Annotated in this window: 49 protein-coding genes and 2 pseudogenes (2 of these 51 only partly in view); 34 read left to right on the top strand and 17 right to left on the bottom strand. The window is 59.3% G+C overall.

Annotation, left to right across the window (positions count from 1 at the left end):
* The 3 genes in view from FHT92_RS16995 to FHT92_RS16985 are tightly spaced (at most 24 nt apart) and all read right to left on the bottom strand, a layout consistent with a single transcriptional unit that may run on beyond the window.
* Positions 1–21: the 5' portion of an SDR family oxidoreductase gene (locus tag FHT92_RS16995; protein WP_183742138.1), read on the bottom strand. The gene continues 756 nt to the left of window position 1, outside the view; only the first 21 of its 777 coding nucleotides appear in the window; it begins with the start codon at positions 19–21; its stop codon lies off the left edge, out of view.
* A gap of 19 nt (positions 22–40) precedes the next feature.
* A complete protein-coding gene (locus FHT92_RS16990) occupies positions 41–907 on the bottom strand; it encodes a MurR/RpiR family transcriptional regulator (protein WP_183827322.1) in 867 nt (288 codons plus the stop codon).
* Between the two features lie 24 nt (positions 908–931).
* The gene (locus FHT92_RS16985; RefSeq protein WP_183742142.1) at positions 932–1,318 is read right to left on the bottom strand and encodes a RidA family protein; all 387 of its coding nucleotides are present in this window, start codon (positions 1,316–1,318) and stop codon (positions 932–934) included.
* Positions 1,319–1,430: 112 nt separating this feature from the next.
* Between FHT92_RS16985 and FHT92_RS16980 the strand changes: the two genes are divergently transcribed.
* Genes FHT92_RS16980 through FHT92_RS16970 form a run of 3 tightly spaced genes read left to right on the top strand, consistent with a single transcriptional unit; the run spans position 1,431 to position 4,523 of the window.
* On the top strand, positions 1,431–1,916 hold the full coding sequence (locus FHT92_RS16980) for a hypothetical protein (RefSeq protein ID WP_183827319.1): 486 nt from the start codon (positions 1,431–1,433) through the stop codon (positions 1,914–1,916).
* 29 nt (positions 1,917–1,945) lie between these two features.
* The gene (locus FHT92_RS16975) at positions 1,946–3,421 is read left to right on the top strand and encodes a M81 family metallopeptidase (RefSeq protein ID WP_183827316.1); all 1,476 of its coding nucleotides are present in this window, start codon (positions 1,946–1,948) and stop codon (positions 3,419–3,421) included.
* Position 3,422: 1 nt separating this feature from the next.
* Positions 3,423–4,523, top strand: coding sequence for a D-TA family PLP-dependent enzyme (locus FHT92_RS16970; protein ID WP_183827500.1), 1,101 nt, complete (start codon positions 3,423–3,425; stop codon positions 4,521–4,523).
* A 21-nt stretch (positions 4,524–4,544) separates the two neighbouring features.
* Here the strand turns inward: FHT92_RS16970 and FHT92_RS16965 are convergent, their stop codons facing one another.
* The 6 genes from FHT92_RS16965 to FHT92_RS16940 all read right to left on the bottom strand — a co-directional run bounded on the left by FHT92_RS16965 (position 4,545) and on the right by FHT92_RS16940 (position 11,404).
* Positions 4,545–5,678: an ABC transporter ATP-binding protein gene (locus tag FHT92_RS16965; RefSeq protein ID WP_183827313.1), complete on the bottom strand. Its 1,134-nt coding sequence runs from the start codon at positions 5,676–5,678 to the stop codon at positions 4,545–4,547.
* Between the two features lie 85 nt (positions 5,679–5,763).
* Positions 5,764–6,969 carry an ABC transporter substrate-binding protein gene (locus tag FHT92_RS16960; RefSeq protein WP_183827497.1) on the bottom strand — a complete coding sequence of 402 codons (1,206 nt, stop codon included), beginning with the start codon at positions 6,967–6,969 and terminating at the stop codon, positions 5,764–5,766.
* Positions 6,970–7,045: 76 nt separating this feature from the next.
* Positions 7,046–7,903: a carbohydrate ABC transporter permease gene (locus FHT92_RS16955; protein ID WP_132654659.1), complete on the bottom strand. Its 858-nt coding sequence runs from the start codon at positions 7,901–7,903 to the stop codon at positions 7,046–7,048.
* Positions 7,900–8,784 carry a carbohydrate ABC transporter permease gene (locus FHT92_RS16950; protein ID WP_183742150.1) on the bottom strand — a complete coding sequence of 295 codons (885 nt, stop codon included), beginning with the start codon at positions 8,782–8,784 and terminating at the stop codon, positions 7,900–7,902. Before FHT92_RS16950 ends, FHT92_RS16955 begins: the two co-directional genes overlap by 4 nt.
* Before the next feature lie 13 nt (positions 8,785–8,797).
* Positions 8,798–9,955, bottom strand: a complete 1,158-nt coding sequence (locus tag FHT92_RS16945) for a Gfo/Idh/MocA family protein (protein WP_183742151.1) — start codon at positions 9,953–9,955, stop codon at positions 8,798–8,800.
* 600 nt (positions 9,956–10,555) lie between these two features.
* The gene (locus tag FHT92_RS16940; protein ID WP_183742153.1) at positions 10,556–11,404 is read right to left on the bottom strand and encodes an N-acyl homoserine lactonase family protein; all 849 of its coding nucleotides are present in this window, start codon (positions 11,402–11,404) and stop codon (positions 10,556–10,558) included.
* A gap of 136 nt (positions 11,405–11,540) precedes the next feature.
* Between FHT92_RS16940 and FHT92_RS16935 the strand changes: the two genes are divergently transcribed.
* The 7 genes from FHT92_RS16935 to FHT92_RS16905 all read left to right on the top strand — a co-directional run bounded on the left by FHT92_RS16935 (position 11,541) and on the right by FHT92_RS16905 (position 22,108).
* The gene (locus tag FHT92_RS16935) at positions 11,541–12,401 is read left to right on the top strand and encodes a helix-turn-helix domain-containing protein (RefSeq protein ID WP_246715183.1); all 861 of its coding nucleotides are present in this window, start codon (positions 11,541–11,543) and stop codon (positions 12,399–12,401) included.
* Positions 12,402–12,587: 186 nt separating this feature from the next.
* Positions 12,588–12,995 (top strand): hypothetical protein, encoded by a 408-nt coding sequence (locus FHT92_RS16930; protein ID WP_312858770.1) that lies wholly within the window; start codon positions 12,588–12,590, stop codon positions 12,993–12,995.
* A gap of 66 nt (positions 12,996–13,061) precedes the next feature.
* Positions 13,062–13,286 carry a hypothetical protein gene (locus FHT92_RS16925; RefSeq protein ID WP_183827309.1) on the top strand — a complete coding sequence of 75 codons (225 nt, stop codon included), beginning with the start codon at positions 13,062–13,064 and terminating at the stop codon, positions 13,284–13,286.
* Positions 13,287–13,715: 429 nt separating this feature from the next.
* On the top strand, positions 13,716–13,979 hold the full coding sequence (locus FHT92_RS16920) for a DUF982 domain-containing protein (RefSeq protein ID WP_183827306.1): 264 nt from the start codon (positions 13,716–13,718) through the stop codon (positions 13,977–13,979).
* Between the two features lie 640 nt (positions 13,980–14,619).
* Positions 14,620–15,552 carry a MarR family transcriptional regulator gene (locus FHT92_RS16915; RefSeq protein WP_183827303.1) on the top strand — a complete coding sequence of 311 codons (933 nt, stop codon included), beginning with the start codon at positions 14,620–14,622 and terminating at the stop codon, positions 15,550–15,552.
* 206 nt (positions 15,553–15,758) lie between these two features.
* On the top strand, positions 15,759–20,357 hold the full coding sequence (locus FHT92_RS16910) for a beta strand repeat-containing protein (protein WP_183827300.1): 4,599 nt from the start codon (positions 15,759–15,761) through the stop codon (positions 20,355–20,357).
* Positions 20,354–22,108, top strand: coding sequence for a ShlB/FhaC/HecB family hemolysin secretion/activation protein (locus FHT92_RS16905; RefSeq protein ID WP_210278499.1), 1,755 nt, complete (start codon positions 20,354–20,356; stop codon positions 22,106–22,108). The genes FHT92_RS16910 and FHT92_RS16905 overlap by 4 nt, the downstream gene beginning before the upstream one ends.
* A gap of 260 nt (positions 22,109–22,368) precedes the next feature.
* On the opposite strand, the gene FHT92_RS16900 is transcribed toward FHT92_RS16905, so the two are convergent.
* The gene (locus FHT92_RS16900; protein ID WP_183827297.1) at positions 22,369–23,436 is read right to left on the bottom strand and encodes an ABC transporter ATP-binding protein; all 1,068 of its coding nucleotides are present in this window, start codon (positions 23,434–23,436) and stop codon (positions 22,369–22,371) included.
* Between the two features lie 336 nt (positions 23,437–23,772).
* Here FHT92_RS16900 and FHT92_RS16895 point away from each other — a divergent pair, with 336 nt between their 5' ends.
* From FHT92_RS16895 to FHT92_RS16870, 6 genes are all read left to right on the top strand, one after another.
* On the top strand, positions 23,773–25,413 hold the full coding sequence (locus FHT92_RS16895) for an extracellular solute-binding protein (RefSeq protein WP_183827294.1): 1,641 nt from the start codon (positions 23,773–23,775) through the stop codon (positions 25,411–25,413).
* Between the two features lie 71 nt (positions 25,414–25,484).
* Positions 25,485–26,603 carry a carbohydrate ABC transporter permease gene (locus FHT92_RS16890; RefSeq protein WP_183827291.1) on the top strand — a complete coding sequence of 373 codons (1,119 nt, stop codon included), beginning with the start codon at positions 25,485–25,487 and terminating at the stop codon, positions 26,601–26,603.
* Complete coding sequence (locus FHT92_RS16885) at positions 26,603–27,514, top strand: carbohydrate ABC transporter permease (protein ID WP_183742170.1); 912 nt, start codon at positions 26,603–26,605, stop codon at positions 27,512–27,514. The genes FHT92_RS16890 and FHT92_RS16885 overlap by 1 nt, the downstream gene beginning before the upstream one ends.
* 17 nt (positions 27,515–27,531) lie before the next feature.
* Positions 27,532–28,581, top strand: a complete 1,050-nt coding sequence (locus tag FHT92_RS16880) for a LacI family DNA-binding transcriptional regulator (protein WP_183827288.1) — start codon at positions 27,532–27,534, stop codon at positions 28,579–28,581.
* 122 nt (positions 28,582–28,703) lie between these two features.
* On the top strand, positions 28,704–29,165 hold the full coding sequence (locus FHT92_RS16875) for an RbsD/FucU family protein (RefSeq protein WP_183827285.1): 462 nt from the start codon (positions 28,704–28,706) through the stop codon (positions 29,163–29,165).
* Positions 29,162–30,088 (top strand): ribokinase, encoded by a 927-nt coding sequence (locus FHT92_RS16870; protein ID WP_183827282.1) that lies wholly within the window; start codon positions 29,162–29,164, stop codon positions 30,086–30,088. The genes FHT92_RS16875 and FHT92_RS16870 overlap by 4 nt, the downstream gene beginning before the upstream one ends.
* Positions 30,089–30,239: 151 nt before the next feature.
* Here FHT92_RS16870 and FHT92_RS16865 read toward each other — a convergent pair whose 3' ends face one another.
* Positions 30,240–31,148, bottom strand: coding sequence for an alpha/beta fold hydrolase (locus tag FHT92_RS16865; protein WP_183827279.1), 909 nt, complete (start codon positions 31,146–31,148; stop codon positions 30,240–30,242).
* Between the two features lie 253 nt (positions 31,149–31,401).
* Here FHT92_RS16865 and FHT92_RS16860 point away from each other — a divergent pair, with 253 nt between their 5' ends.
* Positions 31,402–31,806: a hypothetical protein gene (locus FHT92_RS16860; RefSeq protein WP_183742178.1), complete on the top strand. Its 405-nt coding sequence runs from the start codon at positions 31,402–31,404 to the stop codon at positions 31,804–31,806.
* Between the two features lie 629 nt (positions 31,807–32,435).
* Here FHT92_RS16860 and FHT92_RS16855 read toward each other — a convergent pair.
* The gene (locus FHT92_RS16855; RefSeq protein ID WP_183827276.1) at positions 32,436–33,503 is read right to left on the bottom strand and encodes a LacI family DNA-binding transcriptional regulator; all 1,068 of its coding nucleotides are present in this window, start codon (positions 33,501–33,503) and stop codon (positions 32,436–32,438) included.
* Positions 33,504–33,731: 228 nt separating this feature from the next.
* Here FHT92_RS16855 and FHT92_RS16850 point away from each other — a divergent pair, with 228 nt between their 5' ends.
* From FHT92_RS16850 to FHT92_RS16825, 6 genes are all read left to right on the top strand, one after another.
* Positions 33,732–34,568 carry an ABC transporter substrate-binding protein gene (locus FHT92_RS16850; RefSeq protein WP_183827273.1) on the top strand — a complete coding sequence of 279 codons (837 nt, stop codon included), beginning with the start codon at positions 33,732–33,734 and terminating at the stop codon, positions 34,566–34,568.
* 57 nt (positions 34,569–34,625) lie between these two features.
* Positions 34,626–36,134: an amino acid ABC transporter permease/ATP-binding protein gene (locus FHT92_RS29645; RefSeq protein WP_183827270.1), complete on the top strand. Its 1,509-nt coding sequence runs from the start codon at positions 34,626–34,628 to the stop codon at positions 36,132–36,134.
* A gap of 21 nt (positions 36,135–36,155) precedes the next feature.
* Positions 36,156–37,163 carry a Gfo/Idh/MocA family protein gene (locus FHT92_RS16840; protein ID WP_183827267.1) on the top strand — a complete coding sequence of 336 codons (1,008 nt, stop codon included), beginning with the start codon at positions 36,156–36,158 and terminating at the stop codon, positions 37,161–37,163.
* A 44-nt stretch (positions 37,164–37,207) separates the two neighbouring features.
* Positions 37,208–38,338, top strand: a complete 1,131-nt coding sequence (locus FHT92_RS16835; RefSeq protein WP_183827264.1) for an FAD-binding oxidoreductase — start codon at positions 37,208–37,210, stop codon at positions 38,336–38,338.
* A gap of 643 nt (positions 38,339–38,981) precedes the next feature.
* Positions 38,982–39,134, top strand: a complete 153-nt coding sequence (locus FHT92_RS16830) for a hypothetical protein (RefSeq protein ID WP_183827261.1) — start codon at positions 38,982–38,984, stop codon at positions 39,132–39,134.
* A gap of 110 nt (positions 39,135–39,244) precedes the next feature.
* Positions 39,245–39,817, top strand: a complete 573-nt coding sequence (locus FHT92_RS16825) for an alpha-ketoglutarate-dependent dioxygenase AlkB (RefSeq protein WP_183827258.1) — start codon at positions 39,245–39,247, stop codon at positions 39,815–39,817.
* Between the two features lie 267 nt (positions 39,818–40,084).
* Here FHT92_RS16825 and FHT92_RS16820 read toward each other — a convergent pair whose 3' ends face one another.
* Positions 40,085–40,366 carry a hypothetical protein gene (locus FHT92_RS16820; RefSeq protein ID WP_183827256.1) on the bottom strand — a complete coding sequence of 94 codons (282 nt, stop codon included), beginning with the start codon at positions 40,364–40,366 and terminating at the stop codon, positions 40,085–40,087.
* A 698-nt stretch (positions 40,367–41,064) separates the two neighbouring features.
* Between FHT92_RS16820 and htpG the strand changes: the two genes are divergently transcribed.
* Entirely contained in the window at positions 41,065–42,954 is a 1,890-nt protein-coding gene (gene htpG / locus FHT92_RS16815) for a molecular chaperone HtpG (protein WP_183827253.1), read from the top strand.
* A 103-nt stretch (positions 42,955–43,057) separates the two neighbouring features.
* Here the strand turns inward: htpG and FHT92_RS16810 are convergent, their stop codons facing one another.
* Positions 43,058–43,981, bottom strand: coding sequence for an alpha/beta hydrolase (locus tag FHT92_RS16810; protein ID WP_183827250.1), 924 nt, complete (start codon positions 43,979–43,981; stop codon positions 43,058–43,060).
* A 249-nt stretch (positions 43,982–44,230) separates the two neighbouring features.
* Positions 44,231–44,741: pseudogene (locus FHT92_RS16805) on the bottom strand (ferritin-like domain-containing protein).
* 549 nt (positions 44,742–45,290) lie between these two features.
* Here FHT92_RS16805 and FHT92_RS16800 point away from each other — a divergent pair.
* Both FHT92_RS16800 and FHT92_RS29315 read left to right on the top strand, forming a co-directional pair.
* Positions 45,291–45,636: pseudogene (locus tag FHT92_RS16800) on the top strand (IS3 family transposase); the annotation flags it as partial.
* 623 nt (positions 45,637–46,259) lie between these two features.
* Complete coding sequence (locus FHT92_RS29315) at positions 46,260–46,556, top strand: hypothetical protein (protein ID WP_246735496.1); 297 nt, start codon at positions 46,260–46,262, stop codon at positions 46,554–46,556.
* Positions 46,557–46,990: 434 nt separating this feature from the next.
* On the opposite strand, the gene FHT92_RS16795 is transcribed toward FHT92_RS29315, so the two are convergent.
* Positions 46,991–47,632 carry a GntR family transcriptional regulator gene (locus FHT92_RS16795; protein WP_183827247.1) on the bottom strand — a complete coding sequence of 214 codons (642 nt, stop codon included), beginning with the start codon at positions 47,630–47,632 and terminating at the stop codon, positions 46,991–46,993.
* 177 nt (positions 47,633–47,809) lie between these two features.
* Between FHT92_RS16795 and FHT92_RS16790 the strand changes: the two genes are divergently transcribed.
* From FHT92_RS16790 to FHT92_RS16760, 7 genes are all read left to right on the top strand, one after another.
* Positions 47,810–49,234: a M20 family metallopeptidase gene (locus FHT92_RS16790; RefSeq protein ID WP_183827244.1), complete on the top strand. Its 1,425-nt coding sequence runs from the start codon at positions 47,810–47,812 to the stop codon at positions 49,232–49,234.
* Positions 49,227–50,903 carry a M28 family peptidase gene (locus FHT92_RS16785; RefSeq protein ID WP_183827241.1) on the top strand — a complete coding sequence of 559 codons (1,677 nt, stop codon included), beginning with the start codon at positions 49,227–49,229 and terminating at the stop codon, positions 50,901–50,903. The genes FHT92_RS16790 and FHT92_RS16785 overlap by 8 nt, the downstream gene beginning before the upstream one ends.
* 58 nt (positions 50,904–50,961) lie before the next feature.
* Positions 50,962–51,816, top strand: coding sequence for a transporter substrate-binding domain-containing protein (locus tag FHT92_RS16780; protein ID WP_183827238.1), 855 nt, complete (start codon positions 50,962–50,964; stop codon positions 51,814–51,816).
* Between the two features lie 79 nt (positions 51,817–51,895).
* Entirely contained in the window at positions 51,896–52,615 is a 720-nt protein-coding gene (locus tag FHT92_RS16775) for an ABC transporter permease (RefSeq protein WP_183827235.1), read from the top strand.
* Positions 52,615–53,355, top strand: coding sequence for an ABC transporter permease (locus FHT92_RS16770; RefSeq protein WP_183827232.1), 741 nt, complete (start codon positions 52,615–52,617; stop codon positions 53,353–53,355). The genes FHT92_RS16775 and FHT92_RS16770 overlap by 1 nt, the downstream gene beginning before the upstream one ends.
* Positions 53,352–54,119, top strand: a complete 768-nt coding sequence (locus tag FHT92_RS16765) for an ABC transporter ATP-binding protein (protein WP_183827229.1) — start codon at positions 53,352–53,354, stop codon at positions 54,117–54,119. Before FHT92_RS16770 ends, FHT92_RS16765 begins: the two co-directional genes overlap by 4 nt.
* A 70-nt stretch (positions 54,120–54,189) precedes the next feature.
* A complete protein-coding gene (locus FHT92_RS16760) occupies positions 54,190–55,011 on the top strand; it encodes a transporter substrate-binding domain-containing protein (RefSeq protein WP_409527159.1) in 822 nt (273 codons plus the stop codon).
* Between the two features lie 751 nt (positions 55,012–55,762).
* On the opposite strand, the gene FHT92_RS16755 is transcribed toward FHT92_RS16760, so the two are convergent.
* A complete protein-coding gene (locus FHT92_RS16755; protein ID WP_183827224.1) occupies positions 55,763–56,218 on the bottom strand; it encodes a DUF2231 domain-containing protein in 456 nt (151 codons plus the stop codon).
* A gap of 829 nt (positions 56,219–57,047) precedes the next feature.
* On the opposite strand from FHT92_RS16755, the gene FHT92_RS16750 reads away from it, so the two are divergent.
* Positions 57,048–57,671, top strand: partial view of an SAM-dependent methyltransferase gene (locus tag FHT92_RS16750; protein ID WP_183827222.1) — the 5' portion only. 399 nt of this gene lie beyond the right edge of the window; only the first 624 of its 1,023 coding nucleotides appear in the window; the start codon lies at positions 57,048–57,050; the stop codon falls past the right edge of the window.

Here is a 57,671-nt window from a genome sequence, read left to right as displayed (position 1 = left end):
GATGGCCACTGATCGTGTCATTGCTGCTTCCTTCTGTTGATCAATCACCGAGCAGTTGCTTGTCGTCGTCGCCGTCGCGATAAGTCACCAGCTGTTGCTTGATGCGCCTCAGCGTGACCGTCGCCTTCGGTCGGACGGCGTAAGCGACAAGGCTCGCCAGGATATCGACGGTCGCGATGTAGGCGATGCGCGTCGATGTCGGGCGGAAGATGTTCGTGCCTTCAGGAATATCGATCGGCACGACGATATCGGCGGCCTTGGCGACCGCGCTGCCCGTCTGTGTCAGCGCAATCGTCTTTACCTTGGCTTCGCCTGCCAGCGCAAAGGCCCGAACCAGCTCGGCATTACGACCGGAAAAAGACGAGCCGATGATCACATCGCCGGACTTTGCCGCTGCTGCCATCATCAGCTGCATGCCGTGGTCGGAGCTGGCCGTGATGCGCAGGCCAAGCCGAAAGAGCCTGTTTTGCAGTTCATTGGCGATCATCGAGGAATTGCCGCCCGAACCGAAGGCGTAGATCATCTCCGCCTTGGCGATCTGCGCGACAGCCGCTTCGATCGCGGCCAGATCCAGCGAGCGGTGCACCAGAAAAAGGGCGTTCTGCGCCTTGGTGATAATATCCTGAGCGACATCGGCCGGATCGCTGCTCTTTGATTCCGGCTTCAGGTAACGCACGCCGACATGGGCGGTGCGGGCAAGCTGCACCTTGAAATCGGAAAAGCTGTCGCAGCCGAGGCGGCGGCAGAACCGCGTGACCGTCGGCGGCGAGACTTCTGCGCGTTCGGCGAGCTCGATGATCGAGGCATTCACGGCGAATTCGAAATCATTGACGACAATGTCGGCGATGCGACTCTCGGAGGCGGAGAGCCGGCTCCTGTCTTCCTGCAATGTGGAAAAGATGTCCAAGCCGATCCTCCCGCCGATCGTCAGTCAACTCTTCTTCTTGTAGGCAACGCAGTCGATCTCGATCTTGCAATCCACCATCATCGACGATTGGACGCAGGCGCGGGCCGGCGGATGTGCGCCGAAATAGTCCTGGTAGATCTTGTTGAAGGTCCAGAAATCGCGCGGATCGTCCAGCCATACGCCGACGCGCACCACATCCTCGACGCCGTATCCGGCTTCGTCGAGAATGGCGAGCACATTGGCGATGGTCTTGTGCGTCTGGGTAACGATATTGCCGTCGATGATCTCGCCGTTTTCCATCGCCACCTGACCGGAAACATAGAGCCAGCCATCTGCTTCGACGGCGCGCGCGAAGGGCAAGGGCTTGCCGCCGGCGCCGGTCTGAACAGTGCCATATCGCTTGATGGACATTCCTGATCCCTGCAAATTATTTTCTTGATAAGTTGACAAGGGACCATAGAAAGCGGATTTTGACCAGTGAAAAACGCCATTTATGAAAAGAATTTAAATCGAGGGGCGGAATATGCGTGATCCTTTCAAGAATCCTTTCCAGCCCTCCGACGCCGCACGGCACGCCATCTGGGAGATGCTGGTGCCCCGCGACATCGATGCCTTTCTGGCTGCCGACTGGTCAATGGTCGAAGATGATTTCATCGAGGAAGGCTTTATCGGCATCGATGGTGGCAAACAGGTCAGCCCCGACAAGTGGCGTCTGGCATTTCCGACGCTTGTCGCCTATCGGGACGAGTGGCTGAGGCAGGCAAAGGAATTTGCGGCACAGAGCTTCGCCGAGGATACGCGCAGCGCCATCTTCACGACCACGAGGCTCGAGGACATCGAGATCGAGGGCAACACGGCGCTTGTCCGCAAGAAGTTCGACGGCAGCCTGACGAAGAGCGATGGCACCCGCGACCTCATGCAGTGGCAGACGCTCTATTATTGCAAGCTCCACGAGGGACGGTGGAAGATCTGCGGATTTACCGGCTACCTGCCGAACCCGATGGGTTGAGGCGGCGGCGTAAAACAAGGCTAACCCACTTGCGCATTTTCACGGCGGCACTGGCGACCGAAACTAATACGTTTTCCCCGATCTGCGTGGATCGCCGCGCTTTCGAAGCATCTCTCTATGCGCCGCCCGGTCAGCATCCGGAAACTCCGACCCTTTGCACTGCGCCGATTACCGTCGGCCGCCGCGTCACCGCTGAAAAAGGCTGGGAGCTGATCGAAGGCACGGCAGCGTGGGCCGACCCGGCCGGCCTCGTCAACCGCCAGGCTTATGAAGGGCTGCGAGACGAAATCCTCGACCAGCTTCGCGCGGCAATGCCTGTCGATGCCGTGGTGATGGGCCTGCATGGGGCAATGGTGGCAGCGGGATACGAAGATACGGAAGGCGACCTTTTGACCCTCATGCGCGACATCGTTGGGCCTGATGTGCTGATCTGCGCTGAACTCGACCCGCATAGCCACCTGACCAGGAAGCGCCTTGAAGCACTGAATTTCGCGGTTTATTTCAAGGAATTTCCGCATACGGATTTCGTCGATCGCGCTGAGGATCTCTGGCGCATCGCCGTCGACACGCTTGAGGGCAGGATCAAGCCGGTCAATTCGGTGTTCGACTGCCGCATGATCGATGTCTTCCCGACCTCACGCGATCCGATGCGCTCCTTCGTCGACAAGATCATGCGGATCGAAAAGGAAGATCCTGATATCCTGTCGATCTCCGTGGTTCACGGCTTCATGGTCGGTGATGTGCCGGAGATGGGCACCAAGCTGCTTGTCGTCACCGACGACAATCCGCAAAAGGGTGCGGCTCTGGCGCGCGAACTCGGCATGGAGCTGTTTTCCAAGCGCGGCACCTTCATGGTGCCGCAGATCGACGAAAAGGAAGCCGTATCGCGGGCGATGGCCGCCAAAAGCTGGCCGGTCGTCATTGCCGATGTCTGGGACAATCCGGGTGGCGGAACCGCCGGCGATGCCACCGTCATCCTCGAAGAGCTCCTCGCTCGCGGCGTGAAGAGTGCTGCGATCGGCACCATCTGGGATCCAATCGCCGTTCAGATCTGTTTTGCTGCGGGCGAGGGTGCTGAAATTCCGCTGCGCTTCGGCGCAAAATCGGCACCGGGAACCGGTAGTCCCGTCGACGGGATGGTGAAGGTCGTCAAACTGGTGAAGAATGCCGAGATGCAGTTCGGCGAGAGCCTCGCCCCTTTCGGTGATGCGGCTCATATCGTTTTGAACGGCATAGACATCATTCTCAATTCGACGCGGGCGCAGAGCTTCGATCCGAGCCTGTTTTCGGTAATGGGCATCGATCCGACCAAGCAGAAGATCCTAGTTATCAAATCGACCAACCATTTCTTCGCATCCTTCTCGAAGATCGCCGCTGAAATCCTGTACTGTTCGGCAGGAACCCCCTATCCTAACAACCCGGCGACGACCCGCTATCGCCGGGCGCCGAAGACCATCTGGCCGATCGTGGCCGACCCCCATGGAATCGAACGCGGAGCTGCCTGAGATGCATGACAACCGGTTTGCCGTCGTCGCCAAGGCTGGAGACAGGGTCGCAGATCTCTCCACGCCCCGCCCGATCATCGACGAGGACAAGCTGGCCGCCAACATTTCCCGGGTCCAGTCCTACATGGACCAGCACGGGCTGAATTTCCGCCCGCATATCAAGACCCATAAGATACCGTCGCTTGCCGCGGCCCAGGTGGCGGCCGGCGCCAAGGGCATCAACTGTCAGAAAGTGACAGAAGCCGAGGTCTTTGCCGAAGCCGGTTTCGAAGACATCCTGATCACCTTCAATATCATCGGAGCCCCGAAGCTCGAACGGCTCGCTGCCCTGAACGATCGCATTTCCGCTCTCAAGGTCGTTGCCGACAGCGAAGTTGCGGTCGATGGCCTGTCCGCCCATTTTTCCGGCCGCAAACCGCTGACCGTCCTTGTTGAATGCGACACCGGCGGCGCGCGCTGTGGCGTCCAGACGCCAGAGCAGGTGGCCTCGCTCGGCAAGCGCGTCGCTGCCGCTGATGGGCTGACATTCGGCGGTATTCTCACCTATCCGAAGCCGCAATCAGCCGATGCCGTCGAAGCTTTCATCCAGGCAACACTGAAACAATTGACGGCCGAGGGTATCGCCTGCCCGATCGTCAGCAATGGCGGCACCCCCAGTCTTTTTAACGCGCATCTGGTCAAATCGGCGACGGAGCACCGGGCCGGCACCTATATCTACAATGACCGCCAGATGATCCGGATGGGACATTGCACGCAGGACGATTGCGCAATGCATGTCGTGGCGACCGTCGTATCGCGGCCGAATGCCGACCGCGCGGTCATTGACGCAGGCTCGAAGGCGCTGACTTCTGATCTTCAGGGCTTTGCCGATTTCGGCCTCGTCGTCGGATATCCCGAGACCAAGATAACCAGCCTCTCGGAAGAGCACGGCGTCATTGACCTTTCGGCCTGCAGCGGTCAACGGCCGCAGATCGGCGAAAAGCTCTTCATCATTCCGAACCACACCTGCGTGGTTTCGAACCTGTTCGACACGATGGTCTTCCACCGCAACGGCGTCGTCACGCGCGTCGAAGACGTCGCCGCGCGCGGGCTCGTCTGGTAATATCGCCTCGTTGAGACCTCTTCAGGCTGTTGCCGGAGCCAAGAGATTCATGTCGATATCGGTGAGCTCGACGCGGCGTTCGAAGGCCACACCTTCCTCGTCGAAGAGATGGCAATCGGCAGCGTTGATACCGACGGCGACCGGCGCGTCCGCACGGATGCCGACACTCCCGGGAAGCATAGCACAGAAATTCTCCGTTTCACTGCCGAGTGCCGCATAGGCCACGGTGTTTGCGCCAAGCCGTTCGATGACACTCGGCGTAACCGTCAGCGAAATGTCGCCAGCGGCGAGCTGGATGTGCTCCGGCCTGATACCGAGCGTCATTACCTTGCCGACCATGCCATCGCGGGGCTTCACCGGCAGGGTTGCCGTCTGGCCGCGATAGTCGATGGTCGCGCCTGCCTCACTTGCGGATATGCAGGTCACGGGTAGGAAATTCATTTTCGGATTGCCGATGAAACCGGCGACAAACTGGTTGGCGGGCTTGTGGTAGAGCTCGAGCGGAGCGCCGGTCTGGGAAATATTGCCGGCATCCAGCACGACGATGCGGTCGGCCATCGTCATGGCTTCCACCTGGTCGTGGGTCACATAAATCATCGTCGCCTTCAGCTGCCGGTGCAATTTGGCAAGTTCGATGCGCATGTCGGCGCGAAGCGCGGCATCGAGGTTGGACAGCGGCTCGTCAAACAGGAAGATCTTAGGCTCGCGAACGATGGCGCGACCGATCGCGACGCGCTGGCGCTGTCCGCCCGAGAGCATGCCGGGCTTCTGCTGCAGGCGCGTGTCGAGATGCAGGATACGCGCGGCATTCTCGACCTTGGCCTTGAGCTTTTCCTCCTCCATCTTCTCGACGCGCAGGGGAAAGGCGATGTTTTCGAAAACCGTCATATGCGGATAGAGCGCGTAGGACTGGAAGACCATGGCGATGCCGCGCTTGACCGGTGGCAGGTCGTTGACCCTGACGCCGTCGATGACGATGTCGCCTTTGCTCGTCGCGTCGAGACCTGCGATCATGCGCAGGAGCGTAGACTTGCCGCATCCCGAAGGCCCGACGAAGACGACGAATTCGCCGTTCCTGACGTCAAGCTCGACGCCTTTGAGAACTTCGTAGTCGCCATAGAATTTTTGAACCTTGTTGAGCTGAAGCTGTCCCAAAAATCTGCCTCCGGTCCCGGCCTGAACGCGCATGAATTGGTCGGTGAGGATCGCAGATCGTCAACCTGCGATCCTCGAGATCGGTTTACTTGAAAGCTTCGATCTCGCCGGCAGCTTTCTTGAGGGCGGCTTCAGGCTCAGCCTTACCGGTGACGACGGACTGGATCATCTCGATTATCGAATTCTGGAAGCCCTTATAATCGGTAAAGAGCGGCTCCGGACCGCCATAGCTGATGCCCTCGATAAGCGGCTTCCAGTAGGGGTCCTTGGCGACGAACTCGTCGACCTTCTTTGAGGGTCGCAGCGGGGTGAGGCCGGCGCCGCCCTGCAGTTCGTATTCCGACTGAACATCGGGCGAGGTGATGAACTTGGCGAATTCGATCGCCTTGTCCTCGACGCCCGATCCCTTGAAGATCGCAAGGCTGTCGGTGATCAGCAGCGTGCCGGGCCCCTTGGCGTCGGGACCGAGCGGCAGCGTCGTGATACCCCAGTTGATCTTCGTCTCCTTCAGACGGGTGGCGGCGCCCGATCCCGCCTGGATCATGGCGACCTTGCCGTCGAGGAAGATGGCGCGGACTTCGTTCTGCTCATAGGCGGTCGGGCCCTCTTCGGCGTAAGCCGAAATATCCTTATAGGCTTTCAGGGCGGCAAGGATCTGCGGGCTGTCGAGCGTGATCTTGCCTTCGGCATCGGTCACGGCACCGTTGTTGGTGTAAACCCAGTGCATGAACTGATGCATCGTGTTGTCGAAGGTCTTGGCGGACAGACCAAAGCCCGGAATACCGGTCTTTTCTTTGATGGTCTTGGCCATCTCGATTTCTTCGGCCCAGGTCTTCGGCGGCTTCTCGGGATCGAGGCCGGCCTGCTTGAAGAGGTCCTTGTTCCAGTAAAGCGCCTTGGTGGAGAAGGCGATCGGCACGCCCCACTGATTGTCCTCGAAGGTGACCGTGTCAACGATGTGCGGATAGTAGCCCTTCTTTTCGTCGTCCGTCATCGGAACGGGGACGATGAGGTCGTTCTGCGCGAATTCCTTCAGCGTGCGCGAGCCGACATAGGCCATGGCAACAGGCGTGCCGGCAGCAGCCAGCGTCGTTGCCTTATCCTGGCATTGTGCCCAGCCGACGACTTCCGGTGCGATCTTCCAGCCGGCGTTCTTGGATTCCCATTCCTTGATGTATTTGGTATGGACCGGATCGATCGTGTCGCCGCAATAGATCCAGCTGATTTCTTTGTCGGCTGCCTGGGCCGTGACCGCGGTCAATGCCGTGGATCCAAGCAGGGCGAGCGCCATAAGGCCTGTCTTGATGGTAATGCTCACGTCGTTACTCCCATTTTCTGTGTTAGCTGTTCACTCTTTATTGTTGGTCTTATTGTTTCACCGCACCGGCGGTCAGGCCGCCGACGAGATAGCGCTGAAGGAAGAAGATGACGATCATCGCCGGCGCGATGCCAACGAAGGAAGCCGCCATCAGCTCGTTCCAAATGACCTCCTGCTTGCCGAAGTAAGCGAAGAGTCCCACCGGCAGGGGCATGTATTCGGTCTTCGAGTTGAAGGTCAGCGCGAAGATGAACTGCTGCGCATAGGCGCCGATGAAGGTGGTGATCGCGACGACGATAATTCCCGGCATCGCAATGGGCAGAATGACGCGACGCAGCGTATAAAAATGGCTGGCGCCATCCATATAAGCCGCTTCGTTGAGTTCCTGCGGAATGCGGATCATATAAGTGCGCAGCAACCAGATCGCCGAGGGGATCAGGAAGGCGACGCCCGGCACGATCATCGCGAGATAGGTGTTCAGCACACCCATGCTGCGCATCAGCCGGAAGAGCGGGATGAGCAGGACGGCGCCGGAGAACATGTTCACCGTCAGGAACGCGCCGAGCAGGATGCCCATGCCCTTGAACTCGAATTTCGCGAAGGCGTAGGCCGCCGGGATGACGAGGCAGAGCACGATCACCGTGACGATGATCGAGATGAAGAAGGAGTTGAAGATGTAGCGCCCGAAGCCCGGCACGCTGATCCACATGGTCCGGTAGGCCTCGAACGAGCCGTTTTCGGGCCAGAAGCGGTAGGGCGAGGAGAAGAGCTGGGCGAGCGGCTTCAGCGACACCAGGAAGCCTTCGACGAAGGGCGACAGCACGAAGAAGAGGAAGAGCGCTATGCCGCAATAGATGAGGATGATTTCCCACCAGCTGTAGCGATCGATCATGGGACGGCTGCTCATGCGCGCTTCTCCGGGTTCAAGCGGCGGGTGACACGGAAGTAGGCAAAGCAGAAGAGCGACAGGAAGATGCAGATCAGCACCGCGCGCGCTGCGCCTTCGCCATATTTCTTCGAACCGATCGCCGTCTGATAGGTGTCGATGATCATCGTCGTCGTTTCGCCGCTTGGACCGCCCTGCGTCAGGATCCAGATGATGTCGAAGGAATTGAAGGTTGCAATCAGCGACAGCATCGACATGGTGATGATCGCCGGAACCATCAGCGGCAGCGTGATGCGGCGGAAACGGTACCAGCGACCGGCGCCGTCGGTCCATGCTGCTTCGTAGAGGTCCTTCGGGATCGACTGGATCGCGGCGAGGAAGTAGATCGTCACCAGCGGCACGCCGATCCAGACGTCTGTGACGATCGTCGCCCAGAAGGCGGTGCTGCCATAGGCGAGGAAGGCGACCGGACCATCGACGAGGCCGAACCGCTGCAGCAATCCGGAAATCATTCCAAACTGGCCATTATACATCCAGCCCCACATGAAAATGCCGATGGCCATCGGCACGATCCATGGCGGCATGGTCAGTAGTCGAAACAGCGACCGGCCCGGCACGGCGGCGTTCAGCATTGCGGCGCCGAATGTGCCGATAATCATCTTCAGGGCGACCGAAAAGAAGGTCCAGATAAAGGTTCGAACAATGACTTGCACGAAGGTGGCGTTGAAGATCTTCTCGTAATTGACCCAGCCGACCCAGTTCGTCACCTTGCGCAGCGATGCATCCGTAAACGACAGGATGAATGTATCGACCAACGGATAGGCGACGATCGCGAGCACATAAAGGACAGCTGGGAGGAGAAGAATCCAGGCGAAGATGACGGCACTTTTCTGAGCACTCATCTTGCCGGTCTCCTCAAGCCGCCCTTGTGTGGAGCGCCTCGTCGAAGCGATCCCAGATGGGACGGAGATCGACGACCGTCTTTTTCATCCTCGCCTCGTCCATGGCGAGTGCGAGGATTCCGGCCTCCAATGCGTTCAAGGTCGAGACCGGGAGTTCCAGACCGGTTCGAACGCTTTGGAGAATATCGGCTGCCATCTGCTCGTCGGCGCCGTAGTGCTGCGACAGTTCAGTCGCGGCATATTTGTTTTCGACGATCTTGTTGCCGGTCAGCTGCTCGTGGACATCAAGATAGCCGCGCACGAAGTCGCCCTCTGCCATGCCGCGCGAGCCCATGATGGCGAAACGGCGGAACTGGTCGGGAACGTTAAGATTGGTATGGAAATTCATGCCGACGCCATTGGCGTATTCGACGATCGCCACCTGGTAGTCGATGATGTCGGCGTCGCTGTCGAACACCTTGTCGGACCCCATCCAGCCGCTCGGTTTGCGGTGGAAGAGTTCCAGATCGTTTATGCCTTCGCGCGCCGGGTCGTTTGCGGGAATGAAGCTCTTGCGGCCGCCGAAGCTTGCGACGCGTTCAGGGCGGGCGCCGACAACGCCATTATAAAGGTCGAGGTCGTGGCAGCATTTTTCCAGCATGAAGCTGCCGGAATAGCGCTCATAGCGGCGCCAGTCGCGCATGAAGAAAGCGCCGTGATAGGGCTCTATATGCTCGGAAGCTTCGATGGAGACGATGTGGCCGAGCTTGCCTTCGGCCTGTATGGCGCGCAGGTCCTTATAAAGCGGCGAGTAGCGCAGCACGAGACCGACCATCAGCCGCTCATGGCCGAACTTCGCCATCAGATGGGCAAGTTCGATGCTTTCGGCAATCGTCGTCACGATCGGCTTTTCGCAGAAGACCTTGAGGCCAGCCTCGAGACCGAGGCGGATATGATCGAGATGCATGTGGTTGGGAGAGCCGATCATCAGGAGATCGAGCTTTTCGGAGCCCAGAAGCTCCTGCGGCGAGCCATAGGCCTTGCCGGCAGAGACGCCCTTTTCCGTCAGTCCGGGAAGTCCCGCAGGATCCGGATCGACGTAACCGACGATCTCGAAGCTGCTGTCGATCGCCTTGAAGACATAGCCCAGATAGCCAAGCCGGAATCCCAGCCCTATCATTCCCACTTTCATGCCAACGATGTTCCCGGTTTCGTAATTTATTTTCTTCAAGTTGGGACAAAAATCAGAGGGCGTCAACCGAAAACGCGGCTGGATGCGCGTTGATGAAATTGATTTTCATCAGACGCGATATTTGTGCGGTTTTGCAAGGGGATCGCAAAGATCATGCACGCGGCGTGACGCTGTTTGTCCGCTCGACGCCTCGGGGGCGCAGAGGAGGGCAGAGTTGACCCCTTGTATCGGCATCTCATCTTGGGATGTCGTTGGCGAGGAAATCCAGTCGGAGGAAACGGAATTCTTGGCGCCGCCGCTGGAGTTATGACGGCGGTCCAGGTCCCGGGCTGGTCGAGCTCCAGCAGCACACCTTCCGTCAAATCGGTTTCATCGGGAAAACACGGATCGCACAAACCGATGGCGCCGCTTCGGGCGATAATGTCGCGGGATAACTGTCGCGCGGTACCGATTTTCAGCTCGGGTTGCTGAGATCGAGCGGCGCTAAGGAATTGCACCCCTCGCAAGATCATCCACCCGCTCGACGAGCTCCCCCGGATTGCTGCCACCGGCCTGTTAGAGCCGATGGCGATCGCGATCATATGTCAATAGCTGTGTCGCTTATCTTGCGCTTTCGGGGAACGCGGGCAGCCGTGAAACATGGGTGGGATCATGTTGGATGACGAGCGTTGCGTTCAATCCGGCGGTAATCGCCCGGAGGCGTTCCATCGATGCAATCGTGTCGGCGCGGTTTTCATTAAAGCCCGGCACGCCGTTAGCTACCAGATTATCTTCGAAATGCACGACATCGCCGGAAAGCAGGACCGGCCCCGTCTTTGCAAGCTTTACCAGGAGCGCGGCTTCCCCTTTGGTATGACCAGGCATAGACAGCATCATCACCGAACCATCGCCGAAGATGTCACGATCGCCGGTCACGAGGTCGAGTTTCGCCTTGCCGTCTAGCCAGGGTTTGACGAGATCCGGTACGACCGCAAACGGCGGGGGATTGTCGTGAAAAGCCTGCCAATCAGCGGCGCCGATCATAAGCGTGGCTTTCGGAAAAGTCGCGGCCTGCCCGACATGGTCGAAATGGTTGTGGCTGATGCCGACGGTTGCGATCTGCTCCGGTTTGATGCCGATCTGTTTCAATTGCATCGGGATGTCGGTTTTGAGCGAAGCGCCGATCGGCTGATCCTCAGCCGGTGCCTTGCCAATGAGGTTGGCTGGAAGCCCGGTGTCCCACAGAAGGTAGTCACCGCCATGGCGGATCACGTAGCAACTATCGGTCAGCACCCCCTTCTTACCGGCAGAAGCGAAGGTGTCCGAAAACATCGACAGATCCTTGACGACGATGTCGCCGCAATCCAGGCGCCAGAGTTCAACGTCTGGGGCAGCACGTGTCGGCGTGGAGGCGAAGGACAGCGACACGACCGTTACCGCGATCGCAAGGGGAAAATTGAAGGTCTTCATGAAGGTCTCCTTGTCTTGAAGATCCTTGTTATGGCGCCCTTCCTGGCATGCTGTGCGCCAGATTTGTGATCGCTTGAGCCCGAAACGCTCACCCAAGATATTTTTTCTTGCCAAGCCTTCATATAGATTTGCGCTCATGAACATGATGATCCGCGACCGACGTCCCGAGCTTTCCCACCGCCTGCTCGATCGACTCCGCCCGATGGTGGCGGGAAAGCTCGATGTCGGGATGCATCCTTATGGCGGGCAGCTTTTCGCCTATTGCTGCTTCGACCGAGAGCGGATGGCGGCTCTTCGACTTGATTGTCCAATGATCTGCGTCGTGCTCTACGGTCAAAAGGACGTGTGGCTTGGCGATCGCACCCGCTCCTTTACGGCCGGCTCGCTCTTCATATTGCCTGGTGGCGTGCCGATGGACGTGGTCAACATTCCGGACGATAAAACGGGCGTCTACGCGGCTTTGCGGCTTGACGTGCCCTGCCTGCCAGAAGGCATCCCACCGCTGTCGATTGCAGAGCGAGCCGGCAGTGCCGTCGATCTCGACTCCGTGCCGCTCAGCGCCGATCTCGTCGAGACGATTGGCCACGCAGCATCCACGATCGCCGATCTCAGCGTCGGCGAAACGATAAAAAGGCTCAGGCTGACGGAGGTCCTGGCGCTATTGCGCCCACTTGCCGAGGCACGACCGCTTTTCAGACAAAGCCTGTCTGACGATATCGCCTGGCTGATCGCGACAGCCCCTTCGCAGGCATGGAACGTGTCTGATGTCGCGGAAAAGCTCGGGATGGGTGCGTCAACGCTGCGACGCCGATTGGCTATGGACGGCACCTCCTTCCGGGCAATCGTACGGCGCGAGCGTCTGAAGGCTGCCCAACATGCAATCACGTCCGGGGCCACGGCAATTGCTGCCGCCGAGGCTGCGGGCTACGTTTCGCGCTCGCACTTTGCTCGCCGGTTTCGCGAAAGTTTTGGGACAAGCCCAACGGGGCGGACATAGCTTATCGACCTCCTCGGGCCTTGGAGCACAGGCCCTTGATGAGGTGGGATGGCCGCCCTTGGCTGTACGCTCGTCACGAGCGGCACCCCGTCATGGTGACGAGGGATGGAACATTTCCTTCCGACGCGGCGTATCCATCCGATTTGATCGTAATCCTGATTTGTCGTGTCATTCATGGAGGAAATCGTGGCCCGCAAGAAAGAAACCACATCACTCATCTCCGAAGGTGCCAAACTTGGGGAGCCTGTGCCGCGAGCGATCGTCGACATCAACACGGCGTCGGTCGGCGTTCAACCGCAGCCGGAGTTCAACGCACAGGAAGAGCTCAGTTTCCTGCGAAACCAGTTGGAAAATATTAAACAGCAGCTTGCCGACGCTACGGGCACGGTGAAGGGTGGCGCTCGTCGGGCTGTGAAGCAGACGCAGGCAACCGTGAAGCTCCATCCGATTTCCAGCCTCATGGCGGTGGCTGCGGTTGTGGGTGCTTTCGCCATTGCGATCACCGCATCACGCTCGACGCCGCCCCGGTCGCGCTACGACCGGAGGCTCGCCGATCTTCGCGATTTGTACGAACGGGCACGCGACCGCTTCTAGTTAGATTTCGGTATTGCCGAAGAGCGGGAATCTCTTCAGCTTCTTCCTGCGCGAAGCGGGGGAACCATGCTCGACATCATCATTCAAACAAGCCTTGCTATCGTCGCGAAGACGGAGCGTCTGATAGAGAATGTCCGGCGTCAAAGCGGCAGCCTGGACGACGTCCAGCATGAGCTCGACCGCCTGGCAGACGCCGTGTTCCTGCTGGAGGATGCTGCAAACCTGTTGCGTCGAACCTTTGAGACGCGGCCCGATATCGCACGAGGGATGGTCCACGCCACCCTCCAATGAACGGCGTAACGTCTCGGCATCGGCGAGCACGAGCAACTTGGATAAATTCCTTAACGCCGAGGTGGAGGCTGGCCGAGTGCCGGTAGCGGATGACGCTCCATTTAATAATAGCGACAATGGGCAGGGGTTTCCGTGGCGGTGCTGACTTGTCCGCAATTCTCCGGTTACCAAGTTGCGTCGAATGGAGGACGATCTTGTCGGATCGCTCTACTCAAGAGGCGTGTCTTCCATATGCTGGGGTGCCTCGCGGAACGGCTGCAGCCATGGTTCACGCCTCTTCGTCCAGACCGGGCAATTGCGATCCAAGAGCGCGACGGTAAGTGACACGCGTCACATGTCACGCGTTTTTCACGCGACACTCTGCGTCCTCATGCTTAGCTTCCTCAGCCGGAATGGGTTGGTGAGCCGTATTGCTGTGGGGACTGTGTAATGAAATTCGACACCTCGACGGAATTTGATCAAGTCATCCTGATATTCAAGGACCCCGGCCGGCGGCTGATCGTTCGCACTGCCCAGCAGGCCGCCAAAGCTTTGATCAAAGACTGGCCATCGGACGATGGCGAGGAATTTTTGTGCGCAGTCAAAGCGTGTCTCGACGTAATGACCGGAAAAGCCAGCAGCAACGAATTGAGAAATGCGATTCTTAGAGCAGCCAATGAAGCCGGTGTGGCTGCAGTCGCCGCCCTCCATTGAGATCGGTGATTACCGTGAAGACCATTAAGACACCTTGCCTACCCTGAGGGGGCACTGGCAGCGCCGCTCTATCAGCCCAGCATTCCGCTTTACAAAGCCAGTCCGCAACAACTGCTCAGCCTCAACGGACTGTCGACGCTGCGGCAGGCCGCGGCGACCGCTATTGGTCGGACGGCGGCGCGGCGGCATCGGCCAAAGGGACCTGACAATGTCTGGCTGCGCACCGGGGGAGCATCGAGCCTGACAGCAGCACCACTGCCTTTAAGCGCTTACCTTATTTTCTTTAGTAATTACAAGGATTTAAATAGATGCAGATGACAACGCGGATCGGGCCGGAACCTTGCCATGCGCATATGCACCTTGTAGCCAAGGCCGAGCCGGCCTTGCCCCGAGCTCGACGAAACGGGCATCCGAACCGACGCAAGGAATCGCACACCGAGATCGGAGACCTCGTACGGCAATGAACATCGTATTCTGACGGCCTGGGATTCGTCTTGGAAAGGTCCTGACAAAGCTGAATCTTGATTTCAGGCCGCTACGCGCGGCGGAAGGTTTCCAGCGATCGATTGAGAATTTCTCAAGAACGAAATGATAAACATCAATCCTCAATGAGAATCACTATGTGTAGAAACATTTGACGATGAATTCATCGCCCGCTCCCTTGGCATGCAAAGAGCTTTATCACACCGTCCGACAGTACGGACAGCGTCCTCTCTGGCGCCTTGCGACTGAATTCTTGCAGCGTGAAGAGCTGGGGCGTCATATTCTTCGATATTGCGTCGAGATGAACCGGGAGCGGTCGCCACGCAAGACTTCGAACAAGATCTTCGGTCAGCAATTCCGCTATATGATTTGCTTCAACCTGATCAGCAATTATATGAGCTGGCAGCGGGGCGATGGGGAGCCCCCAACCTTGAAGATGCTTCAGGAAACCGGTTTCGCCAGCCCCCGGCATGTCGCGGACCTGATTGCGCTTCTGCGCGACAGTAACCACGTCATCGCACAGCGGCAGACAACGGACCGTCGTTTGATTTATCTCATCCCGTCGCCGAAGCTCCTTCTCGAAGTGGCGCGTTCCCCCCTGTCCTTCCTGAAAATATCGGAAGATATCAAACCTGCCGATCGATCACTCGCCAATGTTCTTGTGAAGAACCCGGATTTCCTTGCTTTGTGGATCGGCCGGTCCGATGAGGAGTTCAAGAAGCTCGATACCGTCTTCCAGCCTTTTGCAAATATTGTGCAGTTTAGCACGCGCGATGCGGGCTACCTCATCCTCACGGCTGTGATTGGATCCTACTATAGCAATATATATCATGAGGAACCGTGGGAGACGGGCCTGGCACCGGAGAACCTTGCCCGACGCTTCGGGGTTTCGCGCCAGCATGTCCGCAACCTCTTTTCGGAAGCGCGAGAAAGTGGTGTGTTCGCGGTCAATCGTGGCCAGCTTTCCGATATCAATGCGGCGTTCGTCAGTGAGTTTGAAACATGGTCCGTTGGACAGATGGCTCACTATCGACTGCTTGCGGAAGAGATAGCCAATTTGGCTGCGGCCGGGGCAACTTCCGAAGCCTGAGCGAAAGTCGTTCCTCGACATCGCCTTTCAAGAAGATTGTCTCCGTCGCGTAACGGATCGATGCAAACTTTGGACTGTTTGCGAGCGTGCTCGTCTCCTATAAGGCGCTGGGGCAAAACATCAAAGTCATGAAGTGCGCGGAATGACCGACGGCCAAGGCACCACGTTTTGCGTCGGAGTCTGGACACTCGCGCCGAAGGAGCACGATGAAGTTCTTCGTGTTCTTCACCGGGGACAAAGGGCAGGGACCAATGATTCCGTTCGCGTTTGCAGACCTGAAGGCGAAGCTGTTGTCGACCACAGCACTTGCGTTTGCGCTTGCCGCGGGCGCTGCTGGCTTTACGCGATGGGCCATGGCTGATCCGCTTCCGGCCGGTGCAAGTGTTGCCGCGGGACAGGTATCGATCGGCTCGGCAGGAAAGTCGATGACGATTACGCAAGGCTCGCAGGATGCCATCGTCAACTGGAACAGCTTTTCGATCAGCCAGGACCATGCCGTCGACTTCGTTCAGCCGGGAAGCTCCTCCTCCATCCTCAACCGCGTCACTGGATCGACCACATCGACGATCGCCGGATCTCTCACCGGAAACGGTCAGGTCTATCTCATCAACCCCAACGGCATCGCAATTACCAGGACCGGCAATGTCAAGGTCGGCGCGGGCTTCGTGGCGTCCACACTGGATACCAGCGACGAGGAGTTTCTCAAGGGGAAGAGGGCGTTTGCCGGCAAGGGTGCTTCCGCGTCGGTGGAAAACAGCGGTGTGATCGACATCGGCCACGGCGGTTATGCCGCCTTGATCGGTGGTCAGGTGAGTAATGACGGGCTCATCAGCGTGCCGATGGGCAAGGTCGGACTGGGATCAGGCGAAGACGCGACGCTCGACCTGTCGGGAGACGGATTTCTGCAAGTTGCAGTGCCGACTAAAGCGGGCGGTGCGGATGCGCTTATCAAGAACGGTGGCCGCATTTCCGCCGATGGCGGCCGTATTGTCATTTCGGCCGCAACGGCTCGAGAGACTGCGCGAAAGGCCATCAACATCCCCGGATCGATCGAGGCGAGAACGATCGGCGGCAGGCAAGGCGAGATCGTCATTGGCGGTGGAGCAGGAGGGAGCGTCTCGATATCCGGCCGCTTGAATGCCACTGCCAAGAACGCCGGCAAGGGCGGCAAGGTTAAGGTCACCGGCAAATCGGTGGCGTTGAACGGTGCCTTAGTCGATGCCTCCGGCGCGGCCGGAGGCGGCACAATAGAAATCGGCGGCAATCGTCAGGGCAAAGGACCTTTGCCGCGTGCCGAAACAACGAGGGTGGATCGACAAAGCGTAGTCCGTGCGGATGCGACCGACGACGGTGCGGGCGGGAACATTGTTGTTTGGTCTGACCAGTCCACCACCTTTGACGGACTGGTTACGGCGAAGGGCAAAGGGGCCGGATCGGGAGGAGAAGTTGAGGTCTCCGGCAAGGCGAAGCTCGACTTTTCCGGCGCGGTGGATTTGACGGCTGAGAACGGCCGGTTTGGCAATTTGCTCCTCGATCCTTACAACGTCACCATCGCTCTCGAACCGGCCGCCCACTCGAACGGCATGAGTCCCACAGGCAACGACAGTGTGATAGACGCCATCACGCTGCAGAACGCATTGGCAACCTCGAACGTCACAATCGCAACCGGCGGATCGGGATCGCCGGGCGACCAGGCCGGAAATATCACCGTTGCTTTCGCAGGGGATCTTTTCTGGTCGAGCGATTCGACCCTTACGCTTTCAGCCTACGGCAACATTTATCTCGATACGCCTATCGCTGCCACCGGCGCCAACGCAGGCCTGGTCCTGAATTATGGCGACTTCGCCACCAGCGGCACCGCCTCGAGCGGCAGTGACTATTTCGTTCATCGGCCTGTCACTCTTTCGGGGGCCAATGCCGGCCTGACCATTAATGGACAGGCTTATACGCTCATCCACAGCGCCGATCAGTTGCAAGCCATGAATGCGAACCTTGGCGGCAATTTTGCCTTGGCCGGAATGCTCGATCTTCAACCGACATTTAGCTGGAACAACAACACCGGCATGATCCCGATCGGCGATTATACAGATCCCTTCACTGGCACGTTTACGGGAATGGGCAATGCCGTCGAATCGCTCTTTTTGATGAAGACTGATCGGGAGGCCGCCGGTTTGTTCGGCGTCTCATCCGGTACGGTCCGTGACGTCGAAGTCAATGGCATCGTCACTGGATCGACGTATGTCGGCTCTCTCGTGGGTGTCAATCACGGCATCGTCAAGTACGCCTCCGGGAATGGCATTTTAGGGGGTAATCTCTACGCCGGAGGGCTTGTCGGTCTCAACACCGGGACGATTTACGGCTCACATACTGACGGAATGGCACTCAACACGCAGGGAGCTGGCAATGGTGGCCTGGTCGGGCGCAATGACGGGGCGATTGATGAGAGTTATGCCAACATCACTGTTTCCGGCTGGACATCGATCGGAGGCTTGGTCGGGGAAAACAATGGCACAATAACCTCATCTCATTCAGGATCAGGCGTCACCGGTATAACTTCAGTCGGTGGGCTTGCGGGTAAAAACCATGGGACGATAACCAACTCCTACGCCACAGGGGCGGTCAATGGCGTCAACAATGTCGGCGGCCTGGTCGGCGAAAATGACGGTTCGATCTCCAGTGCATATGCGACCGGCGGTGTCGGAGTTTCCGGCAGCGTAGGGTATGCCGCCGTGGGAGGCCTAATCGGATCCAATTCCGGCCTGCTACATGATGTCTACGCAACAGGCAACGTCCACGTGACGCAGAATCTTGGTGGCGAGATCGTCAATGATCCGATCCCCGACGTGCTCATCCCGCTCGTTTCAGGGGGTGGAGGTGGGTCCTACCCGCAAACTACGGACCTGCGAGGCATACAGAGGGTCGGCGGTCTGATTGGCTTCAACAGCGGTGAGCTCATCGATGCATACGCCACCGGCGATGTCACCGGCACCGTGACCGGATTTCAAGGCGTGATCTACCAGTTCGTCGGCGGATTGATCGGTGAAAACGGCGGTAGGGTCAGCAATGTTTTTGCGACTGGTGATGTGGATACCAGCACAGGTGGTGCGGACGGCGGGTCTAATGCATACGGGACAGGGGGACTCGTTGGCCTGAACATTCGATCGGCGAGCAATGGCGAGGCGACGGTTTCCAATGCATATGCAACGGGCAATGTGAATGGCGGATTTGGTACGGGGGGACTGATTGGTGTCAACGGTACCGGTGCGTCCGTCAGCAACTCCTACGCAACCGGTAATGTTTCCGGCTTGAGCATGATCGGCGGGCTCGTCGGGTTGAATCAGGATGGAACGGTCAATGGCTCCTATTCGACCGGTGCCGTGAGTGCAGAAATCAGTACTGTCGGAGGGCTTATTGGACGCAATCTCGGAACCATCCTCGGCAGCTTCTGGAACGTCACTTCCTCGGGCCTCGCCAATGGTTTCGGCAGTGGCACCGTCGCCGGAGCGACCGGTCTTGACAACTCGCAGATGATGCATCTGGCGAGCTTTGAGACGGCCGGCTGGGACATAGACGACGCAGCCGGCACCGGCTCTGTCTGGCGCATCTACGACGGATATACCTCGCCCTTGCTGCGCAGCTTCTTGACGCCGGTTACCGTCAAGGCGAACGACGGCAGCAAGGTTTATGACGGGACGGACCAGGGTGGGGAGCCGGGCTACACCGTTTCAGTCGCCGGAGCGGAGGTTCTCGGAACCGCATCTTACGCCGGATCGGGCAGGAATGTCGGCAGTCACGAACTGACCGTTTCCGGCCTTTATTCCAGCCAGCAAGGCAGCGATATCAGCTATGCCTCCGGGACGCTCACGATCACACCACGCGCTATTACCGTCATTGCCGGAGACGTGAGCCGAACGTATGGCGATGCCAATCCCACTTTGGGCTATAGCGTGGGCGGCGCAGGTCTCGTCGGGGGCGACGCGCTTTCGGGCGCTCTCACAACTGCGGCTACCGCTTCCTCCGGCGTTGGTTCCTATGCGATCGGCCGGGGCAGCCTCGCCGCATCCTCCAATTACGAGGTCACGTATCAGGGCGGCGTTCTGACGGTGACGCCACGGGCAATTACGGTGACCGCGAACGAAACGACCCGGACCTATGGCAATGAGAATCCCGCATTTACCTATAGCATCGGAGGTGCGGGGCTGGTGGACGGCGACAGGTTCGATGGTGCGCTTGCCACGACGGCGACCGCACAATCCAATGTCGGCAGCTATCTTGTTACACGAGGCACGCTGAACAACGACAACTATGCGATCAGCTATCAGGCGAATGTCCTGAGGGTACTTCCGCGGGATATCTCGGTGACGGCTGACAATATTGTCAGAAGGGGCGGCAGCGCCAATCCGGTTCTCACCTACTCCATCGGCGGACGTGGTCTGGCAAATGGGGACGTTTTGACCGGCAGCCTGGCAACGCCAGCCGGTATTGGGTCGGCCGCTGGACGTTACGACATTACCCAAGGAAGTCTCAACAGTTCTGCCAACTACGCGATGACTTTCGCGCCGGGAACCTTGACTGTCATCGATCAGGGGCCGGTCAGGCTTCCCCCGGTTATAAGCGGGCCGGCCATTCAAAGTCCTGCAGGAATCGTCGAGCGTTTCATTCAGCAACAGCAGGTTCTTTCCGGCATCAACGGCGCGAATGCCGAGGAGAGGAAGAAGCCGGCTCGTAAATCAAACATACTATCATCCGGCATTCGCGATCACGACACGCAACGGCAGCGGCGTGGTGGAGACAGAACTGAATGATCTTCACTGAAAGGCTCCTGACCGGGCCGGATCGAGCTTTTCCAACCGTTTATGCAGGCATGGCGGCGCTGTCGATGGCATTAGCTTGCAGCCCGGCTTTCGGACAGACCGCTAGCCAAATCACACAGCCTTCTTATGTGCCGCCGCAGACGCGGCAGTCCGGCGCTATCTCGTTGCCGGCGACAACCGGTCAAGACGCGCCTGCAGGCGCCGAACAGCTGTTTGTCACCTTACAGGGTGTTGATATTGAAGGCAGCTTTCCCGAATTGGCCGCCATCGGCAAGGAAATCGAGTCCAACCTAGCGCGGCGGAAAGTGTCCGGGTCGGATCTCTTTGCCGCCGCGCGCGATCTGGAGACGGCGTACGCGCGGGCCGGCTATCTGCTCGTACGCGTGAGCCTTCCCCCTCAAACGATCCGAAATGGAGGACGCTTGAGAATGGTTGTCACCGACGGCTACGTCGAGGCAATCGATGTTTCGGCTTTGCCTCCCGCGGTGCGCACCCGCGTTCAAAGCCTCCTTGCTCCCCTTGTCGGCGCGCGCCACGTTAAAAGGCAAGAGGTGGAAAAGCGGCTCCTTCTGGCGGATGACACGCCAGGCGTGGTCTTGAATTCAACCCTGAAGCCGGGTGAAAAGCCGGGCTCCACATTATTGGTCATAGCCGGCCGCTACGACCCGATAACGGCTGACTTCTCGCTGGACAATGGCCTGTCGCGGGATCTGGGGCGCTATACGCTCGGTATCGGAACACAGTTCAACAGTGTGTTCGGTCTTGGGGAGCAGATGTACTTCCGCCTCGGGGGTTTTCCGGATGATGATCTTCTCGGCAGTGATCCGCGCAACCGCCAGATTTCGGCGGGCTTCATCCTTCCGCTCGGGATTGACGGATTGTCGGTGAACGTCGAGGCGACGGATGCGAGAACCGAACCGGACACCGAGCTGAGCTATCGCCTTCGCGACCATTACCAACGCCTATCGACTCGCTTGAATTATGACTGGTTACGCTCGCGCGATTTCAACCTTTCGAGTGCTTTGGCGCTCGATGTCGCAAACGAACGCCAGACGATTGTTCTCGGATCAAGTGAATCTCCTTTCACCGAAGATCGCTTGCGCGTTTTGCGCCTCAGCCAGTCGATCGATGCTGAAACGCCATGGGGCGCCTTCTTAGGGGGCGTAGTCACCGCATCCCTCGGTTTGGATGCGTTGGGTGTGCGCCGGGTAACACTGGACCTTCCGATGACCCGGTATGGCGCAGAGCCTGATTTCCGCAAGCTGGAGGCTCGATGGAGCTACAGTCAGTCCATGCTGGATGACCGACTGCTTCTGACCGTTAACGGCCGCGCGCAAACCTCTTTCGGACAGGCGCTAGCGGCGTCCGAACAGATCGGTCTCGGCGGGCCGGATGGTCTTTCCGCCTACGATTCCGGCACACTCGACGGCGACAGCGGCGTTGTTTCGCGAGCCGAATTGGCTTTTCCATCGGTCTTCACGTCGCTTGCTGGCAAGACCACGCTGGCGGCGGGCTTCACACCCTATATGTTTGCGTCCGGTGGCGCGACCGTTTTGAACAAACCGACCGCAGTGGAGTCGGAGACTGTTCGCGCTTCGGCTTTCGGAGTGGGATTCCGGGCTGCCCTGGGACAGACGACAGGTCCGGGCGCTGCAAGCTTCTCGGTTGAGTATGCGCATGGCAGCGATAGCGATCAGGGGCGCGAAAATCGTATCAACCTGCGCTTTGTGGGAGGCTTCTGAATAGGGGCCGCGGAGCCGATCGCAAACGCGCGACAAGGTGCCGCGTCCCGGATGTTGACGCCGTTGACTCAGCGATGCCGCCGGCGACCGGTCATTGAGCGACGCTGATCACCGTACAGCCGCCGAGGAAGGCCGCATTGATGGCATTGACAGACCGCGCCCGATCAAGAACCGACTTCGAAGCAAGGTTCTCGAACCCGTTTGCCAAGAAGGCCGCGGCCTCACCCGACACGGCATGTCGGACGGCAACAAGCGGCTACTCAATCCGGTCGCAGCGTCTTACCCGTCTCCGCATCGAACAGATGAAGCTTGTTCGGCCGGGCAGCGATCGTAACGACCTGTCCCGGCTCGAAATCGTGACGTTCGGACAGCACCGCGACAAGCTCGCCGGATCCATAGCGCAGGAATACCATTGTTTCGTGGCCAGTGGGTTCGGTGACGTTGACAGTCGTCTTCAAACCGCTTGGGGCGAGTGACAGATGTTCCGGCCGCACGCCAAGGCGCACAGCCTGGCCATCGGACGCCTCCGGCGTGAAACCGAGCGCAATCTCATCGCCTGTCTCGGTGACGAAGACCGCACCGTCGGCCCTATAGCGGCCTTTCATCAGGTTCATCGACGGCGAACCGATGAAGGTGGCCACGAATGTGTTGGCGGGCCGATCGTAAAGCTCCAGGGGTGTGCCGGTCTGTTCGATCCTGCCGCCCTGCATGACGACGATCTTGTCGGCCATGGTCATTGCCTCGACCTGATCATGGGTAACGTAGATCGTCGTGGTTCTCAGTCTTTGGTGAAGTTCCTTGATCTCCTTACGCATCTGCACGCGCAGCTTGGCGTCGAGGTTCGACAGGGGCTCGTCGAAGAGGAAGACTTGCGGCGACCTGACAATGGCTCGTCCCATTGCTACACGCTGCCGCTGGCCACCCGAAAGCTGGCGCGGATAGCGGTCAAGATAGGGCACGAGGTCGAGCGTTTCGGCCGCCGCCTGCAGGCGCTGCTTGATGACATCGGCTGGCTGCTTCTGCAGGCGCAGCGCGAAGACCATGTTTTCGGCAACGGTCTTGTGCGGATAAAGCGCATAGCTCTGGAAAACCATCGCAATGTCGCGGTCCTTCGGCGGCAGATTGTTGACGATCTTTCCCCCGATCGAGATGGTGCCCCCGGTAATGCTCTCCAGGCCTGCGACCATGCGCAGCAGAGTCGACTTGCCGCAACCCGATGGGCCGACGAGCACTACGAACTCGCCATCGCGAATCTCTATATCGACCCCATGCAGGATATTTAAGGCGCCGTATGCCTTCCGCGCCTCTGAAATATTGACCTCAGCCATATGCCTCCCACTCGCTTTCCGGTCACCCCGGCACATGTTCCAGGGGATGAACCACTCGACAGCATCCAGAGTATGAGGCCCAGCGAAAGCGCGCCTGCCCCGATCCGAAATACCTTCTAAACCTCCTCATGAAACGTTTCATTTTTTGTTGACTTTTTCCGCTTCCCGTCTAATGCTCATTGATGAGACCGAGAGGAGCGGTTTCGAACAAGAATTATGAAACGTTTCATTTTCTTGTTTACCAGATAGTTCTGCACGAGACCAGTCCCAAATTCGGGCCGGAGCTTATCCCGGAACACTGGCAGAGGCAGCGCACCAAACGTGGAGGAGGAAGTCATGAAAGTCGAAATTTACGATGCATTGATGCGCCGTCAGGCAAGTCGACGCGACGTTTTGCGCGGAACGGCAAGTGCGGCGGCTCTGCTCGGCCTGTCCGGCGCGATGGGCGGAATTGCCCGCACCGCATTCGCCGCCGATGATCTGCGCGCCCAGATCCTGCAGATCCCTGGCGTCGGCAAAGGCTCGCCGACGGACGCGGACTGGCAGAAAGTCGGCGAGCTCTGCCTCGGCCCGACCAAGGCCAATGTCAAGCAAGGCGAGTTTTCCGGTGTCGAGCTGACCTTCATGGGGCTCAACAACCAGAACCTCCACAACTTCCTGTTCCGTGGCTTCCTCAAGCCTTGGGAGGCCTATACCGGAGCCAAGATCAACTGGATCGACCTTGCCCAGGCCGATTACAACGCCCGCCTTCAGCAGTCGATCGCAACCGGCACTGTCGATTTCGACATCCTTGAAATGGGCGCGCCTTTCGAAGGCGACACCGCCGGACGCGGGCTCCTCGACGAGATGCCTGATTGGGCTGCAAAGCAGGTCGAAGCCGACGACCTGGTCAGCTACCTGAAGCCCCCGGTTGGCACCTGGGACGGCAAGACCTATCGCGTCACGATCGATGGCGACTGCCACACCTTCGCCTATCGTAAGGACTACTTCGGCGAAGGCTCGATCAGCGGCATGGCCGAGCCGCCGAAGACCTGGCAGGAGGTTAACGCAGCGTCCAAGGCGCTGATCGGCAAGACCGATCCGCTGACCAGCCAGCCGGCCTACGGCTATCTCGACCCGCTCAAGGGCTGGGGCGGCTTTGGCTTCTATTTCATCGAAAACCGTGCGACGGCCTATGCAAAATATCCCGGCGATCCGGTATGGCTTTTCGACCCCGAAAACATGAAGCCCCTGGTCAACAACCCCGCCTGGGTCCAGGCGATCCAGGATGTGCTGGATCTGATCGCGGCAAAGGCCTACCCGGCCGATCAGATCAATGCAGACCCCGGCACCACGGCCTTCTCGCAGTTCCTCGCAGGCACCGGCGCCATGCTGATGTGGTGGGGCGACGTCGGCTCCAGCGCACGCACCTCGGATACTTCCGTCGTCGGCGATGTGGTGGGCTTCGGCATCAACCGCGGCTCCAACCGCGTCTACAATCGCAAGTCCGGCCAATGGGAAGACAAGTATAATGAAGCGCCCAACATGGCCTATCTCGGCTGGGGCATCTACGTCACCAAGCGGGTCTCCAGCGACGAGAAAAAGCGCAAGGCAGCCTGGTCTGCTGCAGCCCATCTCGGCGGCAAGGATCTTTCGCTGTGGACGTCGGCCTATCCGTCCGGCTTCCAGCCCTATCGTCAGTCCCACTTCAACTATGACGAATGGGAAAAGGCAGGTTACGACCGCGCCTATATCGAGGATTATCTGGGCTCGAACGCCGACAGCTACAATCATCCAAACGCCGCGATCGAACCGCGCATCCCCGGCATCTTCCAATACTACTCCGTTGCTGAGGACGAATTGGCGAAGGGCTTTGCCGGACAATACAAGTCGGCGCAGGAAACCGCGGATGCGATTGCCGCCGCCTGGGAAAAGATCACGGACCAGATCGGTCGCGAGAGCCAGCTCAAACTCTATCGCACGAGCCTCGGGCTCTGATCGATTGACATAAACGGGCTGGCGGACTGAAAGCTCCGCCAGCGCCCATCTTGTCCAGGCGAGGAATATCAATGTCGACAGTCGAAGGCGACCTGCTGCACACGGTCGAAGCCGGCTCCATTTCCGCGAGCCGCCGTTTCTGGGGCCGCGCGGCTCTGTGGCTGAGCGCAGCATGGTTCATTGCATCCTTTGTATTGCAGGCTGTCCATGAACTTGGCTGGACCGATTGGGGCTTTGCCAACTGGCGACCGGTTCTTTACGCCTATTTCATCTGGGCCGCGGTTCTCTGCGTCACCCGCGTCGTCATCTATGGCGAGGCCGGCAAGAAAGCGCTCTTCATTCTGCCCGCGGCACTTTTCGTCGTATCGATGGTGGTCTTCCCGCTCCTCTTTGCGCTCTGGATCGGCTTTTCGGATTGGAATCTCGCCTCGTCCGCCGGGCGGCGCTTCAACGGGCTCGACAATGTGCGCCGGATGATCGCCGATCCGTTCTATGCCAACGCCTTGCTCAACATGATCCTTTATTGCCTTGCGATTGCTGTCGAATACGCGATCGCCTTCGGCTTGGCGCTGCTCCTCAACCAGGAAATCATCGCTCGCAAGTTCTGGCGCGTCACTTTTCTCGTGCCCTTGATGCTGTCGCCGGTAGCGGTGAGCTGGATGGTCGGCAAATCGATGCTGGAGACCCGTTTCGGGCCGATCGCACGCCTGGCTCGCTGGCTCGGCTGGGAAAATCCCTCCTTTTTCGGCGATCCGCTGACGGCGCGCCTTTCGATCATGATCATGGACGCCTGGACCTTCATTCCCTTTATGATGATCATGCTGCTCGCCGGATTGCAGGCCTTGTCGAGGGAGGTGCTGGAGGCGGCCGAGGTCGACGGCGCTACGAAATGGCAGCGCTTCTGGAAGGTCATTTTCCCGCTCATGCTGCCTGTGTCGGTCACGGCGGTAATGATCCGCATCATCTTCAAGCTCAAGCTCGCCGACATCATCATCACGGTGACATCGGGGGGACCCGGCGGGGCGACCGATTCCGTCACCAGTTTCATCTATCGCGAATATCGCGACCGTTCGAATGTCGGATACGGGACCCTGCTCGCGCTCGTCTATCTGGTGATCATCATCGTCGGCATGACGGGGCTGATGAAAATCTCCGACCGCATCGTCAAGCGGATGACAGGAAGGCTCTGATGGTTCGCATCGATTTCGAAAAATACGGGCGCGGTCAACGCATTCGCTGGTGGGCCATGCGTCTGGCCATTTACGGCATGCTCGTCATCTGGGCGTGTGTCTGCATCTTTCCGCTGTTCTGGACGGTATCGACCTCGTTCAAGACAGCCGCAGATGTCATGCGCGGCAATCTGATCCCCTGGTTCAACTTCGCGCCCAACTGGCTCGGCTGGCGCTCGCTCGGCCTTTCTCCTGACACGATTTCTCAGATTTCGACGGTGCGTGATGAATTCATGCGCAGGCTCTGGAACAGCGTCATCATCTCCGTCACCGCATCCGCTCTGGCCGTCGTGCTCGGATCGCTCGCCGCCTACGGCCTCAGCCGCTTTTCCTATAAATTCGGCCATATGCGCAATTCCGACATTTCCTTCTTCTTCCTGTCGCAGCTGATTATGCCGCCCGTTGTCCTCGCCCTGCCGTTCCTGGTTCTCTACAGGGAACTGGCGCTCCTCGACACCTATGCCGGCATGATCGCCGTCTATACGCTGATGGTTCTGCCGATCGTCGTATGGATCATGCGCGACCAGTTCGCCACCATACCGGTTGAGCTCGAGGAGGCCGCCTTGGTCGACGGCCTGTCGATCTGGGGTGCTTTTGCCCGCATCATTGTGCCGCTCGTTCTGCCGGGCATGGTTGCTGCTTTCCTTTTGGCGCTGATCCTGTGCTGGAATGAATATTTCTTCGCCGCACTGCTGACCTCGACCAATACGAACACGCTACCGGTGATGATTGCCAGCCAGACAGGCAGCCAGGGCATCAACTGGTGGTCGATGGCCGCGCTCTCCACCGCCGGCATCCTTCCGCTGGTCATTGTCGGCGTCGTGCTTGAAAAACACATCATCGCCGGGATGACCGCAGGAGCGGTAAAATAGCCGCGGGACGTTGGAACATGTCAAAGATGCCCACAGTCAAGGATGTCGCCGAATATGCGGGCGTTTCCGTGGGCACCGTTTCGCGTGTTCTGTCTGGTGAAGCCGCCGTCAAACCCTTGCTGCGCGAAAGGGTCAACGAGGCCATTTCGGCGCTCGGCTACCGACCGAACGTGACGGCGCGAGCCTTACGCACCAGTAGAACCGACATCATCGGTCTCGTCGTTCCGGACATTACAAATCCCTTTTTTGCGCAGCTTGCGGCAAGCGTCGAGCGTGCGGCGCTCGAATGCGCTCACAGCCTGATGCTGGCAAGCTCGCATAACGACAGCGAGGCGGAGCAGAGCCATGTTTCGGCTTTTCTCGACCGGTCGGTGCGCGGCATCATCGTGGTAGCTTCGAGCGACGGTTCAGGTCTCGATCTCTCGACCTCGGTGCCGGTCATATCGCTGGACCGGCGCTTCGGCGCCTTTCCCCTGGTGTCGACCAACCACGCGCAGGCCGCCACCCTCATTGCCGATCATCTCTATGGGCTTGGGCACCGGCACATCGCCTATATTGCCGGGCCGGCCGACACGGAAGCAGGGCGCATGCGCAAAGATGCCTTCGTCCGCCGCATCGACGGCTTCGGCAAGGCCTACGGGCCTGTAGAATTAGAAATCGCCCACGGCAGATTCGACTACGAATCCGGCGAAAGAATTGCCCGAGAGCTCCTTTCGCGCCCGCCGCAAAGCCGGCCGACGGCGATCGCTGCCGCCAGCGACCAGCAGGCGATTGGTGCATTACGCGCCGCCCGCGACCTTAAGATCGACGTGCCGCGAAAACTGTCCATCACAGGCTTTGACGACATTTCGCTTGCCAATCTGGTGGTGCCACGGCTGACGACCGTCCGCCAGCCGGCCGACATGCTGGCGCGGCGCGCGGTCCGCCTTCTTCTGGAGGAGCCGCGGGGCATGGGAGACGAAATGGTGGACGGATCGCTGATCGTGCGCGGTTCGAGCGGACCGTGCCCGCAACCGGACGCAGCGGCCAGAAAATCGAAACCGGTTCACGGAAAGTTCGATGCGTAGATCAAAAGGGTGAGAGTGTCCTTGTGCATCCGGCAGCGCGCGCGGCACTCCAAGGCGGATGTTCCCGCACACAGAAATTGAAGCACGGCCGGCACTCCGGCTACAGAAGGGATTGAAGATCGATGCTCAAGGGAATTCGGGCCGAGCTCAACGGCGATATTCTTCAGGCACTTTGCAACATGGGACATGGCGATTATCTCGTCATTTCCGACATGAACTTTCCGTCGGATTCGATAGCCCGGCAGACGCTTCTGGGCAGACTGCTGACCATGGAAAACATTCCGGCACCGCAGGCAATCGACGCGGTCCTTTCCGTCCTGCCTCTGGATACGCCGATCCAGCCTTCGGTCGGTCGCATGGAAGTGATTGGCAAGCCGAATGAGATACCGCCGATTCAGCAGGAAGTGCAGGCGATCGTCGATCGCGCCGAAGGCAAGCCGTCGCCAATGTATCCCATCGAACGAATGGCGTTCTACGACATCGCCAAAAGGGCTTATTGCGTGATCGCGACGGGGGAATTGCGGTTCTACGGATGCTTCCTTCTGACCAAGGGCGTCATTCCAGCGGAAGAGGCCGTGAGATGAGCGAGAGAAGCGGGATCGTCATTTTAGGCATTTTTGCCGCCGACACCGCCTATAAGGCAAAGCGCCTGCCCCATATTGCCGAGACGCTGATGGGCTCGGCTTTCACCCTGGGGCCGGGAGGCAAGGGCTCCAATCAGGCGATAGCAGCGGCAAAGGCAGGCGGAAAGGTGACTTTCATTTCACGGGTCGGTAACGATGCGTTTGGCGCGATGGCGCTTGCGGCCTATGCGGAGGCGGGAGTCAAAGCCAATGTTATGAAGATGGAACGCGTTTCCACGGGGGCGGCCTTCATCTTCGTCGACGAGATGAGCGGCGACAATGCCATCATCGTGGTGCCGGGCGCGGCAGGGCTGATCGGCATCGAAGATGTCGAAGCGAACCGGGCGGTCATCGAAAGCGCCGCCATTTTCATGACACAGCTCGAACAACCGCTGGAGGCGGTTCTGCATGGCCTGTCTATAGCCAAGAGGGCAGGGGCAACGACAATCTTCAACCCGGCGCCGGCCAGCGCCATCCCGGACGGCATCTATGGCTTGTGCGATTTCATTGTTCCCAACGAAGTCGAAGCAGCGGAGCTAGTGGGCCATGCGATCGAAACCGACGAGCAGGCACGCGCAGCGGCGCGCACCCTCATCGGTCGAGGCGCGAAAGCAGCGGTCATCACGCTGGGTGCCCGCGGTGCGCTCTATCACACCGCCGGGGAAAGCGAGTTCATTCCCGCTTTTTCGGCGGGAAGTGTCATCGACACGACCGGAGCCGGCGACGCCTTTCTCGGCGGGTTCGCGACGGCGATCTCCGAAGGCCGGGCGCCAATCGAGGCCGTTCGTTTCGGCTGCGCAACCGCCGCAATCGCCGTAACACGGCCGGGCACGGCTCCCGCCATGCCTTCTCGCGCCGAGATCACTGCCTTGCTAGGCTCCTGATGATTGAATACCGCAGAGGAGTTGGACGAGGCGCGCCAGCCTCGTCATCTCCGGAAGCCGTCGATTCAATCTTATAAAGACGGAGCCGACGCCACGCCGACGCGATCAATTGCTCTTTCGCCGCATTCCTCGCAGCGCTGACGCTCAAGGATTAACCGGAATGAGGCGCTGCATCGCTAAAGAATTCGGCTAACTCCTCGGCCGTCTCGGCGGGATGCTCCTCAGGAAAGAAGTGGCCTCCTGGCATGGCATGACCAACGACTTCGTCCGCCAATTGTCGCCATAACGCCAGCGGTCCCCCTTCCTCGGCATACCACGTAGCGACTGCGCCGGTTCCACTCCAAAGAGCCATCAGTGGGCAAACAATCCGGTGTCCGGAGATTTGATCGTCCATGTCATGTTGGCGATCGGCGCCTGCCGCAGCACGATATTCCTCGCAGATCGCGTGCACATGTTCCGGGCTTCTGAGCGTGTCAATATAGGCTTCCCTAATCTCCGGCGGGAATACCGTGGCGGAAGATCCCCAGCCAGTAAGCGCTTCGTCGACGACAGCCTCTGGCGCGCCGGCGATCAACTTTTCTGGCAGGGGTTCTGCTTGCGCAAACAGGAGCCACGGCCAGAACGCCAGGGCAAACCGGTCATCAGCTCGATCCCATACGGTCACCGTAGGAACGATGTCGAGAACGGCAACCTTTCTGATCGCCGTGGCGTGATCGAGCGCCATACGGTACCCCACGCGAGCCCCGCGGTCATGACCGGCGACCATAAACTCGCTAAAGCCGAGCTTTGCCATAACCTCGACCATCTCAGCAGCCATGGCTCGTTTTGAATAGGCCAGGTGATCGCGGGCGGACGGAGGACAACCGCTCGCGCCGTATCCGCGTAGGTCGGCACAGATGACGGTGAACTCGGAGGCAAGCAGCGGGGCGACGTCGCGCCACATGAGATGGGTTTCAGGGAAGCCGTGCAGCAACAGGACCGGCGGACCGTTACCCGCGATGGTAATGAATATTGACCCACCTGATACGAAAACTGTTTGTGCACGGTCGTGGTTCGACACTTCACTTCTCCTCGCGGGTTTGGTCACTCAAGCGCTCAAATGCGCGAATGCGGGAGCTCAATTGAACGCCCGCCCGCCCGGCACGCTCACGTCGACGGAGACGATGGGAGCTGCCTAGTGTCGCCTCGCTCCCAGCCAATATTTCCATCGTAACATCGGTAACAAGACTGGCGTTCCAAAGATCCTCCAATGAGCTCGTTCTCAGAGGCTTGAGAACATGCTAAGTTTCATCGGCTACAGAGGGGGGAAACCAATGCCACGCATCGCAAATCTTTACTTCAAAACTGCCATCATTTTTCTGATCGCGGGCATCTCGGTCGGCCTTCACATGTCTATTTCAGGTAATCACGCACCGACGGGGGCCCATGCGCATGCCAACCTGCTCGGCTGGGTCACCATGGCGATCTTCGGCGTTTACCACGCGCTCAATCCGCACAAGGCAGAAAAGCGCCTGGCGATGATCCAATACGTCGTCTATACGGTCGGCGTCGCGTTGCTGATCCCGTCCCTTTATCTGCTGCTTTCCGGAAACACGGCGATGGAACCGATTGTCGCCATTTCCTCGCTCATCGCCTTCGCAGGCGTGCTGATGTTCGCCGTCATCATCTTCTCCAGCAGCGAGGCTCCGAGCCCGGCCGGCGTCTCGCGGGCGAGCTGACCCAACCAATCGGCACATCGGCGCCTTCTTGAGCAAAGGCGAGGGCGCGTCTAAATCCCGTCGCCTCGAGGACCATCGCCTCTTACGCGGAAGATGCTTGGACCATATTGCGGCCCGACAATGATTTAAAGGGCGGTCAGCGCCATTCCGATAACGGCTGCGAACGTCGCGAGGCAGGAGGTCCACCCGGCTCCTTTCGGGCTCTGTCGATGACGAACTGACATTGGCAATCAGCAGCGGAACGGTGGTGGTCGCAGCAACCTAGCGCCGGTGGCACTTCGCCATACTTCCCGCCAAACCTCGACCCGTTGCTCTGCCGATGCCGGCTCGCAATATCTTATCCGCGCTGGAACTTTCAGCTCCCTGATCGATTAGTCGCGACGCAAGGGAGGATCGAAGACAGGAGTGCCTTGACGCCCACGCAGCATCCCGATCAAGCCATCCAGATCGCTATCGAGGCGCATGAAGGTCAGACTGAAAAGGTCCGTCGGCCCTACTGACGCCGGAGATGAACCGTCGCCTCAATTCGTTGATTTCGTGGAAACCGCGACTTTTTTCAGGATTGCTGATTCGACCTCAGGAGCAGTCCAGCGAACCTTTGAAGCGAATCATCAACTGCACCCGCAGAATCAATATCTTTCCCGCGTGGAGGCGCGTTCAACGATTTCAGTTTTCAGAACTACCACGCGGGCCGTCTGCCCTTCGCCATTTAACCGCTCGACGAGCAATTTGGCGGCCGTCGCCCCGAGATCGTAGACGGGTTGGCGCACGACGGTCACGGGAGGCGTCGTTACAGATGTCCAGTCGGCATCGTGGAACGACACAAGCGAGAGGTCATCTGGAATGCTAAGCCCCAGCTGACGGTGAATCTTGAACACCTCCAGGCCGATTATACTGTCGGATGCAATGATTGCCGTCGGACGCCGCGCCGATTGGAGCATTTCTGTGACGATGCGATGCGTATGTTCTGGCGTGAAGGCGCCGACACGCACCCAATCCTCCATGCCGGTCAGGCCAGCCTCGCGGCAGACGCTAAGAAACCCTTCGATGCGCCGTCGCACGGAGCCGGTACCGATGTCCTTTGCCGTGTGGAAGCGATGGTCCGGCGTGTCGCAAGCGGTAAGATAGGCGATATGGCGATGGCCTAGCGCAATCAGCCGGCGCGTGATGTTCTCGGCGGCGTACCGGTCATCGGCAATGACGGTGTCGACGTCCAGCGTGTCGCTTCCGCGATCGAGCAACGCGAGCGGAACCCCGGAGCGAACAGCCTCATGCAAGTGCTCGACGTCGTTTTCCTTGGCAGGCGAGACGATGAGGCCGTCGACACGTTTGGCAAGTAGGGTACGAATGGCCGCCCTTTCCGCGACAACGTCCTCGCCTGAATTGATGAGGATGACGGTGAAGTCCGCCTGCCGGGCGACATCGGTGATGCCGCGCACGGCGAGACTGAAGAACGGGTTTTCTATATCGCCGACAACGACGCCGATCGTGCCGGAGCGACCGGTCGTCATGCTGCGCGCAAGCTCGTTCGGCCGATAATCGAGCACGCGTGCTGCGGCGGTGACAGCCTCACGCACTCGCTCGCTAACGGTTCCGTATCCGCCCAAAACCCGCGCAGCCGTCGCCTTCGAGACGCCCGCCCTGCGCGCGACGTCGGCGACTGTAACGGAGGTGCTTCTGGGCGGGCTCTGGTCCATGGAGGTTAGCCTTACAAGAGATATTGACGAGTGGCAAATGCGCAAAGATCACTTGACAAATATCAAAGAGACCGGTCTCTTCTATTGTGAGACCGGTCTCAAGAAGAAACGCAGTTTCGGGGCATGCTGATGTCATCGACTGGACGCCCGGCGGGTGCCGTGGTCCGGAGGGGACGCGTGTGCCTTGAAAAAAGGCAGAGATCACCACCACCAGAGGAGACGAAACCAATGCGATTGATAGAAACCTTTAAACTCCGCCTTGCCCGAGCGCGCGTCGCTACCGTCGCGGTTGCGCTGGCCGCGCTGGCAGGTGCCGCAATGCCGATCCATGCGCAGGACAATCCGCTCGGTCTTATCGACCCTGCCGTCATCAGCGTCGGCACGATGGGCGATGCCAAGCCCTATGCCTTCACCACGGCGGACGGCAGTTTCACCGGCTTCGACATCGAACTGTTCCTCAATGTTGCGGAGCGCCTGGGCTTCAAGAGGGAGCAGGTCGTCTTTACCGGTCAGGAATTCTCCGCCTTGATGCCTTCGGTCGCCAACAGCCGCTTCGATGTCGCCGCCGCCGCCATCGGGACAACTGACAAGCGCAAGGAGACGGTGGATTTTTCTGATGGCTATCTCGCCGGTTTCCTCACCGTGTTGACGCCGGATGCCGGTATCACCGATGCGGCCGCTCTCAAGGGAAAACGCCTTGGTGTGGTGCAGGGAACCTTGCAGGAAATCTATGCTGAGAAAAATTTTACCGGCGCTGATCTCGTCAAATTTCCAGATAACAATTCCGCAGTCTCCGCGCTCAATAATGGCACGGTCGACGCCCACTTTCTCGACTACGAAGCGGCTAAGGATTATTCGACGCGCTATCCCGAACTGAAGGTCGCCGTCAACATCCCGAGCTTCGACGCGCCGGCCGGTTTCGTGGTCCGCAAGGGCAATGAAGCCCTGCGCCAAGCGCTGAACAAGGGCCTGCGCGAGGCCATGCAGGACGGTACCTGGAAAAAACTGCACGAAAAGTGGTTTCCGGGCACGCCGATGCCGGACGCCTATCTGCCCAAGCCATGATGCCGCCTGCCGGTCCGGCTTATCGTCGGACCGGTCCTTCTTCCAAGGGACCTCCTGATGAACTGGCTTGAAAACCTGCGCCGCAGCTTCCTCGACTGGAACGCCATGGCTGAAGTCCTGCCGACCATGATCACGGTCGGCCTGAAGAACACGCTGATCCTCGCAGCGGCCTCGACGGTGCTCGGGATTGTCATCGGCATGGCGCTCGCCATTATGGGCATCTCCAGATCCCGCTGGCTGCGAATCCCGGCCCGTCTCTATACCGATATCTTTCGCGGCCTGCCGGCCATCGTAACCATTCTCCTGATCGGCCAGGGATTTGCCCGCATGGGTCGCGAGCTGTTCGGTCCGTCGCCCTATCCGCTCGGCATTCTTGCGCTCAGCCTGATCGCCGGCGCCTATATCGGCGAGATTTTCCGCTCGGGCATCCAGAGCGTCGACCGAGGTCAGATGGAAGCATGCCGGGCGCTGTCGATGAGCTACGGCCAAGCCATGCGCCTCATAGTCGTGCCGCAGGGTGTGCGCCGCGTGCTGCCGGCCCTCGTCAACCAGTTCATCGGCAACGTCAAGGATTCAAGCCTCGTCTACTTCCTCGGCCTGCTAGCCTCCGAGCGCGAGATCTTCCGCGTCGGACAGGACCAGGCTGTCGTAACCGGTAATCTCTCACCGCTTCTCCTGGCCGGCATTTTCTATCTCATCGTCACGGTGCCGCTCACCCATGTCGTCAACGCCATTGACAGTCGCCTGCGGCTGGGCAAGCAGCGCCCCGCAGTCGTCACCAGCGGACTGGAGGAGGTGAGCGAACTCGATGGCGCCGGCCGCGCCTCCGGGACTGCCTTTAAGGGCGGCAGCCTCGAGGTGCGCGATCTCGGCATCGCGTATGGCGAACTCGACGTGCTGAAGGGTGTCGACCTCTCGGTGAAGCCGGGCAGCGTCACCTGTGTCATCGGCCCGTCCGGCTCCGGCAAGTCGACATTGTTGCGCGGGCTGAACCGTCTCGTCGAGCCTAAGAGCGGTGACGTCCTCATCGACGGCAAAAGCACTCTTGCCATGAAGCCCGAAACGTTGCGTCGCCGCGTCGGAATGGTATTCCAGCACTTCAACCTCTTCCCCGACCACACGGCGCTTGAAAACGTCATGCTCTCGCTGACGAAGATCAAGGGCCTGCCAAAGGCCGAGGCCGAGCGCATTTCCAAGGCGCGGCTTGCCGATGTCGGCCTTGCCGGTCGGCAGCATCACCGCCCCGGCGGCCTCTCGGGTGGCCAGCAGCAGCGAGTGGCCATTGCCCGGGCGCTTGCCATGGAGCCGGAGGTCATTCTCTTCGACGAGGTTACGAGCGCGCTCGATCCTGAATTGGTGAAGGGAGTGCTCAATCTGATGGCCGATCTCGGCAAGCGCGGCATGACCATGGTCGTCGTCACGCATGAAATGGGTTTCGCCCGCCGCGTCGCCGATCAGGTCGTCTTCATGGACGAGGGGCGTGTGGTGGAAGCAGGCACGCCCGAGGCGATCTTCGACAACCCGCAGAGCCCGCGCCTCCAACGCTTCCTTGCGGAAGTGCTCTAAGCGCGGGAGGGGAGAAAATTAATGACACGAAAGATACGATGGGGCGTGCTCGGCTGCGCGGGCATTGCCGTCAAGGCCGTGATCCCGGCCATCCAATCCAGCCGGCTCGGCCGTGTGACCGCCATCGCCTCGCGAGATCCGGGCAAGGCAACGCAGGTGGCCGCCCGTTTCGGCATCGACAGGGCCTACGGAAGTTACGAGATGTTGCTCGCCGATCCCGATATCGATGCGATCTACAACCCGTTGCCCAACCATCTGCATGTGCCGCTGACGATTAAGGCGTTGCAGCATGGCAAGCCGGTACTCTGCGAAAAACCGATCGCCCTTAACGCTGCGCAGGCGGGGGAACTTGCGGCGGCGCAAAGGGCCGCCGGACTGCCGGTCGCCGAAGCGTTCATGGTCCGCCATCATCCGCAATGGAAGAAAGCGCGCGCATTGGTCGCCGAGGGGCGGATCGGCGAGGTGAAGGCTATCCAAATGATCTTCTCCTACTACCTCGACGATCCCGCCAATGTGCGCAACCAAGCCGATATCGGTGGTGGCGGTCTGTTCGACGTCGGCTGCTACGCCGTCAGCACGGCCCGCTTCCTGTTCTGTGCCGACCCAGCGCGGGCAATCGCCTTGATGGAGCGGGATCCACTCTTTGGAACGGATCGGCTGACAAGCGGACTGCTCGAGTTTCCAGAGGGGAGGCAGCTCGCTTTTACCTGTTCCACGCAGCTTGCGCTCACGCAGAAGGTCACGGTGCTCGGAACACGTGGGCGCCTGGAAATTCCGATCCCCTTCAACGCGCCGGCCGATAAGCCGACGGTGCTTGTGCTCGATGACGGTCGCGATCTTGCCGGCGGAGGGCGCGAGGAGATCGTCATAGAACCTGCCGACCAATATCGCGAGCAGGCCGATACCTTCGCTGCATCCGTGCTTTCCGGCACCCCGCTCGATACGGGGCTGGAGGATGCGATCGCCAACATGAGGGCGATCGACGCGCTCTTCCGCTCCGCCGTCAGTGGCCACTGGGAAGAGCCCTGACCGCCCCATCCACCTGCATGACCAACCAATCGAAAGACACTACCATGACCGACAACACGATCTCTTCGGCCGTCATCATCGGCGCCGGCATCTTCGGCGTCTCCACAGCCGTCCAGCTCGCGCGACGCGGTGTGCGCGTGACCATTCTCAATGACGGCTCGCCGGCCAACGGCGCTTCCGGTCGCTCCCTCTCCTGGTTGAACTCGGCACGCATGCGCTCTTTACCCTATCATCGGCTGCGCATGGCCGGCATCGATCGTTATCGCACGCTTTCAGCGCGATTTCCGGATGCCGATTGGCTTCGCTTCGACGGGGGCCTGACCTGGGACGCCGATGACGAGCGCAACGAGATCGATGCGGCCTATCGGTACGAAGTGTCGCTCGGCTACGACGCACAATGGCTGTCGGGCGCCGATGTCCCCCGCGTAACGCCCGGCGTAAACGCGAACGCGATCACGCCCCAGGGCGCCATCTTCAATCCAGGTGAGGGTTGGGTCGATCTGCCCGCGCTGATCGGCCTGCTTCTGAAGGAATATTCTGAGCTCGGGGGCGTACTGGTGACGGACCAGGGAGCCGCACGGGCCTTGATTGAGGGCGGCCGGGCGGTCGGTGCCGAGACGGCGACGGGCCGATATTTCCTGGCTGATGCCGTCGTGCTGGCGACCGGTCCCGCCGTGCCGAGGATGGCCGCCGAGAGCGGGCAGATCATCGGCGACGGGACGCCGATCGCCCTCCTCGTACAGACCAAACCGTTCGCCCATCCCTTGCGCGCGGTTCTCAACACGCCCCGTGTGGCCGTTCGCCCCGCGCCGGGCGGCGCTTTCTCGCTCGACGCCGACTGGGCCGCCGACGAAGGGGTGACGCTGCGCCCGGACGGCGGATTCGAAATCGACGACAGCGTCGTTGCGGCTCTTTTGGCCGAAGCTGCAAATGTATTGGAAGGTAATCCGAAGCTTGAGGTTGCCACGATCGGCGTTGGCGGCAAACCGATACCTGGCGATGGCGAACCGGTTGTCGGTGCCCTCAAGGCGATACCAGGTTATTACGTAGCCTTCAGCCACAGCGGCGCAACACTCGGACTCATCCTGGGCGAATTGCTCGCGTTCGAAGTCATGAGGGGCGCCGAACATCCCATGCTCGCGACCTTCCGCCCCGAACGTTTTGCCTTGAGTTAAGCCCCCTTACGCACGTCTCCAAAGGATGAGCCTGCCGCTTCGGCGGCGGGCCTTTTTCTAACACGTAGATGGGAACGTCGGTTCAGAATCCCTTTAAGGCGGGACCGTTCCTTCGCAACGGCTGACGAGCCCGAGGGCTTTTCGGGCCTTTATTGGTGGCTGCGTAATCCGGACGAGTTCGGATTTCAGCGGAGTTGCCGCAAACTAAGCTCCGCGGAATCCCGCTCGGCTCCCATCATTGGAGCGAAGCCCGAACAGGATAATGTGCCATCGAGGATGCTGCTGCCCTCAAAATGCAGCCAATGGTGATTAACGAAGTGGTCGGAGGCATCGCCTTTCGAAGGCAGTTTCTAACGACCCTGCGGGGTTAATTTCAGTTCGGACACGGACGACGTAACTGATCATTCCGCCGTTTAGGGGCGAGTTGCCTTGGATCGTGGCAGCTTCCCGGATTGCGGTGAGCGCATTCTTTTTTAGGCGCGGTTGCGGACGACCATACCCTTGTAATCGGTCCCGCCAATCTTATATATTCGATATCACTCACATTATTGTATATTGCCACGCAGACGCCCTGAGGGCGCTGACTACCCCGCGCATATTCGCTCGACTGTTTTTCACGCTGCGTGGCCGTCGAAGGATCCCAATGAACAAATCAAACAACGCCACTGCGTCGGCAGAGCTAGCGCCGCGCGATCAGCACGAAGGCGCCGATCGGCCGGCCAAGGATCAGAAGCCGTACCCGTGCCTGCTGACGCGCGCCGAACTGAAGGCGATCATTGCCGACCAGCTTGGCTAACCACCACCGACGAGGAGAAAGAAACACGACAATGCATCATCGGCAGGGACAACAATATCGGAGGCTGTGCCGGTTGAAAACGAGACAGCAGCTGGACAGGAGAAGCGACCATGGTTAGTGCGCAAGGTGACCTGTTTGCGGCCGCCGCGCCCGCACTGCCTGAGGGATTTCGCTACGAACGCGACATCCTTCCGGAGGCCGACCAGTTGGACCTCCTTCGCGAAATACCGCAATTGCCACTGAAGCCATTCGACTTCCACGGTTTCGAGGGCAAGCGCAGGGTGATCTCCTACGGCTGGAAATATGACTTCGACACCGAGCGGGTGAACCGTGCAGACGATATCCCGCCGTTTCTTCTGGGGGTGCGCAGCCTTGCGGCAGCATTCGCCGGAATCGAGTCGGATCAACTGCAACAGGCGCTCGTCACCGAATATTCGCCGGGTGCGCCAATCGGCTGGCACAAGGACAAGAAGGTGTTCGGCAGGGTGGTGGGTATCTCGCTGCTGTCGCCTTGCACCTTTAGACTGCGCCGCCGCATGGGCAGCAAGTGGGAGCGCGCCTCGATCATCGCCGAACCCGGGTCCGCCTACATCCTCGCGGGTCCAGCCCGTTGCGAATGGGAGCATTCCATCCCGCCTGTCGACAAGCTTCGCTATTCGATTACGTTCCGAGAAATCGGCTGACGGCGTCGCAAAGAACGATAGCATAGGCTGCCCTTCTCAGACGGCGGCCGGCGATCACGAAATGATGGACTGGGCCGTTGCCGCGGTATGTTTGTGACGTTTTTGGCTCTCGAATGACAGAAAGTCGTCCCGCCAGAAGGGAGACATCGCCAAGCGGCACCCTGCAAGAAGATGACGAGCACCTCCGGCTTCCGGCTGATGCTCCGCTAGCGATGTGAATCGGAGACGGAGCGCGCTAGCGCAAACATCGAGCCAAAAGAACTGACGTCACGTCAGTTTCCCCACAATGGCTGCGTAGTCTGAGAAGGTGAACTTCTTTCCACGTTCATGCGCCTGATTTGCCAGGCTGAGAAGACGGATCGGAAACGCGGCGGCCGCCAGATTGGCTTCCGAAAGCTTATGGGCGTCATCCTGTTCCACTGCCTGCATGGCTCGTTCAAATGCGGCGCCGACCTCTTTGTGGTTCAGCAAACCTTTGTCGACCAGCGCTTCGCAGAGCGATGCGAGGGCCATGACCATGCCTTCGAGCTGAAGATTAGCGGTATTCACGGGTGTCCTCCAGCGGGCGGTAAGAAGCAATGAATAGCGTAGCGCGGTCTAGTTCCCCATTGGGCTGTAGCGATCCCTCTTCTCTGGATGGATTGCGCATCTGCGGCTTTGGAGAGCAACTTTGGTGCGGCTGTTTTGTTCCTAGTATCTACTGGTCAAGCGCGTGAGGAGATGGCTGTCCTTGCGGCGGTGCCTCGGGCGTCATCGCGAAGAAATAGATCCCCGCGAGAACGAGAGCGGCGAGGAAAATCGCTCCCACGAAATTCATCATCCCGAATCCCGTTTTCCGATCAGCGCTGCCCATCTCGTCCCTTGCTCGGTCGCCGCGGACTTTCGAACTAGCTGAAAGGCGCGAGGTTCCTGAATGAGCGCAAATATCTGTTCGCCGATGCGGGAACACGGCGTCCAAGCGGACGGCCGATCGAAAAATCGCCTGGGAGACCGTCATTGCCGTCGAGGGCAGGGGATGGCGGGTTCGCTTTCAAGTTTCACCGGCCGCTGGCGATATGGCGCCGTCAAAGCCGTAGGTAAGCGCGGTTTCGGTCAGTCAATGTCCTCCCGCAACCTGCCACCTCGCTAATCCTGAAGTCGCTTCCCCACGACATGCAGATGGTGAGCCATTATGTTCCTCTTGAATTTCGCGCCGGACTTTGCCACCTCATCGACGCCATTTTCAAACGTGAAGGAGAAATGCACCCATGCCGACCGCTGCAGAAAAGCCTGCCGAAAGCCACGTCTTCGAGGCCGACGTCGCTCGCCTTCTGCATATGATGGTGCACTCGGTCTATTCGGACAAAGACGTCTTCCTGCGCGAGCTGATCTCGAACGCCGCCGACGCCTGCGAGAAGTTGCGCTACGAATCGATCGAAACCCCATCCCTTTCCGGATCCGACCCCGAAAGCCGCATCACTCTGTCGCTCGACGAAGAGCGTCGACAGGTTTCCGTCGAGGACAACGGGATCGGGATGAGCCGAGAGGAACTGATCGAAGCGCTCGGAACCATCGCCCGGTCTGGAACCCGGGCCTTCATGGAGCGGCTGGAATCCAGCAAGGCCGGCGAAGGGGCACAATTGATCGGCCAGTTCGGTGTCGGTTTCTATTCCTGCTTCATGGTAGCCGAACGTGTCGACGTCATTTCGCGTCGCGCCGGTTCAGACGAAGCCTGGGTCTGGTCTTCCGACGGCAAGGGTAACTACAGCGTCAGCCCTGCCGATATCGCCGAGGCGCCACCGCGCGGCACACGCATCCTGCTTCATCTGACGGAGGAGGCGAAGCAGTATACGTCCCGCTGGACGATCGAGCAGATCGTGAAGGAGCAGTCAGGTCATGTGCCCGTCGCAATCAGCATCGTCGATAAGCCCGGAAGCGAGCCGGTCCGGATCACCGACGGAAGCGCGCTTTGGACGAAATCGAAAAATGACGTCAGCAAGGATGAATACCGTGACTTTTATCGTGGGATCTCAGGCCAGTATGACGAGCCTGCGCTGACCGTGCACTTCCGGGCGGAGGGACGGCATGAATACAGCGCCCTTGCGTTCGTTCCGGGTTCACAGCCCTTCGACCTGTTCGACCCTGAGCGCGCCGGACGGATGAAACTCTACGTCAAGCGGGTCTTCATTACCGACGATGCCGGGCTCCTGCCGCGTTATCTCCGTTTCGTGCGCGGTCTCGTCGACACATCCGACCTGCCGCTAAACGTCTCGCGCGAGATGATTCAGGAAAGCCCTGTCCTGTCGTCGATAAGAAAGGGTGTGACCAGCCGGATCATCACCGCGATCGAAAAGCTTGCGGAAACCGAAGAAGAGACCTTCCTCACGCTCTGGAAGAATTTCGGCGCCGTGCTGAAGGAAGGCATCTACGAAGACTTCGAGCGTCGCGCCCAGCTTTTGGCCGTTTCGCGCTTCCGCACGACCGCTTCAGGGGAGGGCTATCGCTCGCTTGCCGACTATGTGAAGGGTGCCAAGGATGGTCAGGGCGCCATCTACTACCTCGCCGGCGCCGGCCTTGAACAGTTGAGGGCATCGCCGCAGTTGGAGGGATTCCGCGCCAGAGGCATCGAGGTGTTGCTGCTGACGGACCAGATCGACAGCTTCTGGGTCATGAATGCGCCGGAGTTCGAAGGCAAGACGTTCAAGTCCATCACCCAGGGCGCGGCCGAACTGTCGCAATTTCCCTTGCTGGATAACGAAAAGGCTTCGCTGCCGGAGACGCCTGCCGGTGCTGAATCGTTCGTAGCATTCGCAAAGGACAAGCTTGCCGACCAGGTCGCGGATGTCAGAGCCTCCGTCCGTCTGACGGAGAGCGCGGTCTGCCTTGTCGCCTCCGAAGGAAGCTACGATCGGCAGATGGAGAAACTCCTGCAGAGCGCCGGCCGGCTTCAGGACACGGCCAAGCCGATCCTGGAAATCAACCCGCATCACGCGATGATAAGGGCGGTTGCCGGCCTCGAGGATAATTCGCCGCTCAAGGAAGACGCCGCTTGGCTGCTCCTCGATCAGGCCCGTATTCTTGATGGTGATAAGCCCTCGGATTCACGTGCGTTTGCCGAGCGTCTCGGACGCATATTCGAGAAGGCGGCCCATTCCTGAAGATCGGCGATACGGGCTCTCGGCCAAGCCGTTGGCGCCGGCTCGACGATTTCGAAGGAGGCCTCTGAAGGTGGGCCGACACGCCGGTCCATCCTCCTAGATATCATCCTGGGTCGGGCTTCTGTGCGCCCTCGACCAGCGTCCTCATCCAGTGACGAGCGAAGCTGTTTGTCTTGGCGGCGAGAGCAGTCGGCATCCTGTTGAAGCCGTGGACCGCTTCGGGAACGACGATACAGCGGGCATCTCCCCCTGCCCGCCGCCAGCATTCAAAGATTTCGAGGCTGTCGTCTGCAATCGGATCGAGGCAGCCGGCGATGAACAGCGCCGGTGGAAGGTCGTAGAAATCACCGTCCACGGGTCCTTGTCGTTTTTCTTCAGGCAGCGAAGGTGTCAAGCGGCGCAAATTTGCAAGCGCCGAAGGTCCATCGATAAGAAGGCTTTCTGAAGAACTTTCCCGAAGGCTTTGCGACCCCTCGAGATCGAAAGCGCCGCACATGGAGTAAAATCCGATGACGGCGCGTTGCTGTCCAATTGAACGAAGATGAAAAAAGGCCTCCACCGCCAAGTGGGCGCCGGACGACTCTCCGGAAAGGATAATATGCGCGACGCCAAACCGCTCGAGATTGGTCGCCAGCCACGAGGCAGCCGCCAGGCAGTCTTCGAGCGTTCGCGCAAGGTCGTCGTCTGACGCATTGCGAAAATCCACGGCTGCAACCACGATCGCGCAATCGTCCGCGATCAAGCTGGCCAACCGATCTTCCAGACGTGCGTCACCCATTACCCAGGCTCCGCCATGAAAATGAATGACCAGTGCGCGGGGAGAATCGCGAGGGTGTGTGACACGGATCGTCAGCGTCCGAACCGGCAGGGTAATGATCGAAACCCGTGAGTGCATCCGTCGCAGGTCGGGAATGAATTTATGCCAAGCCTTGACCAGCGACTGGACAAGGCGCGCGTTCCAACGATGGCCGGTCTTGAACCGCGGTAACCACGGCAGCAGCCTGTTGAAGCGGCGTGCCCGCCGCAAGTCTTTTTCGGAGAGTTCAAGTCCCGGGCGAAACCGCCATGGTTACGTTGCCGATCACTAAGGTTAGTGTCATTACGACTTTGATGCACCAGTCATTCGAGTCGCGAGCGGCCGTTCAGAGGTCCTTGAAGCGGCAAAGCGTCGGCCGTCTTCAAGGTCTTTTGGCAGAGCGGAGCCCTAGCAGATGCTGCACGCCGGGTTCCGGACGTGCCTGGGCAATGCGCTCTTGGGTCGTTCGCTGGAAGACAGTCAGACCTTCGCGGTTCTGCCCGATACCCGCAACGACAGAAACTTCTGCGTCAGCAGCGGGACCTGTGAGTCGAGCCAGCTAGCCATTGCTTCTTCTTCGGCAAGGTTCGCCTTCAGTCCGGCGACGGCGGCCATGAAGCCTCCAGCCTCTGCCACAGCGAGCAGCGACTTGTATGCCGCGATCTCGTAGTTCTCGAACGCGAAATTGGCGAACGAATTCTTCAGGATCTCATCACCCGCCACCGTATGCCCAAGTGCAGCCAAAGAGCCCGTGACGGACAGAGCCATGTCCTTCAGCGACGAATGGTCCTCGTAAAGGCCTGCCAGAATCTCCTCGATGCGCCGGATCTGGCCTTCTGTCTCGGTGATGTGATGACCGAGCTTTTCGGCGACTTCCGGATAGTTTCGAGCCGGCTGAGCTGCGGCCTCATGATGCTCAGCGCCTGATTTTCCATCGCGTGGGCGTTCCTCAGACCGACGATGAACACGTCGCGGTTTCACTCTCTGCCATAGTCTTTCCTTTCGAAATTGGATTTGCCTCCACTTAACCTGAGGATTGTATTCTTGTTCCCACGACGGACAGCGCTTTCTGTCTGCTACTGTAAGAAACCCAGCTGCCTCGCCCGCTGATACGTGGGTGGGCGCGGCGCGGGCGAGGCGACAGCACGGGGTACAGGACACATCGAAGCCTAAAGGGCTATACACGAAATGCACCGCGGTGTGCCTTATCTTGTTTGTGTCGGGCAGCGAACGGGCTGGCTAGGGCTCCAAATGCCTCCGGCCGAACTGCCAGATCATCATTTCGCCGCCGGTGATTGGAATGACCGCACCAGTCGTCTGCCAGGGTCGCTGGCAAGAAGCACGTAGGTGCGGGCCCCAGCTCTGCCGGTCGATCCGCGTGGCCGATCAGCGTTGCCCAGTCTATTCCTTTGTCGGCGGCCATTTCGACCGAAACCGGAATTGAAGTTCTGCACCGCTCTTTCGGTCGACGCATAGGCAAGAAGCTGCGGCAAAGGCTGCGGGCGTCCAAAAAACGTTGGCGTTTGTGGATGACGATCCTTATGAAGCGAGCCGCTGCGGTGATCATGACCGTCGAGAGCGAATAAAGACATTGGTGCATGCACGTCGCCGTATCGGCGCCTTCATGTGTTGCTCAGGCGTGAGGCACACCATGTAAACCACAGAAAGCGCTTCCGGCTCTATCGAAAGCAGAAGCTGACGATGCCCCAGCGTGGCGGCCGGAAGCGAGCGATCGGCACGAGCCCGATGCTGATCCCAATCGCAGCCAATGCTCGTTGCTTGCTGGACTTCGTGTCGGATCAACTCACCGATGGACCCAGGTTCCGGGCCTAACCGTCGTTGACGATTGCGCTAGGGAATGCCTAGCACTCGTCGCCGATACAACCTGAAGGCTGTTGCCAATCGGGGCCCCGGCCACAGCTGCTGCGGGTCGATAGCCCGTGCGTGCCATGGCACAGGCAGGCCGACCGCCAAGGTAATCGAGAAAGCGGCCGACATGTGACTTTCGCCGCGCGTTGGACGGGCTTCAAAGTAGAAGATGAGACCAAGCCAGAGGTAGGACGAACGCGGTGTAGGCATCGACGATGATTTGGTTTGATGCGGTTTTAGAGAGACCGATCGAGGACGAAAGGCTGCAGCGTGGAATCGCAGCGATGCTCGCGATTGCGCCCAGAAGCGTCGCGGTCGTTCACGGTATCAGCGAGATTGGCACTCTTCCGGTGACCTGTGTCGTCGACCTAGGAAACGCCGACTTTTAGTTCCAGCTCGTCACTCTCTATCTGACTGAGCCTTGGGAACATCCCGGCATGTCCTGGAGCGTGCCTCTCGTCTTGCTGCCGCGCTCGACACCTCTCTGTTGTTGGGAAATGATGCGACCGCAAATCCTTATTCATTCGTGCATGTATCGAGTGGCGGGCAGCAATCGGTCGTCCTGGTCGATCCTGACGAACTTGATGAGAACCTGCCGATTCGTATGCTCACCGTCAGATCTGTTGGGGTATAATTCCGCATGAACAATATGCTCGCGTGCACCTCGTGCGGACTGGATAAAACCGAATCTGTCGTCCATTTCGGCTCGTACATCATGCGATGCGCCGCCTGCGGCCAGGACGTCGTCGCAACCTCATTCATCGCGATGATGAACTCGGATGATGAATGTTCAGCATTTACAGATGTGGGTCCAGGAAAGCGCCCTCCATCGGAGGAGCTTGTCGCGCGTGGACCACTCCGGCTGATCGCAACGGCAATCAGAGCCGCGGCGAGTGACGGAACTCTGATACGCCTGATCTTCGAACCAACAGATTGAAGCCCGGGCCGAGAAGCCTTGGAAAACTCGCCCGTTGAAGGCGCTTCTCAAAATGAGCATGCCAAACATGAAAGATAGCTATGAGAAATCTTGTATTGGGGTAGCTTCGACGGTTTCCGCCACGTTCTGGATCCTGGATACGATCAATTCTCGGAACTTGCGGTGGGGGAGCTTCTCAGAGGTTAGTAGCAGTTAAAATCAACTGCATAGTGCTTACTTGCCGAGGAGAAGTTGTAGTAGGGAAACTTTGCTGTCGTTAATTAAGTGCACTTACCTTAACCTTGAAGCTTATCCAGGCGGAGAGCTCCTTGCTTAATCTTGCGACCCTGAGAGAGGCGACGGACACGCTGCCAGCCACGTGATGATAATCACGGGGGTGCAGGTTCGAATTCCTTCAACTGCAAAGCTATCTGCGCCCTTTAATTCAAAAGTGGTCAGGCCTGAAGAATGTGCCTGCGCGTCAGTTCCATCAGGTGACCGAGATCACCTCTCTCTATCGCATCAACCATCTGTTGATGTTCGCGGCCCGATTGCTCGATACGGGCGCGCGTTCGCCATTGCGACACGGGGGCGGACGACGTCCGCTGCCGAATTTCCGTGACCAGCTCTACGAGCTCGTGATTACCGGCAATCGCTAGCAAATCGCGGTGAAAGGCGAGATTTGCTTCGTAAAGTTCAAGCATGGTGCCGTTCAGCACCAGATCGTCGAAGCGTGAAGCAAGAACGCGCAAATTCGTGATATCTGCCGCGCTCGCATTCGCAATGATACGGTCGCTGACGCCCACTTCGAGAATAACACGAATGTCGCTGACCTCCTGAGCGCGGCGTCCATCCTGCTCGTGGACGTGATAGCCACGATTGGGAATATGCTCCACCAGTCGCTTCTGTACTAGCCGGTCTAGCGCCCGGCGAACCTCGGGGCGCGTACAGTTATATCGCCGTTCGAGATCGATCTGCTTCAGCCAGGTCCCGGGCGGGAGGCGGCCGGCAAGAATATCCTGGAGAATGAGTTCAGTCACATCGGGCGTTTGCGGGTCTTGTGCTTGCGCTGTCGCTTCGGCTTTCAGCGAATTCATGCAGTTCTCCCAGCCTTTGGTTTTCGGCGACGACTATCATAGCTCTCCTTTGGCTCACAACGAGCCCGATTATCGGTGCGGAAAAAATATCCATGCTTATCTCTTGCGCACTTTCGAAAATTGGCGCATAAATTGGCGCCAATTTGGATACCATTATATAGGGCGAATTGTAAATCCATGCAAAATTCCGAAGCGGTCTGGGACATTGTCGAGAAGAAGCGGGCGGTGTTCTTCGAGTTGAGCGACCGGATCTGGGACATTCCCGAGACGAATTACCTGGAGTATCAGTCCGCCGAAGAGCATGCACGCCTCCTGGAAATCGAAGGTTTTCGCGTCGAGCGGGGCGTTGCCGGCTTACCGACGGCGGTCATGGGAGAAGCGGGCGAAGGCGGCCCCGTGATCGCGATCCTCGGAGAATTCGATGCGTTGCCTGGATTGAGCCAAGTGGCGGGGATCGCCGAGGAGCGGCCGCTGGTCGAGGGTGGCAATGGTCATGGCTGCGGTCACAATATGCTCGGTGCCGGATCGATGCTCGCTGCCGCTGCCGTCAAGGATTTCCTCGCCAAGAACGGCTTGAAGGGGCGGGTGCGCTATTATGGATGTCCCGCCGAAGAGGGAGGCTCCTCGAAGGGCTTTATGGTTCGGGCAGGCGTTTTCGACGATGTCGATATCGCGATCTCCTGGCACCCGGCAGCCTTTGCCGGTGTTAACAATCCCATCTCGCTCGCATGCAACGAAATCAACTTCCACTTTTCAGGCCGCGCCTCGCATGCCGCCGCCACGCCGCATCTCGGCCGCAGCGCTCTCGATGCGGTGGAGTTGATGAATGTCGGCGTCAACTATATGCGCGAGCACATGCCTTCGACCGCGCGCATTCATTATGCCATCACCGATGCAGGTGGCGCGGCGCCCAACGTCGTGCAGGCGCGTGCGACGGTGCGCTATCTGGTCCGCGCAAGAACCCTGCCAGAGCTCCTGGCCCTGGTTGCCCGGGTCAAGAAAGTTGCCGAAGGCGCTGCGCTGATGACCGAGACGACCGTTCGCAGCGAGATCATCAGCGGCGATGCCAATCTCGTCGGCAACACGCCGCTCGAAGAATGCATGTTTTCTCATCTGCAGCGGCTCGGGCCTCCACAGTTCGATGATGCGGACCGGGAAATGGCCCGCAAGTTCCAGCAGACCTTCAATGCGGAGGATATCGCAGCCTCCTATGGCCGTTTCGCACTGAAACCGAGGAGGGATCAGCCGCTTTGCGAGGAGATTTTCCCGCTGAACGCCGGCGATGGCACGCTGGTTGGCTCCACCGATGTCGGAACCGTGAGCTGGGTGGTGCCGACCGTGCAGATGCGCGGGGCGACCTACGCCATCGGCACGCCCGGCCATTCCTGGCAGCTGGTCGCCCAAGGCAAGCTGCCGGCTGCGCACAAGGGAACCGAGCATGCCGCCAAGGTAATGGCCAGCACGGCTGCAGATCTCATCCGTCATCCCCGGTTGATCGAAGCCGCCAAGGCGGATCACAAGGCGCGCCTTGAAGGAACGCCTTTCGTCAACCCGATCCCCGATGACGTTGAGCCGCCGCTGCCGGAGAAGGCCCATGCGTGACTTGGCGCTGCAGCCAGATCGTGAACACCTGATGGCGCATATCCGCGAGTTCGCCCGCCGGGTGAAATTGTCGGGAACGCCGGAGGAACTTGAGAGCTTCCAGTACCTTCAGGCGCAGATGGACAGCTACGGATATCGGACGCAACTGCTATCGCATGATGCTTTCATCAGCCTGCCGGGTTCAGCAAAGGTTGAGATCGAAGGCGAAAGTCTTCGTTGTATTACTCATTCGATGTCCGCCTCGAGCGGGGAAGGAGGTATAAGCGGCGACCTCGCCTATGTCGGCGAAGGGACGAAAGCCGATTTCGCAGGTAAGGACGTGGCCGGCAAGATCGTTCTCGTCGACGGAATTGCCACCGAAGAAGTCGCTGCACTTGCGAGCGCGGCCGGCGCTCTTGGCGAGCTTCATGTAAGTCCGAACGAACATCTCTACGAAATGTGCGTGTCGCCCGTGTGGGGCAGTCCGTCGCAACATACGCGCGCCCAACTCCCCAAGACGGTAATCTGCACTATTCCCAGGAACGACGGCATGCGCCTGCGCGAGCGGCTCGCCCGGGGTGAAAAGGTGCGTGCAACGCTTGCGGCAGAGGTCGATACCGGATGGCGCAAGACACCGCTTCTTGTCGCCGAGCTTCAGCCGGCGGGTGAGGATGCGCCATTCGTGATGTTTTCAGGCCATCACGACACTTGGCATTTCGGTGTCATGGACAACGGCGGCGCCAACGCGACCATGCTGGAGGCGGCACGCTTGCTTGCCCTTCGGGCAAGTGATTGGCAACGCGGCCTACGCATCTGCTTCTGGTCCGGTCATTCGCATGGCCGCTACTCCGGTTCTGCCTGGTATGCCGACGAATATTTTGACGAGCTCGATCTCCGTTGCGCGGCGCACGTCAATGTCGATTCCACCGGTGGCGAGGGCGCGACTGTTCTCACCAATTCCGGCGTTATCGACGAGCTAAAGCCCCTGGCCGCGGAGATAATCGCGCGGCTGACCGGGCAAAAGCATGCCGGCAGACGCCACGGCAGAGCCGCGGATCAATCCTTCTGGGGTGTCGGCATCCCCTCGATGTTCGGAAGCGTCAGCCATCAGCCGCCCCGTCCCGTCAAAATGCTGACGGCGCTCGGCTGGTGGTGGCATACGCCGCACGACACGGCGGAACATATCGATCCCGACAATCTCCGCCGGGATACGCAGATCGTGCTGGAGATTGTTTGGCGCCTGCTGACCTCGCCGATCCTGCCGTTGGATTATACTGTGTATGCGGATGCCCTCGGCAAACAGGTCGCCCAGCTGCAGACGGAGCTTGCCGGCCGTATCGATGTCTCGGTCCTTGCAAACGCAATCGACGAGTTGCGCGTCAACGCAAAAACCATAGTGGAGGCGAAGGACCTATCTGCCGCCAAGGCAGCTCGCATCAACGACTCGCTCATGCGTGCCAGCCGTCATCTCGTGCCGCTGAACTACACGAGCGGCGAGCGCTTCCATCATGATTCCGCCCTGCCGCACCCGGCCTGGCCGTCGCTGGAGGGGCTTCGGGCGCTGGCCGCGCTGCCTTTGACATCGCCAGAGACCGCTTTCTACGCTGTCCACGCCCGGCAGGTGAGAAACCGGGTCGCCCACGCGTTGAGGCAAGCCAATGCAGCATTGCGCGCGGCCCTGGAGGACTGACGCAGCGATATCTCAACTAAACAAACGGCACTTCGAGGCTGAAAAGAGGGAACTGAAAATGAAGAATAGAAACCTGTTTGCTGCCGTGATCGGCGCCATCACCATCCTGGCACCGCTTGCGGCCGGCGCCAAGGACTGGACGCATGTCAAAGTCGGCATTGAAGGCGCCTTTCCACCGTGGAACCTCATGGATTCCAGCGGCAAGTTGGCCGGTTTCGATGTCGACCTCATCAATGACCTTTGCAAGCGCGCCAAGGTCGATTGCCAACTGATTGCCGGCGAATGGAATGCGATGATCCCGAGCCTTAATGCCGGCAAGTTCGATCTGGTGATGACGCTTGGCATAAACGAGAAGCGCAAACAGGTGGTCGATTTCACCGTGCCTTATGCAAGTGGCGTTGCGAGCTTTCTGCTTCTCAAGGACGGGCCGGTCTCTTCCCTGCCGATGACCGGCGAGCGGCTGAACCTGAACGACAAGGCCAAGGCTGACCCTGTGATGGCCGAAATCGGCAAGGCGCTCAAAGGAAAGACCGTCGGCGTGGTTCAGGCAACCAGCCAGGAGCAACTGATCAACAGCTATTTCGGATCCGATGTTAGCGTGCGCGCCTACAAGAATTCCGGAGAACGTGACCTCGATCTGAAGGCCGGGCGCATCGATGCCGGTTTCGACAGCGGTGTTTACGAAACCTCCGTGCTTGGCAAGCCTGGCAATGACGACCTGATGATGTCCGGCCCATTGGTGAAGGGCGCAATGCTGGCAACCGAAGTCGCGCTCGGCATGCGCAAGGGCGAAACCGATCTGAAGGCAAAATTCGATGATGCCATCAAGCAGGCCGCCAAGGATGGCATGATTAAACAGCTCTCGGAGAAATGGAGCAAGATCGACCTTACGCCGACCTTCCACGCCAATTGAGCGCCTTTGTCCGCGTCAACCTTAGTCGAGGCTAGACAATGTCACTTGCCGCAAAAGTCCGTTCTCCGGACGCTGCATCATGAACCAGCCGAATTTATTCGAGCTTGCTGGTTTCGGCCCGGAAGGCTGGGGGCATGCTCTTCTGGCCGGAGCGTGGATGACCATTCTGGTTGCCATCGCCGGTTATGCCGTCGGGGCCTGCATCGGAACGCTGGGAGCATGGGCCAAGGTCGCAGGCAACGGTTTCGCGCGCGCCGCGGCTGACGCGTATACGACGGTGCTGCGTGGCATTCCGGATCTGCTTGTCATCTATCTCTTCTATTTCGGTGGCAGTGCAGCGGTCACTGCGATCGGCAAGCTTTTCGGCGCGGAAGGTTTCCTCGGCTTTCCAGGCTTTCTTGCCGGTTCGCTGGCCGTGGGCGTCACATCCGGTGCCCAGTTTACGGAAGTGCTGCGAGGTGGGTTTAAGGCGGTTCACGCTGGCGAAATCGAGGCTGCCATTGCGTGCGGCATGCCACGCTGGCTTCGCCTGCGGCGGATCATTGCGCCATTGACCCTGCGTCATGCGCTTCCCGGTCTTGGCAATGTCTGGCAGGTCGTCTTGAAGGAGTCGGCGCTGGTATCCATCACTGGCGTTGCCGAACTCCTGCGTCAGGCTCAGGTCGCAGCGGGATCGACCGGCCTTCCCTTCGATTTCTACCTGATTGCCGGCGCGATCTATCTGATGATCTCGACGCTTTCGAGCCTCATCATGCAGCAAGCCGAGCGGCGCCTGTCGCGCGGCGTGAGGAGGCATTGATGGATTGGCAGTTTCTCGGAGAAACATTCCTGAGCCTGGTCGCCGCGATCCCGCTGACTATCGAGCTTGCCGTGACGTCGATCTGCCTCGGAGCCATTCTGGCGCTGCTGCTGGCGCTTGCTCGTCTCTCCGGCGTCGCCGTGCTGGATTGGTTGGCGCGACTCTATGTATTTATCTTCCGCGGCACGCCGCTGCTGGTGCAGATATTTCTCATTTATTACGGCCTTGGCCAGTTTGCAGCCATACGGCACAGCATTTTCTGGCCGTTCCTGCGCGATCCCTACTGGTGCGCGGTTCTGGCGCTGACCTTGAATACCGCGGCCTATGCCAGCGAGATTATTCGCGGCGGCCTGCTCTCCGTACCGCATGGTCAGATCGAAGCTGCTCGCGCCTGCGGCATGCATCGCTTCTTGATCTTTCGCCGCATCGTGCTGCCGCTGGCGATCCGCCAGTCCTTGCCCGGCTATGGCAACGAAATGATATCGATGGTCAAGGCGACGTCGCTTGCCTCGATCATCACGCTGATGGAGGTGACGGGCGTTGCCGCCAAGATCATCTCGGAGACCTATAGGGCAATCGAGGTCTTCGTGGTCTCCGGGACGATCTATCTCGCCATCAATTTCGTGCTGACGCGTCTCATTCAATTCGCCGAATATAGGCTGAGCCCGCATTTGCGCACTCCTCTTGCCGTCACCCGAGAGAATGCCGTGACCACGACCACTGCCGGAGAACCACAATGACGGCCACGCCAATCGCACTCAGCGTGCGCGACATGCACAAGAGCTTCGGACCTGTCGAGGTTCTCAAGGGGATCTCCCTCGACGCGCTCGAAGGCGATGTGGTCTCCATTCTCGGCTCGTCGGGCTCAGGAAAATCCACCTTCCTGCGCTGCATCAACCTGCTGGAAACACCGGATTCCGGTGAGGTGACTGTCGCCGGCGAAACGATCCGCATGCAGCGCAATGTCCGAGGTACGCACCGTGCAGCGGATGGAAAGCAGGTCGACCGGATCCGCATGCAGCTCGGAATGGTGTTCCAGAGCTTCAATCTCTGGTCTCACAAGACGATCCTCGAAAACCTGATCGAAGCGCCGATCCATGTCCAACGCCGCCCCCGCGCCGAATGCATAGACGAGGCCGAGGCCCTGCTCGCTAAGGTCGGGATTGCCGACAAGCGCAATTTCTATCCTGCCCATCTTTCTGGCGGTCAGCAGCAGCGTGCCGCCATTGCGCGCGCTCTCGCCATGCATCCGAAGGTGATGCTGTTCGATGAGCCGACCTCCGCGCTCGACCCAGAGCTTGTCGGCGAAGTGCTGCGGGTCATGCGCTCGCTTGCCGAGGAAGGACGCACGATGCTGGTCGTCACGCATGAGATGGGTTTTGCGCGCGACGTCTCAAGCCGCGTCATCTTCCTACACAGGGGTGTCGTCGAGGAAGATGGCAAGCCCCAGGACGTGTTTTCGAACTCGCAATCGGAGCGCTTCCGCCAGTTCATCAGCCAATAACGCATCACGCTCAATCAAGAAGGGGAACTAGAGCATGAAATACCTGACCGGAATTCTGGCTGCGATCATCATGATCGCCACCTTGGCCGTTTCGACGGTCGTGCGCGCCGAGGAGAAGAAATGGACCCACGTGACGATTGCGACCGAGGGCGCGTTTCGCCCATGGAATTTCACCAAGGCCGACGGCAGCCTTGACGGTTACGAAATCGAGCTCATCAGATATTTCTGCGCCCATATGAAGGTCGAATGCACGACTGTGATCCAGCCCTTTGACGGCATGATCCCGGCGCTGAATGCCGGCAAGTTCGATGCGATCATTTCCGGCATGTCGGCGACGGCCAAGCGAGAGGAAGTCATTGCCTTCAGCGACTCCTACGGCACGACGGGTCAGACCTTTGCGACATTGAAAGACTCCCCGCTTGCGGACCTGCCTTTGAAGGGTGAGGTATTTTCACTCGCAACGGACGAAACCGATGCCGAGAAGGCGGTGAAGGAGCTTGAACCGCTGCTCAAGGGCAAGACAATTGGCGTGCAGACAGCATCGATCGCTGCGACCTTCCTCGACAAATATCTGAAGGGTGTCGCCGATATCCGTGAATACAAGACGACCGAGCAGCACGATCTCGATTTGAAGGCTGGCCGCGTCGACCTCATCATGGCCTCCATGGCATATCTTTCGACAGCAGCGGCAAAGCCGGGCAATGAGGACATGATTGTCACCGGCCCGCGCTTCCAAGGCGGCATGCTCGGCCGGGGCAGTTCGGTGGGTCTGCGCAAAGACGATACGGGACTGAAGGCCATGTTCAACGATGCGATTGCCGCGGCCAAGGCGGACGGCACGATCGCCAAACTATCGCAGAAGTGGTTTGGTTTTGATGTGACGCCGAAGTGAAACCCTATTTAAATCCCAGTCCAGCGTCGTCAAGGCCGCGCTGCGGGCGCGGCTGCCGTAAATTACGCCAGGCATATTGACGAATGAGATTGATGATTGGCAAGCTTGACAAATGAGGCGGAGCCGCCCCAGTGCCACAGAATTCCTCCCAATCGCCGCCGACCGTAGCTGAGCCGCCTCACCGTCCTTAGTCATGTCTTGGATTCAGATGGGCGGACAGCGCCGATGAGCTCGACCATAGAGTCAAGCGCCCGCTTGGCCGCTTCCTTTTTCCTATGCTCGCTGAAGCAGATCGAGCCGTCTGGCGTCATCAGCAGGCAACGATACCGTTTGCCACCGTCGTCGTCTTCCCCCGCTATGGTCGGCAATGGCAAACTCCCCGGGTTGAGATGCCGCTCACGTCTTGTCCATAGCCATCGTTGTGTGACGATCCAATCATCCGGCCTAATCTGGCGGACGAACACGACCGGCTATGATCCAGAAAACCGGGAGGAGCAAGAACACGGTAGGATCCGCGTCAGAACCGCCGTCGCGCACAATGACAAAGGTGAAAAAACGCCTGAAGCGAAATCCATATGATGGCAACCAGCCATCCCAAAAGAGGCCAAAGGTTACGGAAGAGCAGTTTGCACATCGCTTTCTCTTTGTGACATCATCGGGGGCTTATCAACGGCGTAGTAGCCGTCCCGTTATGACGGTGATGATGCTGATGAAGCGAACAGGTGGTGGACGACCGGAATCTGGTAGCGGCTCAACGATCATCGGAATCATCCTTTATTCCCACACGACTGTTGTAGACCATCTCCCACCCCTTCCAGCCGTTGAAGAGAAGCAACATCGTGGCAATCAGCGAAAGCAGTAGCCCGGTTGGTAAGATAAATTCAGGTCCCATGATCATTCGACGCCAAAGACTGAACGCTTCGATCAAGACAAGCACGATGTTGCCAACCATGTGGAACCAAGCATCTCGCAGACCGCGGATGCGGCTATCGCCAAGAAAATCGGTCAGCCCGGCAAGCGCCGCAAGCGCTGCCATAAGAAGACCCGCCCCCAAAAGCCACATGGAGGCCATAGGCCAGAACGGGTCTGCAGACCGGCTGTGGACAATATCGGTTATCAAGGCCCCAACAAAGAATGCGATCGGAAACGGGATCAGCATCGGGTGGACTGGGTGACCGGCGATCTTGAGTGTGCTCCTTGGATTCATTCCTCGTCCTCCATTTCCTCCTACCTGTGGTACTAAGCGTATTTTCCGCGCAAAGCGGTTGAGTGCCGAAAGGCTCACAACCTCAAACAAAGAGAGTCCAGCTAAGGTTCCCGATGTGCAAACCACGGGCCCGCAGCAAGGACCCGCCTGAACAAGTTGCCAACCCTTCCGGCCTCATCCATAGCCATGCTCATTTATGGCTTCTTTTGCCATTTCGGCGGGCCCGTGGCGACGCACCTTCCGGCGTGTCGATCCAGTTGCCTTCCCCGCTCGCAGAGTCTCGGCCGAAGAACTGCTTGCTGAAACAGGTGGCCGACAGGCAGGCCGCCGGTCGGGCTCCTGCGCGGTTCGACGACGTCCGGTGTAGGGACAAGATCGCCCATAGGCGTCCGAACACGGCTGCCTGGTGATTGCCCCCTGTCTGTGCGGATGCGGCCCCACCCGGTTCCTCAGCCGCAAGACGGCATCGGCGAGGCGCCGGAGCGGGTGCTCGAGGCCATAGAGCAGACGCTCGATCAATAGTCAGACTTACAAAGGGGCGGCTTCGGGCGAAGCCGTATCGGATCATGCCACATTCGGATCGAGCACAAGCGATCGCGCCGCAGCAAATCATTCATGCCTCATCGGTCTGGAGGGCAGCTCAGAGCGTTTCATCCGGGCCGTGTTCGGCTACCTTACCACGGATGGCGGCCGGCAGGACGCGCTGGGATGTTGAGGCGAGGGCACCCGATAAGGTTAGAGCAGTGGGTATTGTAGAATATGAAAATATACAGATAATCTCTGCGGTTGTCGCTGCCAGACAAAGTTAATCGCGGCTCTGGGGGATCCCATGGAAACAATCGCCGAGGACGCCCATGCTGGCGTAGTGTCGCCCGAACTCGTGGTCGATGCGCTGTTTGCATGCCGAAAGACGGCAGCGATCAGGGCGGCCATCGAGCTTGATCTCTTCACTCACATCGGCGACGGCAAAACGGCAGCATTGCTGGCGTCGGCAACAGGCGCGTCGGAGCGCGGCGTGCGCATCCTGTGCAATTACCTCGTGGTACATGGTTTCCTGACAAAGGAGAACGAGCAGTACCGGATGACGCCCCCGACCAGAATGTTCCTCGATCGCAATTCGCCAGCCTATATGGGCTCTGCCGTCGAGTTCGTCGCCGCACCTGAAATTCTGGACAATTTTCTGCGCGATCCGGCCGCCGCCGTGCGAAACGGGGGTTCGATCGGGCTTGCGAACATGTCGCCAGACAATCCCGTCTGGTTGAAGTTTGCGCGCGGCATGGGCTCCTTTACCGGGCTCAGCGCCAAAATACTGGCCGGCGAAATCTCCGGCTGGCCGGTGCCTCCCCAAAGGGTTCTGGATATTGCAGCGGGTCCAGGTCTTTTCGGGATCGAAATTGCCAAGGCCCTTCCATCGGCAGAGATCGTCGCTGTCGACTGGGCTGCCGTGTTGGAG

The sequence above is a fragment of the Rhizobium sp. BK377 genome (assembly GCF_014193935.1).
Classification (GTDB): Bacteria; Pseudomonadota; Alphaproteobacteria; order Rhizobiales; family Rhizobiaceae; genus Rhizobium.
This window is presented reverse-complemented; position numbering and strand designations above follow the sequence as displayed.

Bases quoted from the DNA above. Each gene is read 5' to 3' on its own strand.
- FHT92_RS16985 (WP_183742142.1), bottom strand. From the start codon at position 1,318: ATGTCCATCAAGCGATATGGCACTGTTCAGACCGGCGCCGGCGGCAAG.
- FHT92_RS16980 (WP_183827319.1), top strand. From the start codon at position 1,431: ATGCGTGATCCTTTCAAGAATCCTTTCCAGCCCTCCGACGCCGCACGG.
- FHT92_RS16970 (WP_183827500.1), top strand. From the start codon at position 3,423: ATGCATGACAACCGGTTTGCCGTCGTCGCCAAGGCTGGAGACAGGGTC.
- FHT92_RS16960 (WP_183827497.1), bottom strand. From the start codon at position 6,969: ATGGCGCTCGCCCTGCTTGGATCCACGGCATTGACCGCGGTCACGGCC.
- FHT92_RS16955 (WP_132654659.1), bottom strand. From the start codon at position 7,903: ATGAGCAGCCGTCCCATGATCGATCGCTACAGCTGGTGGGAAATCATC.
- FHT92_RS16950 (WP_183742150.1), bottom strand. From the start codon at position 8,784: ATGAGTGCTCAGAAAAGTGCCGTCATCTTCGCCTGGATTCTTCTCCTC.
- FHT92_RS16945 (WP_183742151.1), bottom strand. From the start codon at position 9,955: ATGAAAGTGGGAATGATAGGGCTGGGATTCCGGCTTGGCTATCTGGGC.
- FHT92_RS16940 (WP_183742153.1), bottom strand. From the start codon at position 11,404: ATGAAGACCTTCAATTTTCCCCTTGCGATCGCGGTAACGGTCGTGTCG.
- FHT92_RS16935 (WP_246715183.1), top strand. From the start codon at position 11,541: ATGAACATGATGATCCGCGACCGACGTCCCGAGCTTTCCCACCGCCTG.
- FHT92_RS16925 (WP_183827309.1), top strand. From the start codon at position 13,062: ATGCTCGACATCATCATTCAAACAAGCCTTGCTATCGTCGCGAAGACG.
- FHT92_RS16920 (WP_183827306.1), top strand. From the start codon at position 13,716: ATGAAATTCGACACCTCGACGGAATTTGATCAAGTCATCCTGATATTC.
- FHT92_RS16915 (WP_183827303.1), top strand. From the start codon at position 14,620: ATGAATTCATCGCCCGCTCCCTTGGCATGCAAAGAGCTTTATCACACC.
- FHT92_RS16910 (WP_183827300.1), top strand. From the start codon at position 15,759: ATGAAGTTCTTCGTGTTCTTCACCGGGGACAAAGGGCAGGGACCAATG.
- FHT92_RS16905 (WP_210278499.1), top strand. From the start codon at position 20,354: ATGATCTTCACTGAAAGGCTCCTGACCGGGCCGGATCGAGCTTTTCCA.
- FHT92_RS16900 (WP_183827297.1), bottom strand. From the start codon at position 23,436: ATGGCTGAGGTCAATATTTCAGAGGCGCGGAAGGCATACGGCGCCTTA.
- FHT92_RS16895 (WP_183827294.1), top strand. From the start codon at position 23,773: ATGAAAGTCGAAATTTACGATGCATTGATGCGCCGTCAGGCAAGTCGA.
- FHT92_RS16890 (WP_183827291.1), top strand. From the start codon at position 25,485: ATGTCGACAGTCGAAGGCGACCTGCTGCACACGGTCGAAGCCGGCTCC.
- FHT92_RS16885 (WP_183742170.1), top strand. From the start codon at position 26,603: ATGGTTCGCATCGATTTCGAAAAATACGGGCGCGGTCAACGCATTCGC.
- FHT92_RS16880 (WP_183827288.1), top strand. From the start codon at position 27,532: ATGTCAAAGATGCCCACAGTCAAGGATGTCGCCGAATATGCGGGCGTT.
- FHT92_RS16875 (WP_183827285.1), top strand. From the start codon at position 28,704: ATGCTCAAGGGAATTCGGGCCGAGCTCAACGGCGATATTCTTCAGGCA.
- FHT92_RS16870 (WP_183827282.1), top strand. From the start codon at position 29,162: ATGAGCGAGAGAAGCGGGATCGTCATTTTAGGCATTTTTGCCGCCGAC.
- FHT92_RS16860 (WP_183742178.1), top strand. From the start codon at position 31,402: ATGCCACGCATCGCAAATCTTTACTTCAAAACTGCCATCATTTTTCTG.
- FHT92_RS16855 (WP_183827276.1), bottom strand. From the start codon at position 33,503: ATGGACCAGAGCCCGCCCAGAAGCACCTCCGTTACAGTCGCCGACGTC.
- FHT92_RS16850 (WP_183827273.1), top strand. From the start codon at position 33,732: ATGCGATTGATAGAAACCTTTAAACTCCGCCTTGCCCGAGCGCGCGTC.
- FHT92_RS29645 (WP_183827270.1), top strand. From the start codon at position 34,626: ATGAACTGGCTTGAAAACCTGCGCCGCAGCTTCCTCGACTGGAACGCC.
- FHT92_RS16840 (WP_183827267.1), top strand. From the start codon at position 36,156: ATGACACGAAAGATACGATGGGGCGTGCTCGGCTGCGCGGGCATTGCC.
- FHT92_RS16835 (WP_183827264.1), top strand. From the start codon at position 37,208: ATGACCGACAACACGATCTCTTCGGCCGTCATCATCGGCGCCGGCATC.
- FHT92_RS16830 (WP_183827261.1), top strand. From the start codon at position 38,982: ATGAACAAATCAAACAACGCCACTGCGTCGGCAGAGCTAGCGCCGCGC.
- FHT92_RS16825 (WP_183827258.1), top strand. From the start codon at position 39,245: ATGGTTAGTGCGCAAGGTGACCTGTTTGCGGCCGCCGCGCCCGCACTG.
- htpG (WP_183827253.1), top strand. From the start codon at position 41,065: ATGCCGACCGCTGCAGAAAAGCCTGCCGAAAGCCACGTCTTCGAGGCC.
- FHT92_RS29315 (WP_246735496.1), top strand. From the start codon at position 46,260: ATGAACAATATGCTCGCGTGCACCTCGTGCGGACTGGATAAAACCGAA.
- FHT92_RS16795 (WP_183827247.1), bottom strand. From the start codon at position 47,632: ATGAATTCGCTGAAAGCCGAAGCGACAGCGCAAGCACAAGACCCGCAA.
- FHT92_RS16790 (WP_183827244.1), top strand. From the start codon at position 47,810: ATGCAAAATTCCGAAGCGGTCTGGGACATTGTCGAGAAGAAGCGGGCG.
- FHT92_RS16785 (WP_183827241.1), top strand. From the start codon at position 49,227: ATGCGTGACTTGGCGCTGCAGCCAGATCGTGAACACCTGATGGCGCAT.
- FHT92_RS16780 (WP_183827238.1), top strand. From the start codon at position 50,962: ATGAAGAATAGAAACCTGTTTGCTGCCGTGATCGGCGCCATCACCATC.
- FHT92_RS16775 (WP_183827235.1), top strand. From the start codon at position 51,896: ATGAACCAGCCGAATTTATTCGAGCTTGCTGGTTTCGGCCCGGAAGGC.
- FHT92_RS16770 (WP_183827232.1), top strand. From the start codon at position 52,615: ATGGATTGGCAGTTTCTCGGAGAAACATTCCTGAGCCTGGTCGCCGCG.
- FHT92_RS16765 (WP_183827229.1), top strand. From the start codon at position 53,352: ATGACGGCCACGCCAATCGCACTCAGCGTGCGCGACATGCACAAGAGC.
- FHT92_RS16760 (WP_409527159.1), top strand. From the start codon at position 54,190: ATGATCGCCACCTTGGCCGTTTCGACGGTCGTGCGCGCCGAGGAGAAG.
- FHT92_RS16755 (WP_183827224.1), bottom strand. From the start codon at position 56,218: ATGAATCCAAGGAGCACACTCAAGATCGCCGGTCACCCAGTCCACCCG.